Annotated in this window: 56 protein-coding genes (1 of these 56 only partly in view); 35 read left to right on the top strand and 21 right to left on the bottom strand. The window is 62.2% G+C overall.

Annotated features, from left to right (window positions below; translation table 11 throughout):
* Positions 1-12: 12 nt before the first annotated feature.
* Both AB4Z53_RS23945 and AB4Z53_RS23940 read left to right on the top strand, forming a co-directional pair.
* Positions 13-537, top strand: a complete 525-nt coding sequence (locus tag AB4Z53_RS23945) for a hypothetical protein (protein ID WP_113537400.1) — start codon at positions 13-15, stop codon at positions 535-537.
* Between the two features lie 206 nt (positions 538-743).
* The gene (locus AB4Z53_RS23940; RefSeq protein WP_113537399.1) at positions 744-1,196 is read left to right on the top strand and encodes a DUF2721 domain-containing protein; all 453 of its coding nucleotides are present in this window, start codon (positions 744-746) and stop codon (positions 1,194-1,196) included.
* Between the two features lie 71 nt (positions 1,197-1,267).
* Here the strand turns inward: AB4Z53_RS23940 and AB4Z53_RS23935 are convergent, their stop codons facing one another.
* From AB4Z53_RS23935 to proV, 4 genes are all read right to left on the bottom strand, one after another.
* The gene (locus AB4Z53_RS23935; RefSeq protein ID WP_441597969.1) at positions 1,268-1,537 is read right to left on the bottom strand and encodes a helix-turn-helix domain-containing protein; all 270 of its coding nucleotides are present in this window, start codon (positions 1,535-1,537) and stop codon (positions 1,268-1,270) included.
* A gap of 76 nt (positions 1,538-1,613) precedes the next feature.
* A complete protein-coding gene (locus AB4Z53_RS23930; RefSeq protein WP_441597968.1) occupies positions 1,614-2,489 on the bottom strand; it encodes a glycine betaine ABC transporter substrate-binding protein in 876 nt (291 codons plus the stop codon).
* 72 nt (positions 2,490-2,561) lie between these two features.
* Entirely contained in the window at positions 2,562-3,446 is an 885-nt protein-coding gene (locus tag AB4Z53_RS23925) for an ABC transporter permease (RefSeq protein ID WP_441597967.1), read from the bottom strand.
* A 23-nt stretch (positions 3,447-3,469) separates the two neighbouring features.
* Positions 3,470-4,702: a glycine betaine/L-proline ABC transporter ATP-binding protein ProV gene (gene proV, locus AB4Z53_RS23920; RefSeq protein ID WP_441597966.1), complete on the bottom strand. Its 1,233-nt coding sequence runs from the start codon at positions 4,700-4,702 to the stop codon at positions 3,470-3,472.
* Positions 4,703-5,115: 413 nt separating this feature from the next.
* Here proV and AB4Z53_RS23915 point away from each other — a divergent pair, with 413 nt between their 5' ends.
* Complete coding sequence (locus AB4Z53_RS23915; protein ID WP_441597965.1) at positions 5,116-5,814, top strand: alpha/beta fold hydrolase; 699 nt, start codon at positions 5,116-5,118, stop codon at positions 5,812-5,814.
* A 95-nt stretch (positions 5,815-5,909) separates the two neighbouring features.
* Here the strand turns inward: AB4Z53_RS23915 and AB4Z53_RS23910 are convergent, their stop codons facing one another.
* The 3 genes from AB4Z53_RS23910 to alr are packed head-to-tail and all read right to left on the bottom strand — an operon-like array spanning position 5,910 to position 8,728.
* Complete coding sequence (locus AB4Z53_RS23910; protein WP_113537393.1) at positions 5,910-6,287, bottom strand: RidA family protein; 378 nt, start codon at positions 6,285-6,287, stop codon at positions 5,910-5,912.
* Between the two features lie 35 nt (positions 6,288-6,322).
* Entirely contained in the window at positions 6,323-7,573 is a 1,251-nt protein-coding gene (locus tag AB4Z53_RS23905) for a D-amino acid dehydrogenase (protein ID WP_441597964.1), read from the bottom strand.
* Between the two features lie 27 nt (positions 7,574-7,600).
* Positions 7,601-8,728 carry an alanine racemase gene (alr, locus tag AB4Z53_RS23900; RefSeq protein WP_441597963.1) on the bottom strand — a complete coding sequence of 376 codons (1,128 nt, stop codon included), beginning with the start codon at positions 8,726-8,728 and terminating at the stop codon, positions 7,601-7,603.
* A 125-nt stretch (positions 8,729-8,853) separates the two neighbouring features.
* On the opposite strand from alr, the gene AB4Z53_RS23895 reads away from it, so the two are divergent.
* The 6 genes from AB4Z53_RS23895 to AB4Z53_RS23870 all read left to right on the top strand — a co-directional run bounded on the left by AB4Z53_RS23895 (position 8,854) and on the right by AB4Z53_RS23870 (position 14,584).
* On the top strand, positions 8,854-9,330 hold the full coding sequence (locus tag AB4Z53_RS23895) for an Lrp/AsnC family transcriptional regulator (protein WP_113537390.1): 477 nt from the start codon (positions 8,854-8,856) through the stop codon (positions 9,328-9,330).
* Positions 9,331-9,414: 84 nt separating this feature from the next.
* A complete protein-coding gene (locus AB4Z53_RS23890; RefSeq protein WP_113537389.1) occupies positions 9,415-10,254 on the top strand; it encodes an inositol monophosphatase family protein in 840 nt (279 codons plus the stop codon).
* A gap of 51 nt (positions 10,255-10,305) precedes the next feature.
* On the top strand, positions 10,306-10,926 hold the full coding sequence (locus AB4Z53_RS23885) for a dual specificity protein phosphatase family protein (protein ID WP_441597962.1): 621 nt from the start codon (positions 10,306-10,308) through the stop codon (positions 10,924-10,926).
* Positions 10,913-12,619 carry a metallophosphoesterase family protein gene (locus tag AB4Z53_RS23880; RefSeq protein ID WP_441597961.1) on the top strand — a complete coding sequence of 569 codons (1,707 nt, stop codon included), beginning with the start codon at positions 10,913-10,915 and terminating at the stop codon, positions 12,617-12,619. The genes AB4Z53_RS23885 and AB4Z53_RS23880 overlap by 14 nt, the downstream gene beginning before the upstream one ends.
* A gap of 2 nt (positions 12,620-12,621) precedes the next feature.
* On the top strand, positions 12,622-12,915 hold the full coding sequence (locus tag AB4Z53_RS23875) for a MurR/RpiR family transcriptional regulator (RefSeq protein WP_441597960.1): 294 nt from the start codon (positions 12,622-12,624) through the stop codon (positions 12,913-12,915).
* 22 nt (positions 12,916-12,937) lie between these two features.
* Positions 12,938-14,584 carry a Na/Pi cotransporter family protein gene (locus tag AB4Z53_RS23870; RefSeq protein WP_441597959.1) on the top strand — a complete coding sequence of 549 codons (1,647 nt, stop codon included), beginning with the start codon at positions 12,938-12,940 and terminating at the stop codon, positions 14,582-14,584.
* A 9-nt stretch (positions 14,585-14,593) separates the two neighbouring features.
* Here the strand turns inward: AB4Z53_RS23870 and AB4Z53_RS23865 are convergent, their stop codons facing one another.
* A complete protein-coding gene (locus AB4Z53_RS23865) occupies positions 14,594-15,583 on the bottom strand; it encodes a LacI family DNA-binding transcriptional regulator (protein WP_441597958.1) in 990 nt (329 codons plus the stop codon).
* A gap of 580 nt (positions 15,584-16,163) precedes the next feature.
* Between AB4Z53_RS23865 and AB4Z53_RS23860 the strand changes: the two genes are divergently transcribed.
* From AB4Z53_RS23860 to AB4Z53_RS23830, 7 genes are all read left to right on the top strand, one after another.
* On the top strand, positions 16,164-18,014 hold the full coding sequence (locus tag AB4Z53_RS23860) for an ABC transporter permease (protein WP_113537473.1): 1,851 nt from the start codon (positions 16,164-16,166) through the stop codon (positions 18,012-18,014).
* Positions 18,014-19,147, top strand: coding sequence for an ABC transporter ATP-binding protein (locus AB4Z53_RS23855; RefSeq protein ID WP_441597957.1), 1,134 nt, complete (start codon positions 18,014-18,016; stop codon positions 19,145-19,147). Before AB4Z53_RS23860 ends, AB4Z53_RS23855 begins: the two co-directional genes overlap by 1 nt.
* 77 nt (positions 19,148-19,224) lie before the next feature.
* The gene (locus AB4Z53_RS23850) at positions 19,225-20,337 is read left to right on the top strand and encodes an ABC transporter substrate-binding protein (protein WP_441597956.1); all 1,113 of its coding nucleotides are present in this window, start codon (positions 19,225-19,227) and stop codon (positions 20,335-20,337) included.
* A 22-nt stretch (positions 20,338-20,359) separates the two neighbouring features.
* Positions 20,360-21,502, top strand: a complete 1,143-nt coding sequence (locus tag AB4Z53_RS23845) for an ABC transporter substrate-binding protein (protein ID WP_441597955.1) — start codon at positions 20,360-20,362, stop codon at positions 21,500-21,502.
* A 70-nt stretch (positions 21,503-21,572) separates the two neighbouring features.
* Positions 21,573-22,670 (top strand): ABC transporter substrate-binding protein, encoded by a 1,098-nt coding sequence (locus AB4Z53_RS23840; protein WP_441598026.1) that lies wholly within the window; start codon positions 21,573-21,575, stop codon positions 22,668-22,670.
* A 71-nt stretch (positions 22,671-22,741) separates the two neighbouring features.
* A complete protein-coding gene (locus tag AB4Z53_RS23835; RefSeq protein ID WP_441597954.1) occupies positions 22,742-23,635 on the top strand; it encodes an inositol monophosphatase family protein in 894 nt (297 codons plus the stop codon).
* A 17-nt stretch (positions 23,636-23,652) separates the two neighbouring features.
* Positions 23,653-24,276, top strand: coding sequence for a dual specificity protein phosphatase family protein (locus AB4Z53_RS23830; protein ID WP_441597953.1), 624 nt, complete (start codon positions 23,653-23,655; stop codon positions 24,274-24,276).
* A gap of 127 nt (positions 24,277-24,403) precedes the next feature.
* Here the strand turns inward: AB4Z53_RS23830 and AB4Z53_RS23825 are convergent, their stop codons facing one another.
* From AB4Z53_RS23825 to AB4Z53_RS23815, 3 genes are read right to left on the bottom strand one after another with little or no spacing between them, the layout of a single operon-like run.
* Positions 24,404-24,754, bottom strand: a complete 351-nt coding sequence (locus AB4Z53_RS23825; protein ID WP_291165171.1) for a RidA family protein — start codon at positions 24,752-24,754, stop codon at positions 24,404-24,406.
* A gap of 46 nt (positions 24,755-24,800) precedes the next feature.
* A complete protein-coding gene (locus AB4Z53_RS23820; protein WP_441597952.1) occupies positions 24,801-25,901 on the bottom strand; it encodes an NAD(P)/FAD-dependent oxidoreductase in 1,101 nt (366 codons plus the stop codon).
* 43 nt (positions 25,902-25,944) lie between these two features.
* On the bottom strand, positions 25,945-27,549 hold the full coding sequence (locus AB4Z53_RS23815; RefSeq protein ID WP_441597951.1) for an ABC transporter substrate-binding protein: 1,605 nt from the start codon (positions 27,547-27,549) through the stop codon (positions 25,945-25,947).
* A gap of 79 nt (positions 27,550-27,628) precedes the next feature.
* On the opposite strand from AB4Z53_RS23815, the gene AB4Z53_RS23810 reads away from it, so the two are divergent.
* Positions 27,629-28,618: a LysR substrate-binding domain-containing protein gene (locus AB4Z53_RS23810; protein ID WP_441597950.1), complete on the top strand. Its 990-nt coding sequence runs from the start codon at positions 27,629-27,631 to the stop codon at positions 28,616-28,618.
* 55 nt (positions 28,619-28,673) lie between these two features.
* On the opposite strand, the gene AB4Z53_RS23805 is transcribed toward AB4Z53_RS23810, so the two are convergent.
* The 8 genes from AB4Z53_RS23805 to AB4Z53_RS23770 form a co-directional block, all read right to left on the bottom strand.
* Complete coding sequence (locus tag AB4Z53_RS23805) at positions 28,674-29,018, bottom strand: RidA family protein (protein ID WP_077500383.1); 345 nt, start codon at positions 29,016-29,018, stop codon at positions 28,674-28,676.
* 22 nt (positions 29,019-29,040) lie between these two features.
* Positions 29,041-30,519: an NAD(P)/FAD-dependent oxidoreductase gene (locus AB4Z53_RS23800; RefSeq protein WP_441597949.1), complete on the bottom strand. Its 1,479-nt coding sequence runs from the start codon at positions 30,517-30,519 to the stop codon at positions 29,041-29,043.
* A 2-nt stretch (positions 30,520-30,521) separates the two neighbouring features.
* A complete protein-coding gene (locus tag AB4Z53_RS23795; protein WP_441597948.1) occupies positions 30,522-30,821 on the bottom strand; it encodes a (2Fe-2S)-binding protein in 300 nt (99 codons plus the stop codon).
* Positions 30,805-31,926 (bottom strand): NAD(P)/FAD-dependent oxidoreductase, encoded by a 1,122-nt coding sequence (locus AB4Z53_RS23790; RefSeq protein WP_441597947.1) that lies wholly within the window; start codon positions 31,924-31,926, stop codon positions 30,805-30,807. The genes AB4Z53_RS23795 and AB4Z53_RS23790 overlap by 17 nt, the downstream gene beginning before the upstream one ends.
* A 64-nt stretch (positions 31,927-31,990) precedes the next feature.
* A complete protein-coding gene (locus AB4Z53_RS23785) occupies positions 31,991-32,818 on the bottom strand; it encodes a lysine/arginine/ornithine ABC transporter substrate-binding protein (protein ID WP_441597946.1) in 828 nt (275 codons plus the stop codon).
* Between the two features lie 34 nt (positions 32,819-32,852).
* A complete protein-coding gene (locus tag AB4Z53_RS23780) occupies positions 32,853-33,632 on the bottom strand; it encodes an ABC transporter ATP-binding protein (RefSeq protein WP_113537469.1) in 780 nt (259 codons plus the stop codon).
* Entirely contained in the window at positions 33,632-34,351 is a 720-nt protein-coding gene (locus AB4Z53_RS23775; RefSeq protein WP_113537372.1) for an ABC transporter permease subunit, read from the bottom strand. The genes AB4Z53_RS23780 and AB4Z53_RS23775 overlap by 1 nt, the downstream gene beginning before the upstream one ends.
* A complete protein-coding gene (locus tag AB4Z53_RS23770; protein WP_441598025.1) occupies positions 34,348-35,043 on the bottom strand; it encodes an ABC transporter permease in 696 nt (231 codons plus the stop codon). Before AB4Z53_RS23770 ends, AB4Z53_RS23775 begins: the two co-directional genes overlap by 4 nt.
* A 154-nt stretch (positions 35,044-35,197) precedes the next feature.
* On the opposite strand from AB4Z53_RS23770, the gene AB4Z53_RS23765 reads away from it, so the two are divergent.
* Positions 35,198-36,112, top strand: coding sequence for a LysR family transcriptional regulator (locus AB4Z53_RS23765; protein WP_291161175.1), 915 nt, complete (start codon positions 35,198-35,200; stop codon positions 36,110-36,112).
* Here AB4Z53_RS23765 and AB4Z53_RS23760 read toward each other — a convergent pair.
* Complete coding sequence (locus AB4Z53_RS23760) at positions 36,097-37,023, bottom strand: LysR family transcriptional regulator (RefSeq protein WP_113537467.1); 927 nt, start codon at positions 37,021-37,023, stop codon at positions 36,097-36,099. The two genes, AB4Z53_RS23765 and AB4Z53_RS23760, sit on opposite strands and share 16 nt — an antisense overlap.
* A gap of 266 nt (positions 37,024-37,289) precedes the next feature.
* On the opposite strand from AB4Z53_RS23760, the gene AB4Z53_RS23755 reads away from it, so the two are divergent.
* The 5 genes from AB4Z53_RS23755 to AB4Z53_RS23735 all read left to right on the top strand — a co-directional run bounded on the left by AB4Z53_RS23755 (position 37,290) and on the right by AB4Z53_RS23735 (position 41,657).
* A complete protein-coding gene (locus tag AB4Z53_RS23755; RefSeq protein ID WP_441597945.1) occupies positions 37,290-38,072 on the top strand; it encodes a 5-oxoprolinase subunit PxpA in 783 nt (260 codons plus the stop codon).
* Between the two features lie 115 nt (positions 38,073-38,187).
* Positions 38,188-38,430, top strand: a complete 243-nt coding sequence (locus tag AB4Z53_RS23750; protein ID WP_441597944.1) for an acetyl-CoA carboxylase — start codon at positions 38,188-38,190, stop codon at positions 38,428-38,430.
* Positions 38,427-39,812 carry an acetyl-CoA carboxylase biotin carboxylase subunit gene (locus AB4Z53_RS23745; RefSeq protein WP_441597943.1) on the top strand — a complete coding sequence of 462 codons (1,386 nt, stop codon included), beginning with the start codon at positions 38,427-38,429 and terminating at the stop codon, positions 39,810-39,812. The genes AB4Z53_RS23750 and AB4Z53_RS23745 overlap by 4 nt, the downstream gene beginning before the upstream one ends.
* Positions 39,812-40,687 carry a 5-oxoprolinase subunit B family protein gene (locus AB4Z53_RS23740; RefSeq protein WP_441597942.1) on the top strand — a complete coding sequence of 292 codons (876 nt, stop codon included), beginning with the start codon at positions 39,812-39,814 and terminating at the stop codon, positions 40,685-40,687. The genes AB4Z53_RS23745 and AB4Z53_RS23740 overlap by 1 nt, the downstream gene beginning before the upstream one ends.
* On the top strand, positions 40,677-41,657 hold the full coding sequence (locus AB4Z53_RS23735) for a biotin-dependent carboxyltransferase family protein (RefSeq protein ID WP_441597941.1): 981 nt from the start codon (positions 40,677-40,679) through the stop codon (positions 41,655-41,657). The genes AB4Z53_RS23740 and AB4Z53_RS23735 overlap by 11 nt, the downstream gene beginning before the upstream one ends.
* Positions 41,658-41,834: 177 nt before the next feature.
* Here the strand turns inward: AB4Z53_RS23735 and AB4Z53_RS23730 are convergent, their stop codons facing one another.
* Positions 41,835-42,845 carry a GntR family transcriptional regulator gene (locus AB4Z53_RS23730; protein WP_291161159.1) on the bottom strand — a complete coding sequence of 337 codons (1,011 nt, stop codon included), beginning with the start codon at positions 42,843-42,845 and terminating at the stop codon, positions 41,835-41,837.
* A 585-nt stretch (positions 42,846-43,430) separates the two neighbouring features.
* On the opposite strand from AB4Z53_RS23730, the gene AB4Z53_RS23725 reads away from it, so the two are divergent.
* The 12 genes from AB4Z53_RS23725 to AB4Z53_RS23670 all read left to right on the top strand — a co-directional run.
* A complete protein-coding gene (locus tag AB4Z53_RS23725; protein ID WP_441597940.1) occupies positions 43,431-44,507 on the top strand; it encodes an ABC transporter ATP-binding protein in 1,077 nt (358 codons plus the stop codon).
* 105 nt (positions 44,508-44,612) lie between these two features.
* Positions 44,613-45,503: an ABC transporter permease gene (locus AB4Z53_RS23720; RefSeq protein WP_441598024.1), complete on the top strand. Its 891-nt coding sequence runs from the start codon at positions 44,613-44,615 to the stop codon at positions 45,501-45,503.
* A 2-nt stretch (positions 45,504-45,505) separates the two neighbouring features.
* Complete coding sequence (locus AB4Z53_RS23715; RefSeq protein ID WP_441597939.1) at positions 45,506-46,351, top strand: ABC transporter permease; 846 nt, start codon at positions 45,506-45,508, stop codon at positions 46,349-46,351.
* Positions 46,351-47,097 (top strand): SDR family NAD(P)-dependent oxidoreductase, encoded by a 747-nt coding sequence (locus tag AB4Z53_RS23710; RefSeq protein WP_441597938.1) that lies wholly within the window; start codon positions 46,351-46,353, stop codon positions 47,095-47,097. The genes AB4Z53_RS23715 and AB4Z53_RS23710 overlap by 1 nt, the downstream gene beginning before the upstream one ends.
* A gap of 8 nt (positions 47,098-47,105) precedes the next feature.
* Positions 47,106-47,885 (top strand): SDR family NAD(P)-dependent oxidoreductase, encoded by a 780-nt coding sequence (locus AB4Z53_RS23705; RefSeq protein ID WP_441597937.1) that lies wholly within the window; start codon positions 47,106-47,108, stop codon positions 47,883-47,885.
* 138 nt (positions 47,886-48,023) lie between these two features.
* The gene (locus tag AB4Z53_RS23700; RefSeq protein WP_441597936.1) at positions 48,024-49,256 is read left to right on the top strand and encodes an ABC transporter substrate-binding protein; all 1,233 of its coding nucleotides are present in this window, start codon (positions 48,024-48,026) and stop codon (positions 49,254-49,256) included.
* A gap of 150 nt (positions 49,257-49,406) precedes the next feature.
* On the top strand, positions 49,407-50,513 hold the full coding sequence (locus AB4Z53_RS23695) for an ABC transporter ATP-binding protein (RefSeq protein ID WP_441597935.1): 1,107 nt from the start codon (positions 49,407-49,409) through the stop codon (positions 50,511-50,513).
* Positions 50,514-50,546: 33 nt separating this feature from the next.
* Entirely contained in the window at positions 50,547-51,428 is an 882-nt protein-coding gene (locus AB4Z53_RS23690; RefSeq protein WP_223729161.1) for a polysaccharide deacetylase family protein, read from the top strand.
* Positions 51,429-51,483: 55 nt separating this feature from the next.
* Entirely contained in the window at positions 51,484-51,807 is a 324-nt protein-coding gene (locus AB4Z53_RS23685; protein WP_223730417.1) for a hypothetical protein, read from the top strand.
* Entirely contained in the window at positions 51,807-52,886 is a 1,080-nt protein-coding gene (locus tag AB4Z53_RS23680; protein WP_291160169.1) for a CobW family GTP-binding protein, read from the top strand. The genes AB4Z53_RS23685 and AB4Z53_RS23680 overlap by 1 nt, the downstream gene beginning before the upstream one ends.
* Complete coding sequence (locus AB4Z53_RS23675) at positions 52,883-54,103, top strand: ABC transporter substrate-binding protein (protein ID WP_441597934.1); 1,221 nt, start codon at positions 52,883-52,885, stop codon at positions 54,101-54,103. Before AB4Z53_RS23680 ends, AB4Z53_RS23675 begins: the two co-directional genes overlap by 4 nt.
* Positions 54,104-54,220: 117 nt before the next feature.
* A protein-coding gene (locus AB4Z53_RS23670; protein ID WP_441597933.1) for an amidase crosses the window boundary here: on the top strand, positions 54,221-55,331 show its 5' portion. Its footprint extends 254 nt past the window's final position; 1,111 of the gene's 1,365 nt are visible here — the first part of the coding sequence; the start codon lies at positions 54,221-54,223; the stop codon falls past the right edge of the window.

The raw sequence follows: 55,331 nt of genomic DNA, 5'->3' as shown, positions 1-55,331 counted from the left end.
AGGAATAGAACCATGCGCGCCTCAGTGCTGACCATCATTCGACTTGGACCTTGCGCAGCCTACATGGTTGCCGCCATCTCGCTTCTGAGCGTAGTGCAGCTTGGCAACGCGCCGTCCAGCCCGCTCGCTTGGGCCGTATACACGACGATGCTGCCGATGACGCGCATACTTGTCCTGACGCTCGTAAGCGCTTCCGATGTGGTCTTTTGGGGCGCGACCGTGTTGCTCTTTGTCGCCGCCGCCGTCGGTGGCTATCTGGCGCTTCGGCCGGAGCGATTTCTGCGATTGCGCTTTGTTCACGCGCACGCAGCGCTCATAGCCTCGGGGCTCGCGGTGCTCCAGGTGTCGCAAAACAGTGCGGGGCTCGCCAGTGCTTCGTTTTCTCAACTCCCGCCGCTTGGCTGGACGTTCGGTGCCGGGACGTCAGCCGCGTTCGCCTTGTTTGTTCTGATACTTTTGGCGTGCCTTAGCGCTCATGTGGCGATCATCAAGAACATCTGCGGCTCATTTCGCCAAATGAACGTGCAAACTGGCTGAGGATGCGCTGTCTCTAGTGAGGCTTCTCGGACTTCAGATTCGGAATCGAGAGCGCCGCTCGCGCGTCGATCCGCCGTGACGAAACAAAGCTTCGGAGTCTCACCGGAGCTTTCGGCCGGAAAATTGTCTACTTTTGCGGCTGTGAGTTGGCTGACACTAGCCACTTCAAGTCGAAGCCACATGCGCGAAAGTTATTAAGAGTACCCATGGAGTCGCCATCAATCGTCACCGATTTTGCCTCGATCATCCAGACGTCCTTGGCACCTGTTTTCCTGCTTGCCGGTACGGCCGGGTTTGTCAATGTCTATGCGACACGTCTCGGCCGGGTTTCCGACCGGGTTAACGAAGTGGGAGAGAAGGACGGGGAGGGCGGATCGCGGCGGATACAGCTGGACTATCTGCGCCGGCGAACCCTTGCCCTTGAGATAGCGGTCGCCTTGGGGACCTTGGCCGCGATTTGTACCGGCTGCGCCATCCTTAACCTGCTCGCTGGTGCGCTGTCGTTCGGATTCCGTGAGGAAAATCTGTTCTGGTTCTTCGGCGGCGCGATCGTCTCGCTCATCGTCTCGCTTGTGGCATTCCTGTATGAGATGCTCATCGCCGGGCGTAACATGTTGCGCCAGATGCGGATGGATCAGCTGCCTGCCGGGCGCGATTGAGGCTCGCGAGACGACGGTGGGCTGCGAGCGCAGCACACCGTTTCCCGTCCAACTTGGTCTGGTCTTGGCCTCTATCGTGCCTCGGCAGGCCCCTTCCCTTGTCCGTCAAGCAGCCAGGCAATATTCACCTGCAGAATTCGCGCCAGCATATCGAGGCGGTTGGCCCTGGGCTCGGCGCGATCGTTTTCCCAACTGGTCCACGTATCTTCGGTCACACCGGCGACGGCGGAAATCTGCTCGACGCTAAGGCCCGCGGCATCGCGGGCGAGGGAGATGCGGCCACCAATCGTGTCATCGCTGGTATCGCGTGCGACACGCGGTGCAAGGGTATCGTTCAGCATATTGATGCTCCTTTGTCTCTGAAGAACCGTCCGCGGACTATGCCGCGGGCAGAAGCGGAAAATCGGCGCGTCGGGGTCAGCCGCCTTCCTTGGCGAGCCAGGCCTTGATCTGGTCCGGGTGGTCCGCGATGTATTTATCGACGGCCTTCTCGTAGGAGGTCTCCTGGGCATTGAACATCGCCGCCTCGAGATCGCCGATCGGCAGCTTCATGCGCGACAGAAAACCGGCGACCTCCGGATTGTCCTTCTCAAAATCCTTGCGGGCGAGCACGTCCACGTGTTCGGCTTTTCCGAGCGCGGTCTTCGGGTCGTCGATGTAGCGAAGCTCATACTTGCCGAACATCCAGTGCGGGCTCCAGGATGTCGCGACGAACCATTGTTCATTGCGCATTGCCCGGTCGATGGAGGTCAGCATCCCGGCCTCGCTGGAAATCTGCAGCTTGTAACCGTCGAGTTCGTAGTCCTTGACGGCTTGCGCGGACAGGCGCGTCAGGCCCGCGCCGGGATCGATGCCTTCGATCCGGCCCTTGAGCTTGTCCTTCACATCGTCCTTCTTGAGGTCGTCGATCGAGGCGATCGCGTCTTCGGGAATGTATTTGGGCACTACCCAGCCGAGTTTGGCGCCGTCATAGACGGTGCCGAGCGTCGTCACCTTGTCCTTAATTTTGGCAAAGTAATCGGCGTGGGTTTCGGGCAGCCATGCCATCATCATCGCGTCGAGGTCGCCGCGGCTCACACCCTGGTAAAGTGGTGCGATGTCGGTCTGAACCAGCTCGACCTCGTGGCCGAGTTCGTCCTTGATGAGCTTTGCGGCGAGCTTGGTCAYGAATTCGGCGTCGGACCAGGCGGCCCAGCCAATCTTGACCGGGGTCTTGTCTTCGGCGAAGGCCGAACCGCACGTGCCGGCGGCGATACCGGCCGCGAGACTCACTGAAACGAGGGTCTTGAACATACTTGCTCCTTTTTTGAAGGTTCGCATTTGGCGGCGCGAACGCCGCCATCTTTGGCGCAAGTCCGCCGGTCGTCAGGCCGTGGCGGCCGAGACCTCGGGCTGTTGCGTCTGTCGCCGGAAGAGGCGGAACCCGAGGGAGGCCCGCTCCTTTCCGAAGCTCTGGGTAAGGCGGTCGAGAACGACCGCGAGAATGACGACGGCGAGGCCGCCTTCGAAGCCGGTGCCAACATCGAGCCGCTGGATGCCGGTCAACACCGTGTTGCCGATGCCGCCCGCGCCGATCATCGATGCGATCACGACCATGGATAGGGACAGCATGATCGTCTGGTTGATGCCGGCCATGATCGAAGGCATGGCGTTTGGAAGCTGTACCTTGCAGAGCAACTGCAGGGCAGTGCAGCCGAAGGCATTGCCGGCCTCGATGAACTCCAGATGCACCTGCCGGATGCCGAGATTGGTAAGGCGCACGACCGGCGGCATGGAAAAGATGACGGTTGCGATCGTCCCCGGTACGGCGCCGAGGCCGAAGAACATCGCAGCCGGGATCAGGTACACGAAGGCCGGCATTGTCTGCATCAGATCGAGCACCGGCCGAACGATGGCGGCAACCCGGTCGCTGCGGGCCATGGCAACGCCGAGCGGCAAGCCGATCAGCATCGCAACGAGGGTCGAAGCGAGGACCAGCGACAGTGTCTCCATCATGGCGGACCAAAGCCCCATGTGGTCGACGAGGAAAAGCGAGAGGGCGGTGAAGACCGCGAAGCCAAAGCCGACGCGCCACAGCGATAGCAGCACGAAGACGGCGAGTCCGACGGACATGGGGGTCGCGAGCAGCAGCGCCTGGATGTTGTTCGTCACGGCGCCGATGGCCGCAGCAATGAGGTCGAGCAACGGCGCGAAATTGTCGAGCACGTAGTTGACGGCGCTGTCAACGCCGTCGCCGATATCGAAAGTCATGATTTGTCTCCGAACTGGCGGGATCAGGCGGTGCGATCGAGCGTCTCGAGAAGCGCAGATTTGCTGATGGAACCGAGGTAGCGGTCGGCTTCGTCGATGACGGGCACGGGAAAGGGGCTGGCCGCGACCGTGCCGAGCACATTGGAGAGGCTCTCCGATGCGAGGATCGGCGCGATGTCCGGCAGGAAGGCCCGCCGGTAGGAATGGCCTGCACCGTCGCGTGCGGTGTCGATCAGCGAAGTACGGCTGACCATGCCGTGATAGGTCTTGTCTCGGCCGAGGATGATGGCGACTTCCCTGTCGAAGTGCTCCATGCGCTCCAATGCAGCAGCGGCGGAAACACCTTGACGCTCGATGATGGTCACCTGCGTCTTGCGCGCGACGTCGCCGGCACGAAAGACCTGCGAAACGTCGACGTTGCGAAAGAACGAGCGCACGTAGTCATTGGCGGGCTTGAGCACGATCTCGTCGGGCGTGCCGACCTGTACGACCTCGCCGTTCTGCATGATGCAGATGCGGTCGCCGATGCGCATGGCTTCGTCGAGATCATGGCTGACGAAGACGATCGTCCGGCTGTGCTCGGCCTGAAGCCGGACGAGTTCGTCCTGCATTTCGGTGCGGATGAGCGGATCGAGCGCAGAAAAGGCCTCGTCCATCAAAAGCACCGACGGTTCGCCGGCCAAAGCGCGGGCGAGGCCGACGCGCTGCTTCATGCCACCGGAAAGTTGATCAGGGCGGCTATTGTCGTAGCCATCGAGCCCGACAGCCTGCAGTGCTGCGCGGGCCCGTTGCTTGCGTTCCGCTTCGCTGACGCCGGCGACTTCGAGACCGAAGGCGGCATTGTCTATGACGTTGCGGTTGGGCAGAAGCGCAAAGGACTGAAAGACCATACTGATGTCGCGGCGGCGCAGTGCGATCAGCTCGCCGCGCGGCACGCGCGCCACGTCCCGTCCCTCGATCTCGATCGAACCGGTCGTGGGTTCGATCAGGCGGTTGATGAGGCGCAGCATGGTCGACTTGCCCGAGCCCGAAAGGCCCATGATGACGAAGATCTCGCCGGCGCGAATGTCGAAGCTCGCGTTGTTGACGCCGATGGTGCAGCCCGTCGCTGCGTGGATTTCAGACTTGGTCTTGCCGGCGTTCAGGAGACGGAGGGCCTGTTCCGGCCGCTCACCAAACACCTTGAAGACGTTCTTGATACTGATCTTGACCGGTCGGTCGTTTGCCGAGGGGTCGCTCTCAGTTGCAAATGCCATATGTACTGGGCCCGGCTCCGGAAGCAGGGCACTCTCCTTCGTTTGATGGGGGCTGATGAAGCAATCAGCGAAAAGGGAAGACGCGCTCACCAAAATGCTTCGCAAATACGATGGCGCGTCGCAATATGGATATCTATTGGCACGTTCGTGCTGAAAAGTCCATGATATGGGAATATAAATCTATAAATATCAAGGATCGCCATGTGGATGTGGAATGGCTTCGCAGCCTCTCTGGACCGCCAGGCGAACGGATCCCGACTATTCAAAGGGCCGCGCTTGCGCTGGGGGGCTGGACGTTCGAGGTGCGGCCGTGCGTCCCGGCGGCGTCTGGCCCAGGGTGAGTGTCTTTCCTTGAAGACCCGGCCCTCATCTTCCGGTAGCGTCAGGCGATATGCGCGGCGAGGTAGCGAAACATGGCAACGATTCTGGTCCCGGGTTTCATGCTCGACGCCGATCTTTGGCGCGATGTGGCGCCCGCGTTGAGCGACTTTGGTCCCGTTTCATACGCAGATCTTTCGCAGGACAGTTCGATAGCGGCCATGGCGCGCCGCGCTCTCGCGGAAGCGCCGCCCAAGTTCGTGCTCGTCGGCTTCTCGATGGGCGGGTACGTCGCTCGGGAAATCGTGCGGCAGGCTGCCGGTCGGGTCTCAGCCCTTGTGCTTGTCGCAACATCCGCACGCGGCGACAGCAACGTCGAATTTCAGCGAAAGGCCGCAATCTCCGGGCAGACAGGCAGTGCCGTTTTCAAGGGACTGAGCAGGGTGGCCGTCGCCTCGTCCCTGCATCCCGACAATGCAGACCGCGCAGACATTGTCGAGCGCATTCAGGCGGCGGGGCAGCGGTTGGGAGGCGATGTCTTTCGCAGGCAGTCGCTGATCGATCGGCGAGATGAACGGGATGATCTGAAAACGATCAACTGTCCGACCCTCGTCATTGCTGGGGAACAGGACCGGTTGAGGTCTCGAGCCGAAGCGCTCGAGCTTCATGAGGGGATCGCCGGCTCAAGCCTCGAAGTTATCGAAAACACCGGGCACATGGTTCCGATGGAGGCGCCGCAGCGCCTCGCGACCATCATGGGGGAGTGGCTCGATCGACAACGCGCCGGATGGTGATGGGCGCTGCTGGCGCGGGCTCAAGCCACACCATGCTTGCAGAGGTTGGGCGGCGTAGGCCGCCCATTCGATTGACGGGTTCGCAACCGGCTCGCTTAGAGCGCGATGACGGCTTCGATTTCGACCTTTGCGCCCTTTGGCAGTGCGCTCACTTCGTAGCAGGCGCGTGCGGGGAACGGCTTGGCGAAGAAGCCGGCATAAACCTTGTTGATTTCGGCGAAATTGCCGAGATCGGTCAACAGGACCGTCGTCTTGACGGTGTTGGAAAGGCTCGTGCCGGCGGCGGCTGCGATGGCGGCAAGGTTCTTGAGGCACTGATCTGCCTGCGCGATCGCGTCGTCCGAGTTGAACTCTCCGGTCGCCGGATCGATCGGCAACTGGCCGGAGACGAACAGCAGGTTGCCGACCTTGATCGCCTGCGAGAAGGGGCCGACGGCACCCGGCGCGTCGTTCGTGTGGATTTCCTGGATCATGATTTGTCTCCTCGAAAGTGGTTGAACGGAGCCGCTTAAGCGTAGCGGGCGATTGCGAGATCGGTCGCGTCGATCTCAGGCTTGCGGCCGCTGACGAGATCGGCGATCACCCGAGCCGAACCGGAGCTCATCGTCCAGCCGAGCGTACCGTGGCCCGTGTTGAGATAGAGACCCTCGACCTTCGTTGCGCCGATGACGGGCGTACCGTCCGGCGTCATCGGGCGAAGGCCCGACCAGAAGCTCGCCTTCGACACGTCGCCGCCGGGGAAGAGGTCGGTGACAGAGTGTTGAAGTGTAAGGCGACGAGGCTCGCCGAGATCGTTGGTGTAGCCGGAAATCTCGGCCATGCCGCCGACGCGGATGCGGTCGCCGAGCCTGGTGATGGCGATCTTGAAGGTCTCGTCCATCACGGTCGATTCCGGCGCGCGCGACGCATCGGTGATCGGGATCGTCAGGGAATAGCCCTTGACCGGATAGACCGGCAGGCGGATGCCGTGCGGCCTGACGAGGAGCGGCGAGAAGCTGCCAAGTGCCACCACAACGGCGTCGGCCTGCAACGTCCCGTGCGCGGTGACAACGCCGCGGACGCGACCGCCTTCGACGTCGAGGCCGCGGATGATGCTGCCATAGTTGAAGCGTACGCCGAGTTCTTCGGCCTTTTTCGCGAGCGCGTTGCTGAACTTGAAGCAGTCGCCGGTTTCGTCCTTCGGCGTCAGCAGGCCACCGACGATCTTTTCGCGCACATGCTTCAGTGCCGGCTCGACGCGGATGCAGCCGTCGCGGTCGAGGACCTCGTAGGGAATGCCGTCAGCGGCGAGCGCCTTGACGTCCTTGCCGGAGGCATCGAGCTGCTGCTGCGTGCGGAACAGTTGCAACGTGCCCTGCATCCGCTCGTCATAGGCAATGCCCGTCTCTGTACGCAGCGTGGCGAGGGAGTTGCGGCTGTAGTCGGCAAGGCGCAGCATCCGGCTCTTGTTGATGGCGTAGCGCTTGGATGTGCAGTTGGAGAGCATCTTCACCATCCACGACAGCATGGCCGTGTCGACCTTCGGCCGCAGGATCAGAGGCGCATGCTCCATGAACAGCCACTTCATCGCCTTCATGGGGATGCCGGGTGCTGCCCAGGGCGAGCAGTAGCCGAAGGAGACTTCGCCGGCATTGGCGAAGCTCGTCTCCAGGGCAGGGCCGGGCTGACGGTCGATGACCGTCACCTCATGTCCCGCCTTGGCGAGCTGGTAGGCCGACGTCACGCCGATGATGCCGGCGCCGAGAACGATAACTTTCATGATGCCCTCAAGCAAAAAGAGAAGGGGTCAGCGGTATTGCCGCTCGTAGCGCTGGCCGAGGCCGGTCAGAATTTCATAAGCGATGGTGCCGGCGTCGCGTGCAATATCTTCAAGCGTCTGATGGGGGCCGAGCACCTCCACGAGGCTGCCGAGGTGCAAGCGACCTTCCGGTAGAGCGGAGATGTCGACGGTGATGCTGTCCATCGAGACGCGACCGACGATCGGCAGGCGAATCCCGTCACAATAGACGGCGCCCCGGTCGCTCAGGCACCGCGGCAGACCATCCGCATAACCGGCGGCAATGGTGGCAAGACGGGTTTCGCCAGCGGCAATATGGGTACCGCTGTAGCCGACGCGCGCGCCGGCGGGGACCGTGCGGGTCTGCACGACCGCAACATCGAGGCGCAGGACGGGGGCCATCGGATTCGGTTGGTCGGCGATCGGTGCCCCGCCGTAGAGCGCGATGCCGGGGCGGGCAAGTACACCGTGATAGGGCCTGCCGAGGAAGATGCCGCCCGAATTGGCGAAGCACAGGTCGAACTCCGGGAATTCAGCCGTGATACGGCTCATCTCGGCAAGCTGGCTTCCGTTCTGTTCGCTCGCAGCCTCGTCGGCGGAGGCAAGGTGGCTCATGATGAAGCGGACATCAATGTAGTCGCCGAGCAGGCTGGCAACGGCAGCGCGTTCCGCCGGTGGAATGCCGAGGCGCGACATGCCGGTATCGAACTGCAGCGCCGCCGGCAGCTTGCGGCCGAGCGTCCTCGCAGTCTGGCTCCAGCGCTGCAACTGCTCCAGTGAATTGATGATCGGCACGATGCCGCGCTCGGCGCAGGCCGTTTCATTGCCGGGCTGAAGGCCGTTCAACACATAGACAATGGCATCGGCGGCGAGAGTTGGCTGGAGGCGCAGGGCCTCGACGAACTGGGCGACGAAGAAGTGGCGGCAGCCGTGTTCGTATAGCCTGGCCGCGACCCTGACGGCGCCGAGCCCGTAGGCGTCCGCCTTGACGACTGCTGCGGCACGCGCCGGCGCGACTTCCGCCGCCAGCTTTTCATAGTTGCGAGCAATGGCCGCAAGGTCGATGGTCAGGTAGCCCGATGCGCCGCCTGTGGCGGTCGCCGCACCTTGCCTTTTCGCCTGTACTGTCCCGTCCATTCCAGCCTCCCCGTATTGGCGCGAGACTAGTGAAACGATCGTGAAATTTCCGAGGAAAGAATGATTGATCGTTGCGTGAAATCATGATCATTGAAAGAAACAAAGATGAATTGGAATGATCTGTCATGTCCGCGCTTGATGCGATAGACCGCAATATTCTTCGCCTGCTTCGGCTGGATGCCCGACGAAGCAATGCGAGTCTCGCCGCAGAAGTCGGCCTCTCCCCATCGGCCTGTCTTCGGCGCATAAAACTGATGGAACAGGCCGGCGTTATCCGCGGCTATACCGCTCTGGTGGACACGTCGAACGTGGAAGCTTCCATTGCCGTGATCATCAACATCACGCTCGATCGCCAGACGGAGGACTACCTCGACCGTTTCGAGGCCGCGATACGCAGGCACCCGGAAATAAAGGAATGTTTCCTGATGACCGGCGGGTCGGACTATCTCTTGCGCGTCGAAGTCGCCAATGCCGGCGAGTTCGAGCGCATTCACAAGGAAATCCTCTCCGCTCTTCCCGGTGTCTCGCGGATCCACTCGAGCTTTGCGATCCGTAATGTGCTCGCTACGCGGACCGGCACGAAGCGTTCAATGCGACAATAGAGACGACGAGACGCAGGTGCAGATTCCGCTTGCGTGAGGTGCACACGCGTGCAAATGTGCACGCGTGTGCAATGGAGTCTTCCGATGAACGATCACAATCCGCGCTATTCGAATGACCTCGCAGGACGGGCGTCGTTATGTCGGGACGTCATTCGCTCTGCCGGCGCATTGGTGCTGAGCGGCTTCAAGGAGAGTTCCGAGCGCGGCTTCTCGCTGAAGGGGCCACAGGATTTCCTCACGGAAACCGATGCCGCATCCGAGGCCCATATCCGTCAGGCTATCACCACGCACTTTCCTGGAGATGCGTTTCTGGGCGAGGAGGGCGGCGGCTCGATCGGCGACCGCGTGTGGGTCGTCGACCCGGTGGACGGCACCGCCAATTTCGCGCGCGGAATTCCGCATTTCTGCATTTCGATCACCTATGTCGAAGGGGGCAGGGCAGAGATCGGCGCGATCTACAATCCGGCCCAGGACGAGCTCTACTTTTGTCGACGAGGCGCTGGTGCGACTTTGAACGGCAAGCCCATAAGCATCTCGTCGACGGTCACCTTCGATGCAGCCTCCGTCGAAATGGGCTGGTCACGCCGGGTGCCGGACGAGACCTATCTACAAACCATGCGGTTGATGCTCGCCAAGGGCGCCAATGTCCGGCGCGGGGCGTCCGGAGCACTGGCGCTTGCCTATGTGGCTGATGGGCGCTCCGATGCCTATGTGGAGCTGCACATGAACTCCTGGGACTGCCTCGCCGGGCTCCTGCTCGTTGCCGAGGCGGGCGGCGTCGTGTGCCCGTTCCTGCAGATCGGCAGTCTCCAAGACGGAGGACCGGTGCTTGCATCGACGCCGGCCATCGCCGACGGTGTCAGCGAAGCCTCCGGCATTCCGATCCTTGCCCACGAACGGACCGCGGCGCTTCAGCCGGCGTGAACCCACGATCGGCGGGAGCGCCTTATTCGACGACATCAGAAGGAAACTACAATGGACGCACCGGTTTACGCGCGACCCGCAATCAGCCTGATCGCCACGGAACTTGGCCCTCGTAGAGCGGATCTCTATATCGGCGGCAGCGACGGCGCGCGCGACATGGAACTGCTCAAGCGTCACGGGATCACCATCGTCGTCAACTGTGCGGTCAACCTCGATATCAATCTCGTGCGTGAGGAGGAGGTCGCGGTCAATGACGACCTCTGCGCAAGTGGCTACGCCGACATACGCTACTACAAGCTCGGCATGATCGATGGCGACGGCAGCCCGGACACGATGATGCTTGGCGCCTACTACATTCTCGACGGAGCCCTGCGTCAAACGATGCCTAAACGCCCGACCTACCCCTTCGTCGACGGCGGCAACATTCTGGTGAACTGCCGCGGCGGGCGCAGTCGCTCCGTGTCGCTGGTGGCGCTTTTCCTGCACAAGCAACAGCCGCACCTGTTTCCGACCCTAGACGCCGCGGTCGCCCATATCCGCGAGCATCGCGAGCTGCGGCCGGACGAATGGTTCGAAACACCGAAGCCGATGCTGTACGAGGCGGCGCGGCGCGCCTCCACCTGGATCGATCTCGTTGACGCATCCCGCGCGGAGGCGAATGCCAATGGCTGACTTGCCGCGGATCGCTGTGATCGCCGACGCCCACTTTCATGATCTTGAGACCGACTTCGCGTTTCCAGCCATCGAGATTGATGGAAAGGCGTTGGCCATCAGAAGCTGGGCCGATACGCGCGAGTCGACCCGCGTATTCAACGAGAGTGCGAGGGCACTGGACGAGGCATTGGCGGAGGTGGCCCGGCGCGAGATCCGTCACGTCGTCTTGCTGGGCGACTATACGGATGACGGCCAGCGGCAAACCGCAGAGCGCCTGCGCACCATTCTGGAGCGGCATGAACGCGAGAATGATACGCGCTTCTACGCACTCCCCGGCAACCACGACATTTTCGGCCCCAGGGGCCGCCATCACACCAAGCAGTTCCTGGATGTGAATGGTGCGAGGGTCCTCGTCACCAGCGATGCGGAAAGGGCCGGTCCCGGCACCTACGCGACGCCGTCCATGTATTGCGAGGGGTATCCGACGGGCCTCGCTCCGATGGCCGCATTCGGATACTTCCGAAGGTCCGACGATATCCATTGGGAGACCCCGTTCGGCGCTTCGGACAAGGTCGAAGACCGTCTCTACGACGTTTCGTCCCCTGATGGCCGAAACCGCTACGCGCTGATGGACGCTTCCTATCTGGTCGAGCCGGAGCCCGGTCTCTGGCTGATGATGATCGACGCCAACGTGTTCGAGCCGCGCGACGGCACGTTCCCAGAAGGTGACGAGGCGGCTTTCGTCGATAGCACCGGAGCCGGCTGGAATGCGCTCTTGAAGCTGAAGCCGTTCATCATCGATTGGATCGCCGACGTCTCGGCACGCGCCCGCAGGCTCGGAAAGACGCTTCTTGCCTTCTCGCACTATCCGGTTCTCGATCCCTTTGATGGGGCAACGGGTGCCGAAGGCGTGCTTTTCGGTGAGACGAACATTGCTCGCAGAACGCCGCGCAAGGAAGTCGCGCAGACACTGATCGATGCGGGGATGACGCTGCACTTCAGCGGGCATCTGCATGTCGAGGGCGTCACGCGCCGAGGATCCGGCGAGGGTGTGCTCACCAATATCGCCGTGCCGTCCCTGGTGGCCTTTCCGCCAGCCTTCAAGATCGTCGAGCCATCCGCTTCTGCTCTGCTGGTCGAAACCGTCGAGCTGTCCTCCAGCGCCGTCGATCCGCGCATCTCGTGTGGCTATCGGCGAGAAATGGCCCATCTCACGGAAGAGGCTGATAGCGCCTTTGACGTCTCCGACTACGGATCGTTCCTGAAAGCGCATAAACGCGCCCTGGTTCAGCATCGCTACTTTCCCAAGGAGTGGCCGAAGGAAGCCGTCGAAGAGATCTCCGGGCTCACTGTCGAGGATGTCTGCAAACGCCTCGGCGGGCCGGGCGCGATCGAGAGTGTGATCGCGGCATGCCCGCCCGAGGACGCCACTGACTTGGTTCGCCTGGAAATGCTTGAGCTGATCACCGATTGGTATTGTCTGCGCCAGGCCTCCGTGCTCGCGCTCGACAAGATCTCCGCGCCACGCCTCAGGCTCTATCGAGTGCTCGCTGCACGGTTCGGTAGTGCTGCGGAAGGTGGTTGGGACGGCTCGACTGACACTTTCCTCTCGATCTTCTTCGGTGCGTTCGACGCCTTTCTTGATCGTGCCGAAGCCGGCAGTCTTCGCGTCCACATCGAGAGCACGCCCTCCAACGTGGAGGCGGCCTGAACATGGTCCATCAACTGTCCGTCACTGCCGCCTCGATCGCACCTCCGGCGACTTTTGTCGAACTGCGGGAGTCCTGTCGCCTCGGTGTACGGCGGTTGAAGGGCGGGCGGCTGGAGGTGGCGAGGTTCGTCCTTGGCCATCCCTATGACGTTGCCTTTGCGAGCGCGCGCGAAGTGGCCGAGTGCAGCGGCGTCTCGACGACGACGGTGATGCGTCTCGTCAACGATCTTGGCTTCGAAAGCTACGCTGCCTTTCAGCAGTTGTTCCGGGCGGAATTGCTGCGGGGCCGGCAGTAGGGCTTCTCAAGGGGAGGGAGCCGTGGATTCGGCGAATGTCAGCATCAATATCTTCGGCGCTGTGGCCCTTCTCCTCTTCGGCCTCGGCCAGGTGCGCGAGGGCATGCAGCGCGTCTTCGGCGTTCGGCTGAAGGCTGGCCTCGCGGCCGGAACGCGCGACGGCTTTCGCTCCTTCTTCTCCGGCCTCGTCGCGACCGTTGCGCTGCAGAGTTCGACCGCGACTGCCCTGATGGTGGCGTCATTCGTCGAGCGTGACCTCATCCTGCCGCGCATGGCGCAAGTGGTACTGCTAGGCGCCAATGTCGGAACGGCGATGACCGCCTGGATCGTCGCATTGGGCCTTGGATGGCTTTCGCCGCTTTTGCTGCTTTGCGGTGTCGTCGTCGGGCGCGGAAGCTCGAATGCCCGCAAGGGGGCGGGTGCCGCGCTCGTCGGTGTTGGGCTGATGTTGCTGTCGTTGCATTTGATCGGCGCTGCCACCGAACCGCTTCGCACGTCGGTGGCGCTTTCTGCCTTCCTCGTGCTCCTCGACAATGCCTGGCCGGTTGCGTTGGTCATCTCCGCGGGCCTTGCCGTCCTTGCCTCGTCCAGCCTCGCGATCGTGGTGCTGATCCTGTCCCTTGCCGCGTCCGGCCAGCTTTCGACGGGGCTGCTCATCGTACTCGTTCTTGGCGCAAATCTCGGTGGGGCCGTGCCGCCCGTTCTTGCAACGCTCCATGCGGCGACCAGCGCCCGACGTGTCGCGCTTGGAAATCTGATCGTCCGGGCAGTTGGTTGCCTCCTGGCACTGCCGTTGGCCGGCTATTCCGGCCATTTGCTCGAACTATTGCCGCTGTCGCATGACAAGCTGCCGGTCGACGCGCATCTTGGCTTCAATCTCGTGCTGGCGGTCCTGGCCGCCCCGTTTGCCCGGCCGCTTTCTCGTCTCACGGGGCGGCTGCTGCCGGACCCGGCGAAGGCTGAGGATGGCCCGTCGTTTCTGGAACAGGGCTATCTGCAGACACCGGTTGCGGCCCTTGCAGGAGCCAGCCGGGAGGTCCTCGGCGTCGGTGACATGATCGAGCGCATGCTCGTTCAGGCAAACGACGCCTTGCAGCAGACGGATCTTTCCAAGCTCTCGACGATCAGCACGCTGGAAGGGCGGGTCGATCGCGTGCAGCACGAAATCAAGGTCTATGTTTCGCGTGTCGGCCAGTCCGATATCGACGACCAGCATCGCCGGCGTGCCGCCGATATCGTCGACTATGCCATTAACCTCGAGCACATCGGTGACATCATCGAAAAGGGTCTGCTGCCCGAACTTGCAAAGAAGATCGCCCGGGGCCTGACCTTTTCCCGCGATGGCCACGAAGAACTCTCGCGGCTGTTCGCGATCACGATCGACAATCTGCGCATGGCGCAGGCGGTGTTTGCCACGCGCGACAACACCATGGCGCGGCGCCTTGTCCAGGCGAAAGAGGACGTTCGCCGGCTGGAACGGCAATCGGCCGAACAGCATCTGCAGCGGTTGCGTGACGGACGCGCCGACAGCATCGAGACCAGTTCGCTTCATCTCGACATGCTGCGTGATCTGAAGCGCATTAATGCGCATATCGCCTCTGTTGCCCACCCGATCCTCGATCAGAGCGGACTGTTGATCGAGAGCCGCATCCGGCAGGCGGCTTCCTGAAACTGCGGCTTAGCGCCTTGCCGTCTTGCGTTCGACCATCGCGACCGGAACGACCTGGAGGCGGGTTTCCGCATCGTCGGACTCAAGCGCGGCCAACACGTGATCGGTCAGGGCGGTAAAGGATTGGGCAACGGTGGTGAGTTCGTAGCTCTTCCAGCTTGCCTGCGGAATATCGTCGAAGCCGACGACGGAAAGGTCGGCCGGGATGCGGCGCTGCATTTCGGTGCGTGCCGCGTCGAGAAAGCCGAGTGCCAGCAGATCGGTGACGCAGAAGGCTCCATCGATGGCCTGGTCTTTCAGGACCTCGCAACCCGCCTGATAACCGCTTTCATAGCTTGTCGGGCCGCCAGACCAGGCAACGACGTCGATGCCGGCCGCCGCCATTTTCTGCTTGAACGCCGTTGCCCGGCGAACCTGCGCTGGCGTCTGGCTGCCGCTCGAAACAACCGCAACCTTCTTGCATTGGGCCTCGATCAGGCGCAGTGCTGCGAGATCGGCGCCTCGGGAATCGTCACTCAACACCATGCTCGTATCGGTCCGGTCGAGTTTCTGGTTGATGAGGATCAGCCTGACACCGTTGGCGATGCACTGGTCGACGATTGATTCCGGCGGTTCGCCGGAAAGAACCACGATGGCCTGCGCGCGGAATTCGAAGAGAAGCTCGATCAGCGGAGCAATATCCTTGCGGGCATCCGCTGCATTGAGCAGCAGGCACTGCAGTCCCTGGCGCAACAGGCCGATGCTCAGAAGATCGAGCTGTTTGGATATGAAGGGTGAACTGAGATTGGCCCCGACGACACCGATCAGGTTCGATCGGTCGTTGTTCAAGCCCTGCGCGAGCCGGTTGACACGGTAGCCGAGCTCTCTTGCAGCCTTCAACACCTTGCGGCGGACCGCCTGGGAAACGCTGGCGCCGGGCGTGAAGGTTCGCGATACCGCCGAGCGCGAAACGCCCGCGCGCTTTGCGACTTCCTCGGCGGTTACGAACCCTCTTGCCATGCATTCCCCCACTGAATCAGAACGTTCCCATCAGGGCCATAAAAGCTGCCCCATTCCAACGAAAAAGTGCGAACTAGCGGCCACAGCCGGTGCTCCGCAGCCTCCGCCCGCACGTTTCCCTCACCCGCAAAACGACCGCCAATCGTTGTACCGGAAAGCGCCTTCTGATGCTGATTGCTCACGTGTTCGAAAAATAATAGACATTCTCCATAAAAATATCAATAAAAACAACGAAGTAAATCAATGCGCACGTGTGCAATTTTTTGATTGACAAGGCGCCCCTGTCATTGGATCATACATTCCACTGACGGAGAAATTTTGGAATATTTGTTCCGTTTGAATTCGCGACAATGGTGGCGCCTTTGAGGAGTTGGTGTCGTCGTTTTGGCAGGGCATCCGGCCTGTCCGCGAGTGGGGAGGAGAGCAGCCAGGAAGGCGGGACGGCTCGCGTCGTTCGCGGCTTTCAATGCGGCCGCATCAAGTGCGGCCCGGCATCTATTTCCCCATCAGCATTACTGGAGCGCCGCCAGGCTTCGATCGCCGCAGCAGGTTGCGCATGTCGAGTTCCAAGGGGAAGAGCATGGCCTTATTGAGTGAAACAGCCAAGGCGTCGACAGTGTCAGACGACGCGACGGCGCCGACAGCATGGCAGCGCTGGCGGTATCGAGCGAAGGTCGCTTCCCGCGAGCCGACAACATTGGTCGGCATTCTGACGGCGCTGTTGTTCACCTATCTGATCGTCGTGCCGATCATTTCGATCGTGCTCGATTCCGTCCGGGTCCAGTTCGGGCACGAGCGGCGGCTCGGCAAGGATTTCGGCGACCTGACGCTCTACTATCTCGACCGGGCGTTCCTTTCGCCTGTTTCTGTCGACCTGTTCTGGCGGCCGCTTCTTAACACTCTATCTGTCGCCGTCGGAGCTATCAGCCTGTCGCTGGTGATCGGCACGGTGCTCGCATGGCTGATCAGCCGGACCGACATGTTCGGGCGGCGTTGGTTCGCAACCGCACTCATCGTGCCTTACATGCTGCCGGCCTGGACGTTCGCGCTCGCCTGGACCACGCTCTTCAAGAACCGGACGGTCGGCGGCCAGCCGGGCTGGTTTGAAGCGATGGGCCTGACGCCTCCGGACTGGGTTGCCTATGGGCGCTTCCCGATCGTCGTCATCCTGGCGCTGCACTACACGCCCTTCGTCATCCTGCTGTTCGGCTCGGCCCTTCGCCGCTTTGATTCCCAGCTTGAAGACTCTGCCCGCATTCTTGGTGCGAAGCGCTACCAGGTGGCGATGCAGATCATCCTGCCGCTGATGCGCCCGGCATTGCTGTCCTCGATGGTGCTGATTTTCGCAAAGTGCCTCGGTGAGTTCGGTGTGCCCTATGTGCTTGGGCTGCCCGTCAAGTTCGAGGTGCTCTCCACGTCACTCTTCCGTAGCATCGCTTCGCGCCAGACGGGTGTCGCCGGCGTCGTCGCGGCCTCGATCATGCTGATCGGCATCATCACCCTAATGATCGATGCCCGGCTTGTTCGTGAAGCGCGCCGCTTCGTCACCGTCGGGTCCAAGGGCTCGATGAATCGCCAAAGCCGGCTCGGCAAGTATCGCCTGCCGGCGACCGGTTTCGCAGCGCTCATCTTCCTGCTGAGTGTCGGGTTGCCGCTGCTCACCCTGTTCCTGTCGACGATCATGAAGCTGCCGGCCCAGTTCACCCTCGACAACTTCACGCTGGACTACTGGATTGGCCGCGATCTCCATACCGTGGCGCTGCAAACGGGTGTGTTGCTGAGCCCGGATCTATGGGCGGCGGCGAAGAACACGCTGATGATCGTCGGCCTTGCATCGCTGACCTCGGGTATCCTCGGATTGCTCGTCGGCTACGTCGTCATCCGCACGCCGGTAAAGGCACTGTCGGTCTACCTGAGGCAGGTTACCTTCCTGCCGTATCTGGTGCCCGGGATCGCTTTTGCTGCAGCGTATCTGTCGCTCTTTGCGGTGCCACGCGGACCGATGCCCGCCCTCTACGGTACGGTCACCATCCTCATCCTGGCGCTGATTGCCGACCAGATGCCCTATGCCTCGCGCGCCGGCATCTCCGCCATGACACAGCTCGGCAAAGATCCCGAAGAAGCGGCCCAGATCGCCGGCGCCGGCTGGTTCCGCCGCATGATGCTGATCGTGATCCCGATCCAGAAAGGGTCGCTGGTCACCGGTGTGCTGTTGCCGTTCATCTCGGGCATCAAGGGATTGAGCCTGTTCGTCATCCTCGCCGTGCCGAGCACCGACGTCCTGACGACCTACTCGTTGCGGCTCGTCGATTACCACTACACCCAGGCGGCAAATGCGGTCGTGCTGATCATCGCCGCCATCGCCTATCTCGGAACACTGGCAGCCCAGAAGCTGACCAAGACCAATCTCGCAGAAGGACTCGGAAGCTGATGCCCACCATCAATCTCAGCGGCGCGCAGAAGAACTATGGCGTCAATTCCGCCAATGCCGTTTCGAACCTCGATCTCGAAATCCGCGATGGTGAGTTCATGTGCCTTCTCGGCCCCTCCGGCTGCGGCAAGACCACGACGCTGCGCATGATCGCCGGCCTTGAAAACCTCTCCGATGGTGAAATCCGTATCGGCGAAAGGGTGGTCGACTCGGTCCGGGCAGGGGTGTTCATTCCGCCGGAAAAGCGTGAGATGGGCCTCGTCTTCCAGAGCTACGCGCTCTGGCCGCACCTGACGATCGAGCGCAACACCGATTTTGGCCTCCGTCTGCGCAAACTGCCGAAGGAAGAGCGCGAGCAGCGGGTGGAGAAGGTCATGCAGGCGCTCGACATCGCCAAGTATCGCGACCGCTACCCCTCGCAGCTCTCCGGCGGCCAGCAGCAGCGCGTGGCGCTTGCCCGCATGCTCGCGGTCAATCCGGGGGTTCTGTTGCTCGACGAGCCGCTTTCGAACCTCGACGCGCGGCTACGGCTCGAAATGCGGGCCGAGCTCAAGCGCATCCACAAGGAGTTCAAGACGACGATCGTCTTCGTCACCCATGACCAGTGGGAAGCGATGACGCTGGCGACGACCATCGCCGTCATGAACGAGGGCACGCTGCAGCAGATGGGCACGCCGAACGATATTTACGATCGTCCCGCCAATCGCTTCGTTGCGGAATTCGTCGGCAGCCCGCCGATCAACATCCTTACCTTCGGCTCGCCTGCAGCCTCGGAGATGTCGCGTGCGGCCGAAACCTATCTTGGCGAGCGCCATCCGTCGCTGCGCGGCATCGGCTCGGTCGGCATCCGGCCCGAGGCGATCGGGTACGCAATGGAACCAAAGGGTGTGCCTGCGGGCAGCTTCACCGGCGAGATGACGGTGACGGGCGTTCTGCCGACCGGCGGCAGCTGGATCCTCGAGCTCAGGAACGACAACGACACGCTTTTCCTGACCACGAATGCCCTGCCGCGCGTCGAGACCGGTGCGAAGGTTTCCTATTTCGCGCTGCCTGAGGCGCTGCACGTCTTCGACAAAAACGGTCAACGCATCGGCGAAGCCGATGCGCTGCTGCGCAAGAGCACACTGAACTAGGGCGCTAGGCGCCAGACGGCATACCGAAACAGAATCTGAGGGAGGAACAGACGATGCAAATTCGGAAGACTGACAGGATGCAACGTACATTCCGGCGCGCCTTGCTGGCGACGACGATCGTGGCGATCAGCGGGCCGGCACTGGCGGAGGAGGCGTTCGACCTGAACGCCCTCATCGAGGCGGCACGGAAAGAAGCGCCGATCACGGTCTACGACAGCACCGGCAAGATCGTCGAAATGGCCAAGGCCTTTGCGGAGAAATATGGCGTCGCTGCCGAGGGGTCGAAGGTCAAGGCGACCGCCCAGCTCGAGATGATCATTCGCGAGGCCCGCGCCAACAACATCCAGGGCGACGTGTCGATCATCAGCGATGCGCCGGCTGCGATGGCCCAGCTCATTCCGCAGGGCTTTGCCGAAAGCTGGCTGCCGCCGGATCTCGCCGCCAAGATCCCCGCGGAGTACCAGGATCCGCTGACTGTGGTCACCAGCGCCAACGTCTGGGCCTATAATACGGAACTCTTCGACAAGTGCCCGGTCAGCAACATCTGGCAACTGACGGGACCGGAATGGAAGGGCAAGGTCGCGATGCAGGACCCGCTCGGCAAGGCGTCCTATGTCGACTGGTTCAACCAGATGGCCAAGCACGGCGACGACAAGGTAGCTGCTGCTTACAAGGAGCTTTATGGCAAGCAGCTCGAAACCGACGACGGCAGCGCGACGGCCGCCTGGGTGAAGGCGCTTGCCGCCAACGCGCCGCTCCTGACCGATGCGGATGCGGCAGCCGCCGACGCGGTCGGCGCGCCGGGGCAATCGCAGCCGTTCATGGGCCTGATGAGCTCGGCAAAGTTCCGTGACAATGCCGACAAGGGCATGAAGCTAGGCCTTTGCAAGGACCTGAAGCCGTGGCTCGGCTGGATGTATCCGGGCGTCGGGCTGATCACCAAGGGCACCAATAGCCCCAATGCCTCGAAGCTCTTCATCCATTATGTGATGACGGCCGAAGGCATCGCGCCGCAGGCCGAAGACGGGAAGATGTCGACGAACCAGGATGTTTCGCTGCCTGCCGACGAGCCTTCAGGCATCGGCGCAGTTATCGATCAGGTCATGCCCTACCAGATGGCAACGAGCCTCGACGACTGGGACGCGCGCGAGACCTGGCAGGACCTCTGGCGGCTCAGCTACCAGAAGTGAAGCGAACTCCGAGGGTAACTTTATGAGCAATCAGATCATGACGACGCGTCGGCTTGGGACGGTCGCGTCCGTCTCCGCCTGGGCTATCGCCGCCTCTGTTTCGTTGGCTTCCGTAGCCCATGGCGAGGAGAGCTTCGACCTTGACGCGACGATCGAGGCGGCGAAGAAAGAGCCGCCGATCACGGTCTATGCGGTGACCGGCAAGATCGTCGACACCGTCCAGGCCTTCAACGAAAAATACGGGCTCCAGGCAAACGGTAAGAAGGTGAATGAGGCGACGCAGGTCGAACTCATGATCCGCGAGCATCAGGCGGGCAACGTCGTTGGCGATGTCAGCCTCGCCATGGATGTCGCTTCCGCAGTCGGGCAGATGCTTCCCGAAGGCATTGCCACCAGTTGGACGCCGCCCGATCTCGCGGGCGACATCCCCGAACCGCTGCGTAATCCCTTGGTGGTCGTCTCCGATCCGCACGTGTGGACGTACAATACGGAGAAGTACGAAAAATGCCCCATCACCAACATCTGGCAGCTGACGGAGCCGGAGTGGAAGGGGAAGGTTGCGATGCTCGATCTGTTCGACAAACCGCTCTATGCGGATTGGTTCAACCAGATCGCCAATCATCGCGACAAGGACGTCGCGCGGGCCTATGAGGTGCAATACGGCAAGGCACTCGATACACAAGGTGAGAGTGCCACGGCCGCCTGGGTCAAGGCATTTGCCGCAAACGGCCCGCTGCTCGCGGATTCGTCGACTGTCGCCGAGGCTGCCGGCGCACCCGGTCAGGCCGAGCCGTTCTTTGCGATCACCTCGACCGCGAAGTACCGGGAAAATGTAACCAAGGGGCTGAAACTCGGCATTTGCGTCGGCATGGAGCCGTTCACAGGCTTCCTCTATCCCGGCTTCGGCCTGATTGCCGCTCAGACGAAGAGCCCGAACGCTGCAAAGCTTTTCGTTCGGTATCTGATGACGGCCGAAGGGATCGCGCCGCAGACCGTCGACGGAAAGATCTCCGGCAACAGGACGATCGCCTTGCCGGCTGACGAGGCCTCCGGCGTTTCCAAGCACATTGAAGAACTGATGGTCTTCGATGCTGCGACGGCCGGCGATGATCTCGACAAGCGCGAAACCTGGCAGGACCTCTGGCGGATCAACTACCGGAAGTAACCTCGTGAACCCTGAAACGGTCTCCTTGGGAGGGGAAACCATGAAAAGAGGCAACAGCAAATTACTGGCAATGGGGGTGGCGTTGGCCGCCCTTGCGACCGCCGTCGCGGTTGAGGCGCGTGCCGAAGAGGCGTTGGATCTCGACGCCTTGGTCGAGGCGGCCAAGAAGGAAAAGCCTATCAACGTCTATGACAGCACCGGCAAGATCGTCGAGATGGCCGAAGCCTTCACCGCGAAATACGGGGTCAAGGCAACGGGCGTGAAAGTCTCGGCCAACAGCCAGCTGGAAATGATCATCCGGGAGGCGCAGGCCGGCAATGTCCAGGGTGATGTCGCGTTGATTACCGATGCGCCGGCAGCGCTCGCCCAGCTTCTGCCGCAAGGCTTCGTCGAGAGCTATCTGCCAAGGGACATGAAGGACAAGATACCGGCAGCCTTCCAGAACCCTCTGGCGATTTCGACCAATGCCAATGTCTGGGCCTACAACACCGAAACCTACGACAAATGCCCGGTGAGCAACATCTGGGAGCTGACGGAGGCGAAGTGGAAAGGCAAGATCGCTCTCGTCGATCCCCTGACCAAGAGCACCTATACCGACTGGTTCAACCAGATGGAGAAGCACGCCGACAAGGCGGTGGCCGACGCCTACAAGAGCCACTTCGGCAAGGATATCGAAACCGGCGAGAAGAGTGCGGCGGCAGCTTGGATCAAGGCGCTCGCACAGAACGGGCCGTTGGTGACCGACGGTGACGATCCGGTCGCCGAAGCTGTCGGCGCGGCCGGCCAGAAGGAGCCGTTCTTCGGTCTTTTGAGTTCGGCCAAGTTCCGCGACAACGAGGGCAAGGGCTACAAGCTTGGCCTGTGCACGGAGCTTCAGCCCTGGGTCGGCTGGACCTACACCAAGCTGGGCCTCGTTGCGTCGAAGAGCGCAAGCCCGAATGCCGCGAAGCTCTTCATTCATTACGTGCTGACGGAAGAGGGCATTGCACCGCAGATGAAGGACGGCAAGCTGCCGACCAACATCGACATCAAGATGCCGGCGGACGAACCGTCGGGGATAATGGAAGTGGCGGACCGCCTGTTCCCCTACAATGCCGCAACGGGTCTTGAAGACTTCGACCGGCGCGAGGAATGGCAGGACTTCTGGCGCGTGAACTACAGCAAATAGAAACTCGAGGCCCGGCGCGACATGACGAGGACAGGTCGCGCCGGCCGCACCCGCATGAACGGAAAGAAAGCATGAGCAACGCTTATCCGGCGGCAAGCCCCAGTCCCGCCGATGAAGCGGGCAAACTTGCCCGATCACGCCACCTGATGCAGATCGCGGAGGGCGCGGCCCGGGCCGTGGGGGCGCCACTCCTTGCGGCATTTCGCTCGGAAATGGCGGTCGACTACAAGCGCGACCTGCACGACATCGTGACGATCCACGACAAAAACGCCGAGGCACTGATCCGGGACCACATCTTTGCGAACGAGCCGAACTCGGCCATGCTCGGCGAAGAGGGCGGTCAGGTCGGTGCGGGTGAAATCCAGTGGTATGTCGACCCGATCGATGGAACGGCGAATTTCGCTCGGGGGCTCGCCTTCTGGTGCGTGTCGATCGCCGCAGTCGAAGAGGGGGTGGTCGTGGCAGGGGTCGTCTACGACCCGGTCGCCGACCTACTTTTCTCGGGCGACCTCGAGCGCTCCTATCTGAATGGAGACGTCATCACTTCCAAGGCAGTGAGCGACGAGAGCCGCGCGACCCTGATCACAGGCTATCCCGTTTCGAGAGACTTTCGTCTCGATGGACAGGATGTCGCCCTTCGTCGCTTTGGCGACCTGGTCAAGACCTTCTCGACATTGCGCCGGCCCGGCAGCGCAGCCCTCAGCATCGCGCATGTGGCGGCCGGCTTTGTCGACGCGGCCGCGGGTTTCGGCGTCAATGCGTGGGATGTCGCCGCTGCGACGTTGATCCTCAGAAATTCCGGCGGGCGCTACCGCCCCCTACCGCTCGGCAAAGTGCCGGTCGGTTCTGCCGATTATCTGTGCCCCGGTTATGTGGCTTATGGCGCCGGTGCCGATTATCCGACCCTGAACCGCGTCGCGCAGGCCATTTCAGATGGCCGTACGGCCAAAGCTCCAGCGCCATGAGCGGAGACGAGGAAAGCATGCAAATTGAACCAACCGAAACGATGGCCGCCAACAAGGCGAACAGCGAGCTGCCAAGGCTCAGCCTCATCTATGCCAGGCATCCGACCTATGACGTCGACATCTTCATCTCGGGCAAGGAAGGCGCGAGTGATCTCGATCTCCTGCGCCGCAACGGCATCACCACCGTCGTCAATTGCGCGGTCAATCTGGATTTCAATTTCGTCCGAGAGCCGCAGCTCGTCTCGGATCACCGAAACAGTGTCCATGGCCCAGGCGAGATCCGCTACTACAAGGTCGGGCTTATCGACGGCGATGGAAACCCGGACACGCAGATGCTTGCGGCGCACTACATCTTGCGGGCCGCGCTCGAGCAGGTGCTGCCCGAGAAACCGTCCTATCCCAGACGGGAGCGCGGGGGCGTGCTGATCAATTGCCGTGGCGGACGCTCGCGCTCCGTTGCTGTCGTGTCGTTGTTTCTCCATCTCACGCTGCCGCAAGAGTTCCCGACCCTGGAGGCCGCGATCGACCATGTTCGCGACAAGCGCAGGCTTCCTGAAAACGAGTGGTACAAGGCGCCCAAACCCGTGCTGACCGAGGCGGCGCGACGCGCTGCCGGATGGGCGCGCTCAATTGGTTGCTGACACGTCGGGCAAACGGCTTCCGCTCATGTGCGGCAAAAGAAAAGCAGCGCGCCAGGCACCCGGTGCGCTGCAACTCCGTAAGCAGAGGTGGCAGGGGAGCAGGCAGGCCTGACCTGCCAAGCTCGCGTTAGTTCTTGGCCGCGACGACCACGACTTCGATGAGCCTTTTCGGGTCGCCAAGATCGGCGACGCCGATGGTCGCGCGCGAGGGCAGGTCGTCGCCGTCGAGCCATTCGAGCCAGGCTTCGTTCATTTCTTCCTTCTTCGACATGTCGCTGATGTAGATCCGGGCGGAGACGAGCTGGGTCTTGTCCGAGCCGCATTCGGCCAGCACGCCGTCCAACTTCTCGCAGACCTGCTGCGTCTGTTCCTTCATGCCGACGGAAATGTCGGTGGCTGCGTGGCCGCCGACAAAGATGAGGCCGTTGTGCTCGACAGCCGCATGCATGATACGGTGTTTCCGGTAACGCGTTACCATGATTGTTCCTTTTCCATTGATGTTGAGTTCAAAGCCGACCGGCGATTTACGCCGGGGCGTAGCGCGTGAGATCGACGTCGAGAGGAGCGTCTGTCAGCAACTCGGCGAGTTGCTTTCCGGCGAACGGGCCGATGGTGAGGCCGGCTGCGCCGAGGCCGTTGCCGATCGTCAAGCCCGAGAAACCGGGAACGCGGCCCAGAATGGGCTTCATGTTGCTCGACGCCGGGCGAAACCCGATGCGGGTTTCTATGTGCGTCGCGTTCGCAAGCCCCGGGGCGATCGCCAGTCCGGCGTTCAGGACTTCGGCTTCGCCACCTGCGGTCACGCGATAGTCGAAACCGGAATTGTCCTCGCGCGTCGCGCCGATCACGACACGGGAGTCATCGAACGCCAGCAGGTAATGGCTGCCCATCGGCAGGAGCACGGGCCAGTTCGATGTCTGGACGCCCGGCAGGCGAAGATGAATGATCTGGCCCTTCTGGGGTGCGACCGGATGCTGAAGGCCCAGCGGGTCGAGAATCTGCGATGCCCATGCACCGGCCGTGACGACGACCTCGTCCGCTTGAAGTGCTGTTCCATCGCTGGCGGTGCAGACGGGACGTCCATCCCGCAAGGCCAATGAAACGCGATCCTGTCTGACCTTCGCGCCGAGAGAGCTTGCGGCCCGCAGCATTGCGGCCGCGAGCAACCGCGCATCGACGCGCGCGGCCCCGGGTATGAAGATCGCTTCCATCCCTTCGCGCAGCGGCGGGAACTTCTCGCGCGCCGCAGCCGGGCTCAGATGTTCGACCGTGCCCGCTTCAGGCACATTGGCAACGCGCCGCGCCACGCGCTCGGCGGCAGCCTCGAACTCCTGCCTGTCCTCGGCCACGACCAGCGCGCCGACCTTGCCATAGCCGAGATCGGCTTCGCCGAACGACTTCAGGCCTTCGACGAGGGAGGCATAATAGGCTGCGCCGGCGGCGTACATGTCATAGAAATCGCCGTCCTCGAGCTTCGTCGCCCACGGGCAGACGATGCCGGCGCCGGCAAGAGTTGCCTTACCCTCGTGCTGGGCGTCGACGACTTCCACGTCGACGCCCTTTTTCGCGAGGTGATAGGCGGTGCTGGCCCCAAGAATGCCAGCACCAATGATCAGGACTTTCATGTTTGCTCCAATGCGAATGCATGGCTTGCCCGGTGTGGCGAGCCTAGTCGACGGTCACGCCTGAAAAGCGGCTCGTACCGAAAATGGCGGGCTGGAAGCCGTGCACGGTCTTGCTGACGGCCGTCAGTGTATCGGCTCCACCGAGGATGACCGCAGGCGCTTCCTCGTGGAAGCGTGCCTGTGCCTTCTTGTAGAGCTCGATACGCTTCTCCTTGTCCGCGATACGCCCGGCTTCGTTCATCAGGCTGATGAACTCACTGTCGCACCAGGCGCCTACATTGGAGGGGCTTGGCTTGCCGTCGGAATCGCAGATGAAGTAATTGTTCGGGATCTGGCTCGGGTCCGGAAAATCATAGATGCCGCCGAACATCGCGACCGGGGCCTCTCCCGCCCTGGCGCGCTGAATGTACTCGCCCCACTCGAAGGTAACGACCTCGGCCTTGACGCCGATCTTGGCCCAATCGGCCTGGATCATCTCGGCGGCGCGGCGACCGTTCGGCATGTAGGGACGATAGACAGGGATCGCCCAGATCTGGGTCGAAAAGCCGTCCGGGTATCCGGCTTCCTTGAGAAGCGCCTTTGCCTTTTCCGGATCATAGGGGTGCGGCTTCAGCTCGCCGTCATGTCCCCAGAGAACCGGAGGGATGAGTGCGCCGGTGGCGATGCCCATGCCGTTATAGACGGTATCGACGAGTGCCGGGACGTTGATCGCCTCGGCCAGTGCGGTTCTGACCCGCTTGTCCCTGAACTTCTCGTCGCGGAAGTTGAAGTCGATGAACCCGGTCGATGCCACCGGCGTCTGCATCAGTTCGAGCGTGTCGCTGTCCTCGATCTGGGCGCGGTCGGCAAGGTTGGGGTAAAGCGCAATCTGGCATTCGCCGGCCAATGCACGTTGCAGCCGCACCGGGGCATCGGCGCTGATCGCCATTACCAGGGCGTCGACCATGGGCGTGCGGCTCTTGTCGCCGATGGCCGCCCCCCAGGTTTCGTTGAACGGCACGAGCCGGACCACGGCATCCTGTTGATAGGCCTGCAACGCGAAGGGACCCGTCCCGATCGGGACCATGTCGAACGTCTCGGGCTTGCCCGCCTTCATCAGGACGTCGGCGTACTCGGCCGATGTGATGGCGAGAGATTGATGCGCCATGATGCCGATGAACGGAGCGAGCGGCTCCTTCAGCGTGAAGGCAACGGTGTAGTCGTCGATCTTGGAAACCGCTTTCAGGCTATCGGCAAGCTTGGTGTTGAAGGTGATGTAGGTGCCGTTGCTGATCTTCGCATAGGGATGATCCGACTTCAGCATCCGGTCGAAGGTGAACACCACGTCATCGGCGTTGAAGTCCCGCGTCGGGGTAAACTGATCGTTGGACTGCCACTTCACGCCCTTGCGCAGCTTGAAAGTGTAGGTCCGGCCATCCTCCGAGATCGTCCAGCTTTCAGCCAGTGCCGGTTCGATGTCCGAGCTGTTTGCCTTCACGGACACCAGATTGTCGTAGATATTGGCCAGCACGTTCGACGTCGTTCCGCTGCTGCTCAGCTGCGGATTGAAGATTTCCGGCGATCCCTCCACGCATACCGACAAGACGCCGGCATACGCCGATGTTGAAAGCGCCAAAGTCAGTAGGGCCGTTCCCAAGGCTATTCTCATTCTCGTTCCCTTTTTGAAGCAGATCGAACGCCCGATCCGTCGTGTTTGGTTGGTGTGAGAGAAGCGAGACGGGATATGATTGTCAAATATCAAATTATCCGCTCATTATAACCGAAACTCATGTTGCTCGATTCCAAGCAGAGGCATACCCATGAACATCCGCCAGTTGGAGGCGTTCCACAACACCGTCGAGACCGGGTCCGTCACGCTGGCCGCTGAGCGCATGCGGATCTCTCAGCCGGCGGTCAGCAAGCTACTGCGCAGCTTTTCCGATGCCTGCGGCTTTCAGCTTTTCGTTCGAGCCGGTGGCCGGCTCACGCCAACGCTCGAAGGCCGTATGCTCGCGGTCGAGGTCGCCAAGATGTTCTCGGGGACCGCACGCGTGGCAAGGCTGGCCGATGCTGTCCGCAATCAGGAATGGGGGGAGATCACGCTTGTCGCCCCGCCGGCGTTGACCACGCGTTTTCTCGCACAGGCGCTTTCGCCCCTGCTTGCCGAACAGCCCGATATTCACTTCACGATGCGAAGCCTGCCGTCGCCGCGCATCATCGATCTCGTCGCGGCCCAACAGGTGGATATCGGCCTCAGCGTGCTGCCGTTCGAGCATCCCAACGTCGATGCCGAGCGCCTGATGCGCTTCGAAATGGTCTGCGTGCTTCCCGCGGGCCATCCGCTGGCGGACAAATCCGTCATCGATCTGGAAGATCTCGGCGGCGATCCTTTCGTCTCCCTGGCGCGCGACGACTGCTCGTTAATGACGATTGACCGTGCCTTCCAGATCAAGGGCGTACAGAAGAGAAACCGAATCGAGGTTCCGCTCTCGGAAACTGCCTGTTGTTTCGTTGCCAATGGCGTCGGCGTCTCCATTGTGCCTTCGTTCGTCGGACTCGATTTTGGCAGCGACGTTCTGGTGCGGCGGAGTATCGTTCCGGAAACGACGATCGATCTGTGGCTGCTTACACCGAGGAACCATCCACGATCGCTCGCGGCCAGCAAGCTCATAGATTTTCTGCGACAGGCGGTCGCTCCGTTCGACAAGCTTCAGTCCCGGTCGAGCGTGCCTGAATGACGGCGCGCCGGATCATGCGAGACACGGTCGTCTCGCCTGATCCGGCCAGCGACGGCTACTTGTAGGCCGAGACGACCACTTCGATCAGCGTGTCACCACCGAGATCGGCAACGCCCACGGTCGCGCGGGTCGGCAGCTCTTCCGGGCCAACCCAGGCCTTCCAAACGGCATCCATGTCCGGCTTCTTGCCCAGGTCGGTCACGAAGATCGTGGCGGTCAGGAGCTTCGTCTTGTCGGTGCCAGCTTCCGCCAGATAACGATCGATCTTCGCCAGGATTTCGCGGGTCTGGCCGGCCATGTCGAGGCTCTCGTCGTCACAGGTCGTGCCGCCGACATAGACGATGCCGTTGTGTTCAACGACGCGGTGCATGATGGGCGTGCGGAGATGACGTTCTGCCATTTTTGTTTCCTTTGTTGAGGGGTTAGCTTCTGTCGGAGTGGTCGCCGGTAACGGCCTGAACGGCATCCGGCGTGAGGGGGAGCGAGGCGAATTCGCGCAAGGGGACGGGCTTTATCGGTGTGCGAAGCCTGTAGGTGCCGATATCGGCGGGGGACCGCTGTTGCACGTCAGCCAGAATTTCGGTGATGGTCGCCGTGCACATGCGCCCCTGGCACGGCCCCATGCCACAGCGCAGCATCGTCTTGAGCTGGTTGGGGCCGACCACGTTGCGCGCGGCGGCATCACGGATGGCACCTACCGTCACTTCTTCGCAGCGGCATGCGATCGTCTCCCGATCGGTCGGTGCGCGAAACGCCACAGCGGGCTGATAGAGCGTGTCGATGAAGGTGCGCCCGCGCGACAAGACCCTGCGCCGCTTTTCGTGCTTCGCCAGGAGCGGTCCGATCTGGCGCGTCTTCTCCGGAAAGAGATCGAGACAGGCGGCCAGCGCCGCTATCCGCCCGCCGACCTCCGCGACAAGCGCGCCGCCTATGCCGCCGCCGTCACCGGCGACGTAGATCGCCGGCAGCGAGGATCGACCGCGTGTGTCAAGGTCTGGCTGAAAACACTTCTGACGGTCATTCCAGGCAAGAAGACATCCGGTCGCGTTGGCCAGGCTGTTGTTCGGGACGACTCCCTGATGCAGGAAGACGCTGTCGATGTCGATTTCCTTCGTCCGGCCCTTGGCCTTAAAGCGGATTGCGGTGGCCCGGTCCTGACCGATGACCTCGATCGTCCCGACGCCGGTGAAAACCGGCACCGAGCGCCGGACCTTCGCCAACAGCGCCAGGCCTTTCAGCAGATAGGGCGAAACCAGAAATGGGGGCAGGAAAGGCAGCGCCTTCGTCCAGTTCGAACGCGGCGTGGTGTCGAGTACTGCGACGAGGTTGCCACCTGCCTGCAACAATTGGCCGGCAAAGAGATAAAGCAGGGGGCCGCTGCCTGCCAAAACAACGCGGCCGTCGGGCACCAGCCCTGAAGATTTGAGTGCGATCTGGGCCGCCCCGATCGTCATCACGCCCGGAATCGTCCACCCCCTTACGGGCATCGGCCGCTCCATCGCGCCGGTGGCGAACACGACCCGTCGCGCATGAACGATGCTGCTCTTGCCACCGGCCGAAACGCGCAGTTCGACAGATGTCTTTCCATCGGTCTCGCCTTGCTCGACACTCCAGACAAGTGCTTGGGGCAGGTAGGCGGCGTCGCACTGAAGAAACGCCTTAAGGACGCCCTTTCCCTTCCAGTAGTCCTTGCCGAGGAAGGCGCGCCTTGTTGGCGAATTCCTTTCGATCGACCGGTAGATCTGGCCGCCGGGGGCGGGGTTTTCATCAAGGAGGATCGTTCGCGCGCCAGCGGCGGCCGCTTCTGCCGCCGCGGCCATCCCCGCCGGCCCTGCACCGATGACCGCGAGATCGTATTCGCGGTCGAGAAGATGAAGATCGTCGATTTTCCGGAGCGCCATCGTCAGCACCCTTCGCCCAGAGAGCGGGCACCGCTTTGCGATGAGATCGCCATCCCGTCACGCACGACGGTCATGCAAGCCTGCCGGTTTTGAATGCCGTCTATGGTGACCAGGCATTCGAAACAGACACCCATCAGGCAATAGGGTGCACGTGGGCGATCGCCGACGACGCTCCTGCGCAACGTGCTGATACCTTGGCTAAGGAGCGCCGCGGCCACCGTCTGCTCGGTGTCGACGCGCATCGGGATACCGTCGAACGTGACGACGACGGTTTCCGCTGCTTTATCAATTCTGCGAAACATGAAATCTCCGGCCGGGGAATGTGTTGCCGGCAAGTACGGCCTGCCGGGTGGCGATCTCACCGGCGACGACAAGCGCGTGGATTGCGGCAAGCGTCACGCCGGAATGGCACATCGCCACATAGGCACCGGGATGGGCGGTCGACTGCTCGTAAATGGGAAAACCGTCGGGCGTCTTGACGCGGAAGCCGGCCCAGGAGCGAAGGACGTTGACGCCACTCAGGCAGGGAAATGTCCGGATGGCGCGATCGGCCAGAACCGCGCTGATGTCCTGGTTGGTGGCAATCGAGTCCGTGTGGGTTTCCTGGCTGTCGCCGATCATCACGCCGCCTTCGTCGGCTTGCCTGAGCGTGGCCGAGGTGTAGGGGAAAAACGGACGGCATTTTTCGGTGACGAGGATCTGCCCCTTGCTGCGCACGGAGGGCGCGTGAATACCGACCATCGCGGCAAGCCGGCTGTTGCCGACGCCAGCCGTCAGGACGATGCGTTTGGCAAAAACCTCGCCCCAGGAGCCCTTCAATTGGAACCCGCCCGATCGGGGGGTGATCTCGTCGATCTCACAATGCGGCTCGTAAGCAGCGCCTAGATGTATCATGCCGGTATGAAGCGCCCGGAGCAGGCGGAGCGAGTTCACGTCGCCATCCATTGGAGAATAGACGGAGCCGACGACATCCCGCCCGATCGCCGGCACCAGTTTCGCCGTCTCTGCGTGGTCGAGCAGGGTATGTTCGGTGGCATCATCGCCAAGTTCGCGCGCAACCGTCACGACATCTTCATGCGTCCGTTCCAGCTCGGCTTCGCTCAGCGCAAAGGTGAAGCCCCCATTTTGCTTCAGGGCAACATCGACACCGGAAGTCTCCTTTAATGCGGCCGCGAATTCCGGCCAAAGGCGGGTCGAGCGCATTGTCCAGCGTGCATAATGGGGAGCGCCGAGCCCCTTACCCTGAACCCAGATCAGCGCAAAGTTGGCGCGAGATGCGCGCAGCGACAGATCTTCTCCGTCCAGAAGCAGCGGCCGCTCACCCGCGCGCGCAAGGCCCCAGGCGAGGGCGGCGCCCACAAGGCCTGCTCCGATGATGACGATGTCCTGATCTGGTAATCTGCGCATGCATTTCGGTCCGTATGCCGGTGGCGTGGCCCGTCCGAAGCTCGGACGGGCCGGTTTTCGAGGCTTATTCCTGCGGGCTCACGTCCACCTTGAACCACTTCTCGGAGAGCTTCTTCACCGTGCCGTCGGCGACGGCAGCCTTGATGACGTCGTCGAAACGAGCCTTCAGTGCGGTGTCTTCCTTGCGCAGTCCGACGCCGATCATGCCGAACACCTTGCCCGAGAAGAGCGGGCCGGTGAGTTTGGCACCCTTCATGTCGTCCTTCTCGAGCGCTGCTGCGAGAACGGTCGCATTGGCCACGACTGCGTCGAGGCGGGCGCTCGCGAGATCGAAGTTGTGCTCTTCGGTGGTCTTGTATTCGCGAACGTCGGCGCCACCTTGAAAGTACTGTTCCATGAACGCGGAAGCCGTGGTGGAGCCCTGTACGCCGACAGCCTTGCCCTGGATCTTCTTGGCAATTTCCTCAAGTACGGGCTTGGCGGCTTCGGAATCGACCGAAAGCGGCTTGCCGGTTTCCGGCAGGTTGGCGAGATCGCTGTCTTCCATCACGGCAAAGGAGTTGATTGCAGCCGCGTAGGGGGCGGAGAAGGCCATCACTTCCTCACGCTTCGGCGTGATGCTCATGGCCGCCATGATGGCATCGTATTTGCCGGCGGTCAGCGAAGGGATGATGCCATCCCAGTTCTGCGCAACGATTTCGCACTTGGCCTTCATGCGTCCGCACAGGTCGTTCGCCAGGTCGATCTCGAAGCCTTCCAGCACATTGTTGGGGCCGGAAAAGTTCCACGGCGCATAGGCGCCTTCGGTGGCGATGCGGATCACGTCCTCCGCTTGCGCGACATGGGCCGTTGCCAGCAGGCCGACGGCAGACAAGACAATCTTCAGTTTCATGCGTTCTCCTCTCTTGGTTTTTTCAAAGTTGGTTTCAGGCGTTGTGCTTGGAAATGAACTGGCGAAAGCGCTCGCTCTTCGGGTTCGAGAAGACCTGCTCCGGGCGACCGTCCTCTTCAATCAGCCCCTTGTGCAGGAACAGAACCCGGCTCGAGACGTCGCGGGCAAAGCCCATCTCATGGGTGACGACGAGCATGGTGCGGCCCTCGGCTGCGAGATCGCGCATGACCTTCAGCACCTCGGCGACCAGTTCCGGATCGAGTGCCGAAGTCGGTTCATCGAACAGCATGATCTTGGGTCGCATGGCGAGTGCGCGGGCAATCGCCGCACGTTGCTGCTGGCCGCCGGAAAGATGCGCCGGATAGAAGTTGCGCTTGTCGGCGATCCCCACCCGCTCGAGGAGGGCTTCGGCCTCCGCGACGCATTCGGCGCGCTTGCGCTTTTGCACATGGACCGGCGCTTCGATCAGATTTTCAAGGATCGTCAGGTGTGACCAGAGATTGAAGGACTGGAACACCATCGTCGCTTGGGAGCGAAGCCGCAGCAGTTGCTTCGGATCGGCGACGCGCGGTGCGAAGCCCGAACGCTGCGTAAGCCTGTAGCTTTCACCGTGAATGGAGATTTCACCCGCATCCGGCACTTCCAGCATGTTGATGCAGCGAAGCAGCGTGGACTTGCCGGAACCCGAGGCCCCAAGGATCGAGACGACTTCGCCCTGGTTGGCACTGAGCGAGATGGAATGCAGCACCTTGTAGGCACCGTAGCTCTTCTCGAGCCCGGTGATCTTCACGGCCGGCGCGAGGGGCGCGTTCATCATGCATTTTCTCCTGCGGCACGTCGGTTGAGGGGTTGGCGCTGCGCGGCCGAAAGCCGGTATTCGAACAGCTTGAACAGCCGGCTGACGATGAAATTGAGCAGCAGATAGATCGCGCCGGCGGCGATGAAGATCTCCACGGGCCGGTAGGTCGCCGAGATGAGTTTTGCCGCCAGCCCGGTGACTTCCATCATGGTTATGGTCGAGGCCAGCGCCGTCGATTTCACCATCAGGATCACTTCGTTGGAGTAGCCAGGCAGCATCTGCCGCAGCGCCTGTGGCGCGATGATGCGGCGAATGAGAGTGAAGCCGCTCATCCCATAGGCACGCGCGGCTTCGATCTGCCCCGCTGGCACTGAGAGCACGCCGCCGCGGATGATCTCGGCGCTGTAGGCTGCTGTGTTGAGCGCGAGGGCCAGCGCTGCGCACCAATAGGCCTCCCGCAGGAACGGCCAGAGGAAGGTCTTGCGCAGTTCGGGAAACTGGCTGAGGCCGTAGTAGATGAGATAGAGCTGCACCAGAAGCGGCGTGCCGCGAAAGATGAAGATGTAGATCCGCGCCAGAAGGTCGAGCGGTGTCCAGGTCGACAGTCTCATCGCTGCGAGAACAATTGCTAGAACGGCGCCGGAGGCGACGGATACCGCCATCAGTTGCAACGTCAGCGGGATGCCGCTGCAAAGCTGCACGAAGGCGTCGTAGATGAAGGGAAGATCGATCATAGTGCCCGCCTGATCCCGCGCATGGCGCGCTTCTCGGCAATCCGGAACAGGACGCCCGACACGAAGCTGATCAGCAGGTAAAGCACCGCAGCCGTCAGGAAGAAGGTGAAGGGTTTGCGTGTCGAACCTGCGCCGATCTGTGCCTGCCGCATCAGTTCGATCAGCCCCACCACCGAGATGAGTGCGGATTCCTTCAGCACCAGTTGCCAGACATTGCCGACACCCGGGATTGCGAACCGCGTCGCCTGGGGGAGGATAATGCGGCGAAACAGAAGGTGGTTCGGCATGCCGTAGGCCCTTGCCGCTTCAATTTCGCCCTTGGAGAGCGCGAGCACCGCACCGCGATAGACTTCGGCCTGATAGGCGCCTGAAACCACCCCGATCGCCAGAGCGCCGGTCAGGAACACGGGGGCGCTGATGAAGCCCTCGGATCCGAACAGAGCGCCGAGTTGGCTTAAAACCGCACTGCTGCCGAAATAGAAGAGATAGATGACGAGCAGGTCGGGAATGCCGCGCAGGATGGTGGTGTAACCATCTGCCAACATCCTCAGAGCGCGCAGCGACGAGAACGACGCCGCCGCGGAGAGACAGCCAAAGACCGCCCCGGCGGCAAAGCCGCTGAGGGCAACGCAAAGCGTAACGCCTGTCGCCTTGAGCATATCCATGCCCCAGGCTCCCTCGGCGAACCCCATCAGATCGAGATACGCGCTCAAAGCACCCACCAGTGTGTTCCCTTGGTGCGGCGCCGGTTCTGCCAGGCGCCACGGTTTGTTGGTTTGACAGCTTGATTCAATACCGTCAAATTCGTAATTGGACCGAGAGCATAACCAAATATTATGGTGATCCATGAACCTGCGTCAGGTAGAGGCGTTCCGAACCGTCATGTTGACCGGGAAAATGACGGCGGCGGCGGAGCTGATGTCTATCACCCAGCCGGCGGTGAGCCGGCTGATCCGCGACTTCGAAATCGATACGAAGCTGAAGCTGTTCGACCGGCGGGGAAACCAGCTGACGCCCACGCGGGAAGCGCTGACGTTGCTTCAGGAGGTGGAGCGGGCCTATGTCGGCCTATCGCGCATCAAGACGTTTGCCGAGGAGATCAGCCGGCAGAACGCCGGCATGCTTCGGATTGCCGCCATGCCGGCCCTTGCCAACGGGATCATGCCGCGTTTCCTCGCGTGGTTCCTGCGCGACCGGCCGAACGTTCATGCGTCGCTCAACGGTATTCCGTCGTCTCTGGTGATCGAGGCGGTCGCATCGGGGCAGGTGGACCTCGGCTTTGCCGACGGTCCGCTCGACCGTCCCGGGTTCCTGATCGAGACCCGCCCAATACCGGCAGTCGTCGCGGTTCCCGCTGGTCACAGGCTTGCCGACCGGGAAAACATCATGCCGGCCGATCTAGCCAATGAGCGCATGATTACCCTGGAGCCCGGCACGCTGTTTGCCATGCGGGTGGAGGTGGCGCTGGCCGGCATTCCAAGGTCATCGACGTTGGAAACGCGCCTTTCCCATACCGCGCTGACGCTGGTCTCCGAAGGGGCGGGCATTGCGATCATCGATCCATCGTCCGCGACCGAATTCCGGGGGCGCGGCGTCGTCGTCAGGCCGTTCGGGATCTTCGTCGACGCCGGCTTCCTCGCGATCCGTCGCAGCCAGGGTTCCGATAGCGTCCTTGCCGAACGCTTCGTCACCGAATTCTGGAGCTATCACGAGGCGTTGCTGCGCGGGGACCAGGACTTCCGCGTTCAATCCGCGCCATAGGAGCCGGCACGGCCGCCTGGACTGTGGAAGGCCTGCTGGAAATAGGAGCGAAGCGCGGTCATTGCCGGCGTGAACTCGGTGCCTCTGCGCCAGGCGAGGCCGACATCCATCGCCGGAACCGCGTCGCGCACGTCGATCGTTTCGATGCGGCGCCCTTCCAGCGACCAGGGGCGGTGAACCATGTCCGAAAGGATCGCCACGCCCTGGCCATTGGCGACGAGAGACCGAACCGCTTCCACCGATGACGTTCGAAGGATGACGCGCGGCTGAAAGGTCGATGCGCTCCAATATTTGAGCGAGGTGTGGGCGGCCTCATCAACCGTCAGCATGATGTAGGGCTCCTGGGCGATCTCACGAAAACCAACATTGTCGCGCGCAAGCAGCGGGTGCTGGGCGGGAACCCAAAGCCGCCGCGTCGAACTCATGAGCTTCTCGGTCTGAAGCGCGGGATTGAGGATGTTGGACGTGAGCAGCACCGCCATATCGTATCGGTTCGTCAGCAATCCTTCCTCGATCGACTCGCGATTGAGCTCGAACAGCTGAACCTCGAGCTTCGGGAACAGCCGCCGCAGCCGCTCGATGTGCTGCGGCAGGAAGTAACCGATCACCGTATAGGTGGCTGCAATGGCGAGCGTCCCCTCGACCGAGCTGCTGACGACGTTGAGATGCGTTGCCTCGTCCACCTTCTTCAGGATCTCGTAGGCATGCGAGAGAAACTGACGGCCCGCCATGGTCAGGTCCATGCCGCTCGGTGTGCGCAGGAAGAGGCTGGCTCCCACGATGCGCTCCAACTCCTTGATCGCGGTGGTGATGGCCGACTGCGAAATGGAGAGATCGACAGCAGCCTGCGAGATCTGCCCGAGTTCGGCGGTGGCGACGAAATAGCGAAGCTGGCGAAGGCTGATCGACATCGACTTCTCTTCTGATTTTTCGATAACGCAGGCCAGGAAATCAGAAAGCCTGCCCGCTCCTTGTGCAGATATTTGATCGCGTTTCAGGCAGATCCGCATAAATAGCGGTTTCAACGGTATTTTCTCATGAACGATATTGCAACTGCGAATTCTGAAAAACAGATATAAGGCATATGAAAATAGAATTTTTCAAATGCACCAAATGCTCCTAGCGTTTCCTTCATTGAAGGTTTGGCCGGCTTTCGAGGCGGCCCTGATCGAAGGGAATGATCTTGCTCGACGTCGTCGACATCAACTGTGACATGGGAGAGGCCTTCGGCCGCTGGCATATCGGCGACACCGACGATGCGACGCTCATGGCGCTGATCAGCTCCGCCAACATTGCCGCGGGCTTCCATGCCGGCGACCCCAATCTGATGGACGAGACCGTGCGGCTCGCAGCCGAGCATGGCGTCGGCATCGGGGCGCATCCGGGTTACCGTGATTTGCAGGGCTTCGGTCGCCGCAAGATCGCGGGTACCGCACGCGAACTGGTCAACGATATCGTCTACCAGGTGGGCGCCATCCGTGAGTTTGCAAGACGGCATGGCACGAGCCTGCAGCATGTGAAGCCGCACGGCGCGCTTTACATGGAGATGGCGGTCAACCGCGAACTCTCGCAGATCTTCCTGCAATATATGCGCACGGTGGCACCGACCGCCTTCGTTTTCTGCATGGCCGGTTCGGAGACGGACATCGCCGCACGCGAAGTCGGGCAGCCGGTCATTCGCGAGTTCTATGCCGATCGCGACTACGACGACAGTGGTTCGATCGTCTTTACCCGTGACGCCGGGCGTCCCGACCCGGCCGCGATCGCGCGGAAAGTGGTGCGCGCCTGCAAGGAAGGGCGCGTGCGAACCGTGACCGGCAGCGACATCGACATCGCGTTCGAATCCATCTGTTTCCATTCCGATACACTCGGTGCACTCGATATCGTGCGCCTCATGCGGGAAGCGCTGGCGGCGGAGGGTATTCGCATCGCTCCTGTTTCACAGCTTAGAGCGGGATGAGGAAAAATGTGGGCGGCCTTTTCGCCCGCATCCCACTCTAAGTTATTAGAATCAATCATGCTTTTTGTCAGTCCGATCAAAAGCATCAAGACCAAATGACAAAGCGGAGGCAACCATGAGCAAGCACGAAATCCGATCGCCCCTTCCAGGAACCTTCTATCGGTCGTCTGCTCCGGATGTCCCACCGTTCAAATCGGACGGCGATGCGGTGGCCTCGAATGAGCCGATCGGTCTGATCGAAGTGATGAAGACCTTCCAGGAGATCCAGGCGGGCGTCACCGGCGGCAGCATCCGGTTCCTCGTCGACAATGAAGAGCCGGTCATGGCCGGTCAGGTGATCGCCGAGGTGGAACAATGACCATCCGTTCAGTCCTGATTGCCAATCGCGGCGAAATCGCCGTGCGCATTATCCGGGCGGCAAAGGCGCTCGGTATTCGCACGGTTCAGGTCTATAGCGCCGCGGACGCGGATATGCTGGCCGTGAAGCTCGCGGATGAAGCCATCGAAATCGGTCCACCGGCGCCGAAGAAATCCTACCTTGATATTGCCGCCGTGATCGCGGCCGCCAAGCGTGCCGGCGTCGATGCCGTGCATCCGGGCTACGGCTTCCTGTCGGAGAACGGCGATTTCGCCGATGCGGTGGTTGCTGCCGGCATGATCTTCATCGGCCCTTCGGGTGACGCCATCCGGCTGCTCGGCGACAAGGTGCAGGCCCGTGTCGCCGCCGAGAAGGCAGGTGTGCCGACGGTGCCCGGCAGCAACGGCCGGATTTCGAGCGTGGAAGAGGCGCACGCGGTAACGGCTGAGACCGGCTTTCCGGTCATGATCAAGGCGGCCGCGGGCGGTGGAGGGCGAGGCATCCGCATCGTCAACGATCTGGCGGAGCTCGACAAGCAGTTCCCCCAGGCGTCGGCTGAGGCGCTCGCCTCTTTCGGCGACGGCGGCCTCTACCTCGAGAAAGTCATCACCCGCGCGCGTCACGTCGAGGTGCAGATCCTCGGTGATGGCGAGAACTTCGTGCATTGCTTTGAGCGCGAGTGCTCGCTGCAGCGCCGCCGCCAGAAGGTTTGGGAAGAGGCGCCTTCGTTCCTCCTGCCTGCAGATGTGCGACAGAAGCTCTGCGACAGCGCCGTGGCGCTCGCCCGGGCCGTCGGCTATCGCGGCGCCGGCACCGTCGAATACCTCTATGACGACGAGACGCGAGACTTCTACTTTATCGAGGTCAACACCCGCATTCAGGTCGAACATCCCGTCACCGAGATGATCACCGGCATCGACCTCGTGCAGGAGATGTTCCGTGTCTCCGGCGGCGCGTCGCTCTCCGTGCGTCAATCGGACATCGCCGTGCGCGGCCACGCGATCGAGTGCCGGATCAATGCCGAGGACCCGGCACGCGGCTTCATGCCGGCGCCCGGCAAGATTTCCCGTTTGAGCGTGCCTGAAGGCGAGGGCGTTCGTTTCGATACGATGCTCTATGAAGGCTACACGATACCGCCCTTCTACGACTCCCTGCTTGGCAAGCTGATCGTCTGGGGCGAGGACAGGTCAGCGTGTCTCGCCAGACTTTCGCGAGCGCTTGCCGATTTGAAGATCGAAGGGGTGCCGACGACGATCGCCCTGCATCAGGCGCTGGCCGCTGACGCGCAAGTCGCGGCCGGTGCGTTCCACACCCGCTTTCTCGAAACTTGGCTGGAAACCGAATTCGCCGCCCTGGGCGGCCGCACCGCGGAGGTCGCGTGATGCCGACACGTTATACGTTTGGAGGCGACGAGCATCTGTTCGTCGAATGCAGCGACGAGATGTCGCTCGAAGCCTTCTTCAAGAGCCTTTCCATGGCGAAGGGCGTGCGGGAGAGCCGCATCCGCGGCGTCACGGAAATCTGCCCGGCGAACGCTTCTTTCCAGATCAAGTTCGATCCTGACGTCATCAAGCCGGATGACGTATTGAAGGAAGTCCGGGCGATCGAAGGGGCGGCGGAGCGGGCTGAGCCGGTCATCCGCACGCGCATCGTCGAGATCCCGGTCTTTTACAACGACCCCTGGACGCACGAAACGCTGATGCGCTTCCGTGAACGGCACCAGGATCCCGGCGGTACAGACCTCGACTATGCGGCGCGCATCAATGGCTACGACGCTGTGACCGACTTCGTAGCCGCCCACTCAGGCTCGCCCTGGTTCGTCTCAATGGTCGGTTTCGTTGCGGGCCTGCCCTTCATGTATCAGATGGTCGAGCGGCAGCGGCAGATCGAGGTGCCGAAGTATCTCAGGCCGCGGACCGATACGCCAAAGCTGACGGTCGGCCACGGCGGTTGTTTCGGCTGCATCTATTCGGTGCGGGGCGCCGGCGGCTACCAGATGTTCGGCATCACGCCGATGCCGATCTTCGATCCGACGCAGACGACCAGCTATTTGCGCGATTTCATGGTGTTCTTCCGCCCTGGCGACATCGTCAAGTTCAAGCCGATCGACCGCGACGCCTATGATCAGGCGGTCGAGGACGTCGACAAGGGCCGCTTCGCGCCACCGATCCGCGACGTCAGCTTCGACCTGCGCGAGTTCCAGAAGGACATAACCGGATACAACACCAAGCTGGAGGGTGTGCTCAATGGCCATTAACGTGCTGCATCACGGTCTTGCGACCACCATCCAGGACCTTGGCCGTCCCGGCTACTTCCATCTCGGTATCCCGATCGGTGGCGCAATGGATCGCTACGCGATGCGTGCCGCCAACCTGCTTGTCGGCAACGATGAAGGCGCTGCCGGGCTGGAGGCGGTCTTCCTCGGGCCCAAACTCGAATTCACCGAGGATGCGCTCGTGGCCGTCACCGGCGCCGACATGCCGGTCAAGGTCGACGACGTGCTGCAGCCAGGCTGGACGGCCTTTCGGGTGAGGGCCGGCCAAACCCTGAGCTTCGACTTCCTGAAATCCGGCGCGCGTATCTATATCGCCGTCTCCGGCGGCATCGACGTGCCGGAAGCCCTTGGCAGTCGCTCGACCTATCCGATCGGTGCGCTTGGTGGATACAAGGGACGCGCGCTTGCAGCCGGTGACGCGCTGCCGGTTGGGCAAGCGAGCGTCGGCCGCGAAGGACTGACGGTTGACGAAAGCCTGCGCCGCAAACCCGCGGCACCTGCCGCACTGCGCGTGCTGCCGGGGCTCTACTGGGATCGCCTGACGGACGAGGCGAAGCAGAGCTTCTTTGCGGACGAGTGGAAGGTGGCGCCGGAAGCCGACCGCATGGGCTATCGCTTCCGCGGTGGCCGCAAGCTCAGCTTCGTCGATCGCGACCAGCCATTCGGCGCCGGCTCCGATCCTTCGAACATCGTCGACAGTTGCTATCCCTACGGCTCGATCCAGGTGCCGGGCGGAACGGAGCCGATCATCCTCCATCGCGACGCGGTATCGGGTGGCGGTTACTTCATGGTCGGAACTGTGATCTCGGCGGACATGGACCTCATTGGTCAGTTGCAGCCGCATATGCCGACCCGCTTCGTCGAGGTGACGATGGAGGAAGCGTTGGCGGCTCGCGCCGGAGAGGGCAGGCGGCTCGAAGCCTTGCGGGCGGCGATTGCCGGACAGGCGTGACACTAGCGGCGATCGGCCGCCCAAGCGGCCGTTCGCCCTCAACATGAACAGTTCGATTGCGGCCGGCGACTAGGCGCTATGGTGACGGGAGGGCGAATGATGAGGAGGGCGGACCTGACTTTGCGATCGGCGTCGTCCGCATCAGTTCGCGGCGCCCGTCTCGCATCGTTGCACCCGCTATTCGACGACCCGTGTCAGGTAGGCAGCGGTGACGCTGGGGCCGGGAATGATCGCCACGATCTTCATCTGTGCGATCGTCCGGTTCAGCGACGCGTCGATATGGCTTTCAAGCATCGACGCCGCCGCTGCATTGGCGCCGCGCGTCATCAGCTCGACAATAAGCTTCAGTTCCGCGATGACTGCCGGGTCGCCCGGCAGACCCAAATGCCGAAGCAGTCTCTCCGTGGCCGTCACCGGCAAGAGGTTGTTGCGGATCAGTTCGCGCAGGCGTTCGTTCGGCATCGCAAGCACGCAGGCCTCGGTGAATTCCACCAGAATGTCTTCAAGGCCCAGCCAGCCGTCCACGTCCTGCGTCTGACCGAACTCGACGAGCCGGTTGAAAAGCGCTGTCAGCCGGTCACGGTCGATATGCGGCGCGCCAAGCGCCAGCGCCTGCGGCTCGAGCAGTCGGCGCAGCATGAAATGATCTTTCACCGTCTGGGCCGTCAGCGGTCCGGCGATCCAGTGCGAGCTCTGGTTCTTGCGCACGAGCCCACGCTCGCGCAGGCGGGTCAGCACGTCACGCACAACCGTCCGGCTGACGTTGAAATGGTTGGCAAGCTCGTTTTCGATAATGCGGTACTGGCCGAAGATCACGCAGCCGGCCACATCGTTCTCGATCTCGTCGTAGATACGCTCCCAGGACGAGCGGCTTTGCAGGGCCTCGTCGGCGTGTTGCGGAACGATGAGGCCGAGCGTCTTGATGTCGGTTCGGTTCGGTTCGATCGCCCGGCCGGGTGGACCGACGAGATAGCCGCGGCCTTTGAAGCGGTGCACGAGCCCGTCGCTTTCGAGCTGCAGCAGGGCGCGCTGCACCGGCGCGCGCGAGATCTGCAGGATATCGGCGATCGGCCCTTCGAGCAGCACGAGGCCGGGCGGCAGCGTGCCTTCGGCAATGTTCGTTCGCAGCACATCCTCGGCAATTTCGTATCGGCGCTGCGGATTCTGGCCGAGGCGTGGCTCGCTCATGCGGTCTGGCATCTTCCGTTTGGCTGGCAAAGTCGTCTCCTTTCTTTACGCCACTTGCCGGTGACCGTGACAGCGCAAAATAAATGCATATTGAATACATATGTGCATTTTTTCTGCACGTTTGTCCATTGCGATGTCATGTAAAGGCGTTTTGCCTCTGTATGAGCGCGGAGCTTTGCGAAGGCGGCAGGGGCTGCGGCCAAGTTGATCAGTTGTGGCGGTTGCGCCTGATGAAATGCGCAATTCCACAGTGTTTCGCAGATGGCGTGATGGCGCTGCTTGGCGAAGGATGGGAGTGTCGCCTCCTTGGGTTAAGGTGCGATATTGCCATGTACATGCATCTGACAAAAACCGAATAAAAGTCTATTGCATACAAAAATCATTCATGTCATGGTTCGTGACATGCAAGCGCTCAGAAGAAGCGTGCAGGTGGAACCTATTTTTTAAATCGCAGAGGACCGTGATCTCAGCCGCGCATGTGACCCATGCGTGATCGCTATCGCATGTGCGTTCGGATGCCTGATCGGCGCCGGCGAGGGCGAAGCGTTGGCTGGTAGCCGGTCGGCGATAACGGGCAGGAAAACGATGTCGACAGTCCTACAGCTCAAGAACGTCACCAAGGCTTTTGGCGAGATGCGTGCGCTCGATGGTATCGACCTCGCGCTGCCGGGCGACGCCTATATCTCGCTCCTCGGGCCGAGCGGCTCCGGCAAGACGACCTTGCTGCGCGTCATCGCCGGCTTCGAGGACCCGGATGGCGGCAGCATCCTGTTCGATGGCAAGCGTATCGACACCGTGGCGCCGCATCAGCGCGGCATCGGGTTCGTGTTCCAGAACTTCGCACTCTTCCCGCATCTTTCGGTCGCCCAGAACATCGCCTTCGGACTTGAAAACCGCGAGGTCGACGCGGTGACGGACCGCCGTGTGGTCGAAGGGCGGGTGAAGGACATCATCGCTCTCGTCGGTCTGACCGGTCTCGAAGGTCGCGCCGTCACGCAGATTTCCGGTGGCCAACGGCAACGCGTCGCACTGGCGCGCACACTCGTCACCGAGCCGCGCATGGTTCTGCTCGACGAACCGCTCGGCGCACTCGATGCCAACCTGCGCGCCCGCATGCGCACTGAGCTTCGCGCCATTCGGGAACGCTGTGGCGTGACCTTCCTGCACGTGACGGGAAGTGAGACCGAGGCCTTGGCAATGGGCGACACGGTGCTGGTGCTCGATCGCGGCCGGATCGCGCAATCGGCCGATTCCGACACGATCTACAACCGTCCGGCGTCACCCGCGGTCGCCCGCTTTCTCAATTGCTACAACCTCTTTCCCGGGCGTCTTGAGGGCGGCGCCTTCGTCGGCAGTGCCGGGTGCTTTTCGCTGGGCAACCGTCCGGCAACCCGCGCGACGCAGCCGGCCTATGCGATCCGCTACGACCGTGTTGCCGTGCGCCCGCGCGAAGCGGCGATAGGGGACGATGAGGTCCGCGTCGAAGGCAACTTCGTCGCCAGCGAATATTCCGGCGCTGCGGTCAATTCCTTCTTCACCCTAGATGACGGGCGGGTCTTCGAAGTGGAGACCCATCTCAGCCATGCCGCCCCCGAAGCCTATGAGGATCAGGGCCGCTACGCGCTCGTCTGGAAGCGGGAGGACGCCCTTGTCTACGCTTGAAACGCCTATGCCTGAAACGCCGACACCTGACGCGCGCGCAACTGAAACTACCAGAGCCGGTGCCTCGGTGCTGCGCTGGTCCCCGGAGATTGAGAGATGAGCATGATGGCCGTTGCGGAACAGACGGAAGCGGAAACCGTCACGGAAAGGAAGCCCACCGGAAAGGCGCTATGGCTACTCGCCCCTGGCGTCCTCTGGATGGTCCTGTTCCTCGTCCTGCCGATGCTGATGATGGTTTATGTGTCCTTCTGGACGCAGACCACCTTCAAGATCGAGCCGACGCTGACGCTGAAAAGCTGGATCACCTTCTTCACCAGCGATACCTATCTCGGTGCGCTGTGGACGACGGTACGCATCTGGCTGATCGTGCTCGTCGCGACGGTTCTCGTCGGATACCCGGCCGCGCTCTATGTCGGGCTCTTCGTCAAGAACAAGGCGCTGCAGACGGTGCTGCTCGTCCTTTGCGTTATTCCCTTCTGGACCTCGTTCCTGATCCGCGTTCTCGCCTGGCGCCCCATGCTCGGCAAGGAGGGAGCGATCAACATGATCCTCATGAATCTCGGCATCACCGATGCGCCGATCGAGGTCCTTTTGTTCTCGGAACTCTCGGTGATCATCGGCATGACGCAGATCTACTGCGTCTTCATGGTCGGGCCGATCGCCTTCATGCTGGGCCGTATCGATCACTCCGTCATCGAGGCGGCGCAGGATCTGGGGGCCGGCTTCTGGCGGATCTTCCGCACGATCATCCTGCCCCTCTCCATGCCGGGTGTGGTCGTCGGTGCGATCTTCGTCTCGGTCATGGTGCTCGGTGAATTCGCCACCTCCGCTGCGCTTTCCGGCCGCAAGGTCAACCTGCTCGGAAACATCATCGTCACCCAGGTCGGCTCGTTGAAATGGGCATTTGCCGCGGTCGCCGGCGTCGTCCTCACCATCCTGATGGGCGCCGTCATCGCCGCTCTGCTCAGGGTCGTCGACCTCAGGAAGGAACTCTGATCATGAACGCCAGCGGCATGAAACTCGGCCTCGGCGCCTATACCGCGCTCTTCCTGGTCTTCCTCTACGGACCGCTTGCGGTGCTCGCGATCCTTTCGTTCCAGACCGGACCGGAAGGCGGACCGCAGTTCCCGATCATCGAGTGGTCGACCTATTGGTATCAGCATCTCTTCGGCCTGACGCCGCCGTCGCGCATTGCGCCGCTGCCGATCGAACAGGCGCTGGTACGCTCGCTCGGTCTTGCCGTGATGACAATGATTGTCTCGACCGTTCTGGGAGTCACCGCAGCGCAGGCCTTCCGCCGCAAGTTCCGCGGTTCGGGCGTGGTCTTCTATCTCATCGTGCTCGGCATGATGGTGCCCGGCGTGCTCGYCGGTCTCGGCATGGCGCTCGTTGCCAATACGCTCGGCATTGACCGCCACTGGTGGGGCACCGCCTTCGTGCTGCATGTGGTCTACACGTTCCCCTTCGCCTTCCTGGTGATGCTTGCGATTTTCAATCGCTTCGACCCCAGCATGGAAGAGGCGTCCTGGTCGCTTGGGGTCACCCCGGCGCGTACCTTCCGCAAGGTGACGTTCCCGCTGATTTTCCCCGGCGTGCTCTCGGCAATGCTCTTTGCCTTCACGCTCTCCTATGACGAGTTCTCGCGCACGCTCTTTGCCTCGGGCCGTGACCTGACGCTGCCGCTCGCGATCTACGGCACCTTCTCGGTCGAAGTGCATCCGAACGTCTTCGCATTCGGCGTGCTGACGACGCTGTTCTCTTTCGCGCTGCTCGGTACCTATGCCGCCTTGATGACGCTGTCGGTGCGCCGTGCCAAGCGCATTGCGATCCAGGAGGAGGCGTAATGGCAGACGCTTCCTCTCCGGCCGCGATCGTCACCGGCGCCGGATCCGGCATCGGTCGTGCCATCGCCTTGAGGCTCGCAACCGACGGATATGCGGTGCTGGTCAACGATCTCTCTGTCGAGCGCAGCGAGGCCGTCGCCGCCGAGATCATCGCAGCAGGCGGCCGGGCGACCGCGGCGGCCGGCGATGTTTCCAGCGAGGCCGATGTTCGCAGGATCGTGGAGGTTGGCCAGCGCGCCCATGGCACGACAACTCTGCTCGTCAACAATGCCGGTATCGCCCATCAGGCGCTGTTCGAGAACCTCGAGGTCGGCGACTTCGACCGCATGTTCGCGGTTCACGTGCGCGGAACGTTCCTGATGACCCGGGCGGTGCTGCGCCCGATGCTTGAGCGCGGCGAGGGCGTGATCGTCAATATCGCCTCGCAGCTCGGTCAGATCGGTGGCGTTGAACTCGTCCACTATTCCGGCGCGAAGGCGGCGATCATCGGCATGACCAAGGCGCTGGCCCGCGAGGTGTCGAGCCGCGGCGTTCGCGTCAATGCCGTTGCGCCCGGGCCGATCAATACGCCGCTCGTCATGGAACTCTCGGACGACTGGCGCGCAGCCAAGAAACAGCAATTGCCGCTCGGCCGCTTCGGTGAGCCGGAAGAAGTCGCAGCCACGGTGTCCTTTCTGGCGTCGCCGGCAGCAAGCCTCTTCGTCGGCCAGACGCTCGGGCCGAACTCCGGCGACGTGATGCTTTGACAGGAAAGATGGAAATGACAAATCCTCCCAAGACGTTCCGCATTGTCATCGTCACCGGTGCCGGCATCGGTATCGGCCATGCAACCGCCAAGGCCTTCGCGGCGGCTGGCGACCATGTGATTGTGACCGATATTCTCGAACGCGAGGGCGCGGCCACCGTCGAGGCGATCCGTGCAGCCGGCGGCTCGGCCGAGTTTGCCTATTACGACGTGCGCTCGACGTCGGCGACGGATGCGCTGGTCGCCGACGTAGAGAGCCGGCACGGCCGTATCGACGTTGTCGTCGCCAATGCCGGGATCGCCCATCGCACACCGCTTGGCCAGCTGACCGACGACAAATGGGATCTGACCTTCGATATCGACTTGAAGGGCATCTTCCGGCTGGCCCGGGCGGTCGCTCCCGGCATGCGCCGTCGTGGGGCTGGCAGCATCGTCGCGCTCTCGTCGATCATGGGCGTTGCCTATGGCTGGGACGAGCATGTGCACTATTCCGCCGCCAAGTCCGGCGTCGTCGGCCTCGTCCGCGGACTGGCGGTCGAGCTTGCGGCTGACGGTGTGCGCGTTAATGGCGTTGCGCCCGGCTACATCCGCACGGCGCAGCTGCTGTCTGAAGAAAATTCGCTAGGTCCGGTCGGCGCTGAAGCGGCCGCCGCCTTCATTCCGATGAAGCGGCTCGGGACGTCTGAGGACATTGCCGACGTGATCGCGTTCCTGGCGTCCGACGCCGCCCGCTACATGACCGGGCAGGTCCTGGTCGTCGACGGCGGCCTGCTGGTCGGGCGCTACTGACGTTTCTGAGATCGTGCGGCGGCCGCGTAGGGAGCGACTGGGCTCCAGGCCGCCGGACTGAGTGCCGCGATGGCGGCGAATGATGAAAGGAGGCCGCTAAACGGCCTTCGGGGAACAACGAAAACTGGAGAAGAGACAATGCCTAGTATGGAACTCAATCGCCGCTCGCTCCTCAAACGCTCCGCCGGGATGATGGCGCTCGCGATCGGAGGCGGAACGCCATTCCTCTCCTCGCGTGCAGCCTTCGCGCAGGCGAGCGATCTTGCCAGTCAACAGCTGCGCACCATCGGCCTTTCGGTCACCGTGCAGGAACGCATCCTCGAGCAGTTCAAGGCGGCCGCCGGCGTCGGCGGCACGTCCGGCACCGCTGCCACGTTCCCGGACGCGCAGACGAAAATCCTCTCCGGCTCCAAGGATTACGATTGCTGGGAAATCATCGCCGAGCGCCTGCCTTCTATCGTCATGACCAACAATGTCGAGCCGATCCCGGCCTCGGCGCTGAAGAACTGGGCGAACATCCGCGATACCTTCACCACCGCCAGCGACAAGTGGGATCGCGCCGCGCAGATCGTCGGGCAGATCTGGACCGACGACAGCCAGGCCTCGCTCAACATGGTGCCGGCCGTCTACAACTACGACTCCATCGGCTATAATCCCGACGTTCTTTCGGCCGAGGAGGCCAATAGCTGGGCGGCGATCTTCGATCCGAAGTGGAAGGGCAAGTCCGGCATCAACACCGATCCGCTGATCGCGATCGGTCAGGCGATCATGGCGATGAACTCGCTTGGCCTTTCCGACGTCAAGAACCCCGGCAACCCGACCGCGGCTGAAATCGACGAGGCCGCCGCCTTCTTGATCTCCAAGAAGAAGGAAGGTCAGTTCCGCGCGCTCTGGGGCGATTTCGGCGAACTCGTCAACCTCATGGCATCGGGCGAAATGGTGGTCTGCGACGCCTGGCAGCCGGCCGTCATGGCGGTCAAGGCGCAGGGCAAGCCATGCCGCTATGCCGTGCCGAAGGAAGGCTATCGCGGCTGGGCGATCGGGCCTGCGATGATCGCCGGCACGACGAACAAGGAAGCCGTCATCGCCTATGCCGACTATTGGCTCTCTGGCGAACCGGGCATCACCGTTTCGGAACAGGGCTACTATTCGCCCTCGACCAACATCAAGAACGTCATGGCGCCGGAAAAATACGCCTTCTGGTACGAGGGCAAGCCCTGGGTCGGTGCTGCGGAGCGCGGCATCAAGGAAGGCGACCTGCGTGACGGCGGCTCGCTCGAGGAGCGCGCCAAGAACGTCGCCTACTGGCACCAGTGGCCGGATGAATACGACCACCTGATCCAGAAGTGGGACGAGTTCCTGAACGCCTGATCGAACACGCCGGGCGGCGCGCCGCCCGGCTTTTGAGACATGGCGCATGGCCCCGAGCGACCACCCGGTCGTCTCACATACGAACCGGTCGGGATGGCCGGGGCCATGCGCCGGATAGCCGCGATTTCAGACAAGCTCCGGAGAGCCACGATGATCTTCGACCTCGAACTCAACAATGTCGGCAAGGTCTATGACAACGGCACGCCTGCCGTGATCGACTTCAACCTGTCCGTCGCCAAGGGCGAGTTCATCGCGTTCCTCGGCCCCTCCGGCTGCGGCAAGACGACGACGCTCAGGATGATCGCCGGTTTCGAGGCGATCTCCTCCGGCGACATGCTGATCAAGGGCAAGCGGATGAACGACGTGCGGCCCGAGCATCGGCCGACCTCGATGATCTTCCAGAGCTACGCGCTTTTTCCGCACATGACGGTGCGCCGCAACGTCGGCTACGGTCTGGAGGTGAAAGGCATGGCCAAGGCGGAACGTGACGCGAAGGTCGACCGCATCCTGGCGACACTTGGCCTGGAAGACATTGCCGATAAGAAGCCCGACCGGCTCTCCGGCGGCCAGCGGCAACGCATCGCTCTGGCGCGCGGCCTGGTGGTCGAGCCCGACATTCTGCTGCTCGACGAACCGCTCGGCGCGCTCGACGCCAATTTGCGCAAGGCGATCCAGAACGAGCTCAAGCTGCTGCAGAAGACGCTCGGCGTGACCTTCATCTTTGTCACGCATGCCCAATCCGAAGCGCTTGCCCTGTCGGATCGGATCGTCGTCATGAACCAGGGGCGGGTCGAGCAGATCAGCCCGCCGCATCAGCTTTATACACGGCCGAATACGGCCTTCGTCGCCCAGTTCATCGGCAACAACACCATCTTCGATGGCGAGGTGGATGGTGCCTCCGGCGAGCGGGCTCTGGTGTCGACTGCCGTCGGCCAATTGTCCGGACGCGCCAATGGCGCCTTCGCCGGCCGGTCTCGCGTCAACATCGTCATTCCGGCAGAGGCGATCGAGGTTCACGCAGCCGCACGTGTCGACCGCGACCGTATCGCCGCGAACTACGGTGGCAACGTCGTCGGCGCCAACGTGCGGCGCTTCGACGTCGTCGGTCATGTTTCGCATCTGACGGCGGCACTTCCGGACGGACGCACCGTCTCGCTGGAGGCCCATGTCGACAAGTACCAGCCCGACGCCTTCCCCGTCGGTGCCGACATTCTTCTGAGCTGGCAGCCGGGCGAAGCAACCGTCATCCCAGCCTGACTTTTTGAACGAAAAACACGAAGGAGACATACCATGGCCAAGGAAATCCTCTGCAGCTTCGGCATCGACGTCGATGCGGTTGCCGGCTGGCTCGGATCCTACGGGGGCGAGGATTCGCCGGACGATATCTCGCGCGGTCTTTTTGCCGGCGAGGTCGGCAGTCCGCGGTTGCTGAAGCTGTTCGAACGTTTCGGCATCAAGACCACCTGGTTCATCCCCGGGCACTCGATCGAGACCTTCCCGGAACAGATGCAGGCGGTCGCCGATGCCGGACACGAGATCGGTATTCACGGCTACACCCACGAAAACCCGATCGCCATGACCCGCGAGCAGGAAATCGAAGTGCTCGACAAGTGCATCGAGCTCGTCACCAAACTGTCGGGCAAGCGGCCGACCGGCTATGTCGCCCCCTGGTGGGAGTTCTCCAACGTTACCAACGAGCTGCTGCTTGAACGTGGCATCAAGTACGACCACTCGCTGATGCACAACGACTTCACGCCCTATTATGTGCGTGTCGGCGACAAGTGGACCAAGATCGACTATTCGAAGAAGCCATCGGACTGGATGGTGCCGCTCACGCGCGGCAAGGAAACCGATCTGATCGAAATCCCGGCCTCCTGGTATCTCGATGATCTGCCCCCGATGATGTTCATCAAGAAGTCGCCGAACAGCCACGGCTTCGTCAATCCGCACGATATCGAGCAGATCTGGCGCGACCAGTTCGACTGGGTCTATCGCGAGATGGACTATGCGGTGTTTCCGATTACCATTCACCCGGATGTCGCCGGACGCCCGCAGGTTCTGATGATGCTCGAGAGGCTCTATGCCCACATGATCAAGCATCCGGGCGTGAAGTTCGTGACGATGAACGAGATCGCCGACGATTTCGCCAAGCGCTTCCCGCGCAAGAAATAACCAGCCCAAGGGGGCGGTTTGCCGCCCCCTTTAGACATTTTGAACGGACAGCATCATGTGTTCCCTTTGCGGCATCCTCGGCGGCAACGAACATTGGGCGGACGCCGTGGCGCGACCCGGTGTCTTCACCCGCAATGTCGAGCGGATAGATCGCCGGCGTGAACGCGCGAACCGTGTGCGCATCGCCAACACGATGCTTGCGCGCTTCGGCCTGACACTTGCCGATTGGCAAGGCGCATCCTTCGTGCTGTCGACGCGGACCGGCAAGAGCGAGATCATCGAGGATCTCGGCCATTTGTGGCCGGCGGCCGAACGGCTCTGCGGCCGGGTCTGCGATCCGCTCGATCCTGCCTTCATTGCCGTGGCGGAGGAAATGTGATGGCCGAGGAGATACCGCTGCTCACGCCCATCAACCTTTTGACCGGCTTCCTCGGATCGGGCAAGACGACGCTGCTGTCGCGGCTGCTTGCCGACCCGGCGCTCAGCGACGCCGCGGTGCTCATCAACGAGTTCGGCGAAGTCGGTCTCGACCACCATCTGGTCGAGCGTATCGACGACACCATGGTGCTTCTGCAGTCCGGTTGCCTCTGCTGCACCGTCCGCGGCGAACTCGCCGACGCCATCAGGGACCTGCATTCCAAACGCGAGCGCGGGCTCGTGCCGCCGTTCCGGCGGATTGTCGTCGAAAGCACTGGGCTCGCCGATCCATTTCCGGTGCTGTCAACGATCAAGGCGGATCCGGTATTGCGCCATCACTTCCGGCCGGGAAACGTCATTACCACGGTCGATGCCGTCAACGGCCTGACGCAGCTCGAAACCTACGTCGAATCCAACCGCCAGGCTGCGGTCGCCGATCGCCTGGTCGTCACCAAGTCGGATCTGACCGATGCCGGCACTGTCGCGGCACTGTCGGACAAATTGCGGATCATCAATCCGGATGCGCCACTGGTGCTGGCTGGCGAACCGGACATCGACCTTGCCGCTCTCATCGACGAACGGCCGACGTTGCGCGCGAACGGCCTGCAGTCGGCGAGCGGTTTTTATTGCGATGCGCCGACGATTCTGACAACGGCTGACGGTACCGCGCATGCCTCCGCAGTGACCTCATTCGTGATGACGGTCGAAAGGGCGGTGGATTGGACCGCTTTCGGCCTCTGGCTGACGATGCTCCTCAATCGCCACGGCGAACGGGTTCTCCGGGTCAAGGGCATCCTCAATATCGCGGGGGAGGAGCGCCCTGTCGCCATCCACGGCGTTCAACATCTGGTGCATACGCCTGTCCACATGGAGCGCTGGCCGGATGAGGATCGCCGCTCGCGCATCGTCTTTATCGTTGACGGTCTCGATGTCGGACTGCTCAAACGGTCGTTCGAGGCATTCGCGCTCGATCGGTCGCCCGCATTCGCCCCGGGTGTTGCCGAAGAACCGGTTTTGCAGGAACGCCTTTCGTCCCCATGAGCAAGCACAAGCCTGATCAATCGACCGTCGCCACGCCCGCCCTGCATCTGGCCGGGCGGCCGAAGCTCCGGGTGCTCGGTACGGCGATTTCCCTGCTTGAGGAACTGCGGCTGCGCGCCGAAGAGGACCTCGGCATTGAGGTGGTGTTCGACAACAACGACTTCCTCACGACCCAGCACAAGGCGGCGCAGGAGCCGGACAGCTACGACATCTACGACCAGTGCTTCCACAATCTCGACATTGTCTGGTACTGGCGGGCGATCCAGCCGATCAGCACCGGGCGGATTGCGCTCTGGGACGAAATCAACGATCTGACGAAGACCGGGCATATCGGGCCAAATGCGCGGCTGGGGCAGGGGGACGCGCCGGTCAAGAAGCTCTTCGTCCAGCCCAATCTGGAATTGGGCGATGCGCAGTCGACGTCGATCTCGATGTTGCCGACGACCCATAACTTCGACAGCTTCGCCTATCGCACGGATGTGGCGCCCAACGCGGTTGCTATGAACAGTTGGGCGGCACTGCTGGACGAGCGCTGGGCTGGTCGCGCCGCACTGGTCGACGAGCCGGCAATCGGTATCTTCGATGCAGCGCTCGCGGCTCAAGCCGCCGGCCTCATGAGTTTCGACAATATCGGCAGCATGAGTGTCGATGAGATCGATCGCCTGATCGGGCTTCTCGAGGAGCGCAAGAAGGATGGCTACTTCCGCGCCTTCTGGCGCACCGCGGAGGATGCGGCCCGCCTGATGTTGCGCGGCGAAACGGACATCCAGAGCATGTGGTCGACCGGCATCAACATCCTCAATGGCCAGGGTGTGCCGGTCGAGCAGGCAGTACCCGCCGAAGGCTACCGCGCCTGGCACGGGGGACTATGCCTCGCGCGCCATCTCTCCGGGCGCATGCTCGACGTCGCCTACGAGTATCTCAACTGGTGGATTTCCGGATGGCCGGGAGCCGTGGTTGCGCGGCAAGGCTACTACATCTCGACACCCGAGCGCTCGCGGGCATTCATGTCGGCGGCGGAGTGGGACTATTGGTATGGGGGGCTGCCGGCGGCGGAAGACCTGCCGGGGCCGGATGGCACGATCCGCATCAAGGCGGGCTCGGTGCGCAGCGGTGGCTCCTATTGGCAGCGCGCCAATTGCATTGCCGTTTGGAACACGACGATGGACGAACACAATTATCTGGTTCGTCGCTGGATGCAGCTTGTGGAACGATAACGCGTTTGCGGTTCTGGTGGAACTGCAGGAAACAACTTTATCGTTTTGTTTTTGCGTATTTATTGACGGAGTGTAACTCCTTGCCTTTCGAGAAATGCGCTATGGAAGGAGCCAATAATGCAGGATTTGGGCGAGCGCTCGATTGCGCAGCTTTCCGTCTTGTTACAATCCGGTGCGCTGGACCCACGCGCGCTCGCCGAATGGACGCTGGGACGGATACGGGACCATGCTGACCAGGCGATCTTCACGATCGTCACGCCTGAGCGGGCGATGCGGGAGGCCGAGGCATCGCACATGCGGCTTTGGTCTGGCCGTTCACTCGGCCTTCTCGACGGTATCCCGGTCGCCTGGAAGGATCTTTTCGCGATCAAGGGCCTGCCGACCACCGCCGGCTCGATCGTGCTGAAGGATGATCCGGCGGTCACTGAGGATGCGGCCGTCGTCGCTGCTCTCGACAAGGCCGGCATGGTCAGTGTCGGGCGGGTCAACATGAGCGAATTCGCTTTCTCCGGTCTCGGGCTCAATCCGCATTACGGTACGCCGCGCAATCCGCGCGCCGAAGACGTAGAGCGCGTGCCCGGCGGATCGTCCTCGGGCTCGGGCGTTGCGGTTGCCGCGGGCCTCGTGCCGGTCTCGATCGGCACCGACACCGGCGGATCCATCCGCATTCCGGCGGCGCTGAACGGCATCGTCGGTTACAAGGCGACACGCGGCCGCTATTCGATGCACGGGGTCTTTCCCCTGGCAAAAAGCCTCGATTCGCTTGGGCCTCTCTGCCGCACGGTACAGGATGCCGTCTGGGTTGATGCCGCGATGCGCGGGCTTTCCGCATCGGAGGTGCGCAGGGGCAGCCTTGAGGGACTTTCGATCGTCGTGCCGACCAATGTCGTGTTCGATGGTGCGGAAGACGGAGTGGTCGCGGCCTTCGAAGACGTGCTGTCGCGGCTCGAACGGGTGGGCGCACGGGTCAGGCGTCAGGCGTTTCCGGCTTTCACGCGCATCTTCGAGATCATGGCTGCGCACGGCCCCCTGGTGACCGCCGAAGCGTTCGCCCTGCATCGCTCCAGGCTTGAAGGCTCCGACGCCGCGTCCATGGACAGGCGCGTCGTTACTCGGGCTCGGCTTGGGGAAAAGATCGCACTCTCCGACTATATCGCAATCCTTGACGCCCGCGACCGGTTAATCGCCGAGGTCTCGGCGTCGGTCGGCCCGAGCGAGATCATCGCCT

The sequence above is a fragment of the Ensifer sp. 2TAB8 genome (assembly GCF_052115125.1).
Classification (GTDB): Bacteria; Pseudomonadota; Alphaproteobacteria; order Rhizobiales; family Rhizobiaceae; genus Ensifer.
The sequence above is the reverse complement of the archived record's forward strand: the minus strand, read 5'-3'. Positions and strand labels throughout refer to the sequence as shown.

Coding starts and splice junctions, on each gene's coding strand:
- AB4Z53_RS23845 (WP_441597955.1), top strand. CDS start 20,360: ATGAGCAATCAGATCATGACGACGCGTCGGCTTGGGACGGTCGCGTCC.
- AB4Z53_RS23690 (WP_223729161.1), top strand. CDS start 50,547: ATGGCCAAGGAAATCCTCTGCAGCTTCGGCATCGACGTCGATGCGGTT.
- AB4Z53_RS23805 (WP_077500383.1), bottom strand. CDS start 29,018: ATGGCAGAACGTCATCTCCGCACGCCCATCATGCACCGCGTCGTTGAA.
- AB4Z53_RS23710 (WP_441597938.1), top strand. CDS start 46,351: ATGGCAGACGCTTCCTCTCCGGCCGCGATCGTCACCGGCGCCGGATCC.
- AB4Z53_RS23800 (WP_441597949.1), bottom strand. CDS start 30,519: ATGGCGCTCCGGAAAATCGACGATCTTCATCTTCTCGACCGCGAATAC.
- AB4Z53_RS23695 (WP_441597935.1), top strand. CDS start 49,407: ATGATCTTCGACCTCGAACTCAACAATGTCGGCAAGGTCTATGACAAC.
- alr (WP_441597963.1), bottom strand. CDS start 8,728: ATGGACGGGACAGTACAGGCGAAAAGGCAAGGTGCGGCGACCGCCACA.
- AB4Z53_RS23875 (WP_441597960.1), top strand. CDS start 12,622: ATGGTCCATCAACTGTCCGTCACTGCCGCCTCGATCGCACCTCCGGCG.
- AB4Z53_RS23925 (WP_441597967.1), bottom strand. CDS start 3,446: ATGACTTTCGATATCGGCGACGGCGTTGACAGCGCCGTCAACTACGTG.
- AB4Z53_RS23680 (WP_291160169.1), top strand. CDS start 51,807: ATGGCCGAGGAGATACCGCTGCTCACGCCCATCAACCTTTTGACCGGC.
- AB4Z53_RS23880 (WP_441597961.1), top strand. CDS start 10,913: ATGCCAATGGCTGACTTGCCGCGGATCGCTGTGATCGCCGACGCCCAC.
- AB4Z53_RS23905 (WP_441597964.1), bottom strand. CDS start 7,573: ATGAAAGTTATCGTTCTCGGCGCCGGCATCATCGGCGTGACGTCGGCC.
- AB4Z53_RS23825 (WP_291165171.1), bottom strand. CDS start 24,754: ATGGTAACGCGTTACCGGAAACACCGTATCATGCATGCGGCTGTCGAG.
- AB4Z53_RS23770 (WP_441598025.1), bottom strand. CDS start 35,043: ATGGGGTTCGCCGAGGGAGCCTGGGGCATGGATATGCTCAAGGCGACA.
- AB4Z53_RS23910 (WP_113537393.1), bottom strand. CDS start 6,287: ATGATCCAGGAAATCCACACGAACGACGCGCCGGGTGCCGTCGGCCCC.
- AB4Z53_RS23855 (WP_441597957.1), top strand. CDS start 18,014: ATGCCCACCATCAATCTCAGCGGCGCGCAGAAGAACTATGGCGTCAAT.
- AB4Z53_RS23775 (WP_113537372.1), bottom strand. CDS start 34,351: ATGATCGATCTTCCCTTCATCTACGACGCCTTCGTGCAGCTTTGCAGC.
- AB4Z53_RS23750 (WP_441597944.1), top strand. CDS start 38,188: ATGAGCAAGCACGAAATCCGATCGCCCCTTCCAGGAACCTTCTATCGG.
- AB4Z53_RS23840 (WP_441598026.1), top strand. CDS start 21,573: ATGGGGGTGGCGTTGGCCGCCCTTGCGACCGCCGTCGCGGTTGAGGCG.
- proV (WP_441597966.1), bottom strand. CDS start 4,702: ATGGCATTTGCAACTGAGAGCGACCCCTCGGCAAACGACCGACCGGTC.
- AB4Z53_RS23790 (WP_441597947.1), bottom strand. CDS start 31,926: ATGCGCAGATTACCAGATCAGGACATCGTCATCATCGGAGCAGGCCTT.
- AB4Z53_RS23675 (WP_441597934.1), top strand. CDS start 52,883: ATGAGCAAGCACAAGCCTGATCAATCGACCGTCGCCACGCCCGCCCTG.
- AB4Z53_RS23765 (WP_291161175.1), top strand. CDS start 35,198: ATGAACCTGCGTCAGGTAGAGGCGTTCCGAACCGTCATGTTGACCGGG.
- AB4Z53_RS23745 (WP_441597943.1), top strand. CDS start 38,427: ATGACCATCCGTTCAGTCCTGATTGCCAATCGCGGCGAAATCGCCGTG.
- AB4Z53_RS23835 (WP_441597954.1), top strand. CDS start 22,742: ATGAGCAACGCTTATCCGGCGGCAAGCCCCAGTCCCGCCGATGAAGCG.
- AB4Z53_RS23730 (WP_291161159.1), bottom strand. CDS start 42,845: ATGAGCGAGCCACGCCTCGGCCAGAATCCGCAGCGCCGATACGAAATT.
- AB4Z53_RS23720 (WP_441598024.1), top strand. CDS start 44,613: ATGGCCGTTGCGGAACAGACGGAAGCGGAAACCGTCACGGAAAGGAAG.
- AB4Z53_RS23725 (WP_441597940.1), top strand. CDS start 43,431: ATGTCGACAGTCCTACAGCTCAAGAACGTCACCAAGGCTTTTGGCGAG.
- AB4Z53_RS23685 (WP_223730417.1), top strand. CDS start 51,484: ATGTGTTCCCTTTGCGGCATCCTCGGCGGCAACGAACATTGGGCGGAC.
- AB4Z53_RS23940 (WP_113537399.1), top strand. CDS start 744: ATGGAGTCGCCATCAATCGTCACCGATTTTGCCTCGATCATCCAGACG.
- AB4Z53_RS23830 (WP_441597953.1), top strand. CDS start 23,653: ATGCAAATTGAACCAACCGAAACGATGGCCGCCAACAAGGCGAACAGC.
- AB4Z53_RS23795 (WP_441597948.1), bottom strand. CDS start 30,821: ATGTTTCGCAGAATTGATAAAGCAGCGGAAACCGTCGTCGTCACGTTC.
- AB4Z53_RS23850 (WP_441597956.1), top strand. CDS start 19,225: ATGCAACGTACATTCCGGCGCGCCTTGCTGGCGACGACGATCGTGGCG.
- AB4Z53_RS23735 (WP_441597941.1), top strand. CDS start 40,677: ATGGCCATTAACGTGCTGCATCACGGTCTTGCGACCACCATCCAGGAC.
- AB4Z53_RS23945 (WP_113537400.1), top strand. CDS start 13: ATGCGCGCCTCAGTGCTGACCATCATTCGACTTGGACCTTGCGCAGCC.
- AB4Z53_RS23705 (WP_441597937.1), top strand. CDS start 47,106: ATGGAAATGACAAATCCTCCCAAGACGTTCCGCATTGTCATCGTCACC.
- AB4Z53_RS23820 (WP_441597952.1), bottom strand. CDS start 25,901: ATGAAAGTCCTGATCATTGGTGCTGGCATTCTTGGGGCCAGCACCGCC.
- AB4Z53_RS23860 (WP_113537473.1), top strand. CDS start 16,164: ATGGCCTTATTGAGTGAAACAGCCAAGGCGTCGACAGTGTCAGACGAC.
- AB4Z53_RS23785 (WP_441597946.1), bottom strand. CDS start 32,818: ATGAAACTGAAGATTGTCTTGTCTGCCGTCGGCCTGCTGGCAACGGCC.
- AB4Z53_RS23935 (WP_441597969.1), bottom strand. CDS start 1,537: ATGCTGAACGATACCCTTGCACCGCGTGTCGCACGCGATACCAGCGAT.
- AB4Z53_RS23890 (WP_113537389.1), top strand. CDS start 9,415: ATGAACGATCACAATCCGCGCTATTCGAATGACCTCGCAGGACGGGCG.
- AB4Z53_RS23780 (WP_113537469.1), bottom strand. CDS start 33,632: ATGAACGCGCCCCTCGCGCCGGCCGTGAAGATCACCGGGCTCGAGAAG.
- AB4Z53_RS23815 (WP_441597951.1), bottom strand. CDS start 27,549: ATGAGAATAGCCTTGGGAACGGCCCTACTGACTTTGGCGCTTTCAACA.
- AB4Z53_RS23895 (WP_113537390.1), top strand. CDS start 8,854: ATGTCCGCGCTTGATGCGATAGACCGCAATATTCTTCGCCTGCTTCGG.
- AB4Z53_RS23740 (WP_441597942.1), top strand. CDS start 39,812: ATGCCGACACGTTATACGTTTGGAGGCGACGAGCATCTGTTCGTCGAA.
- AB4Z53_RS23760 (WP_113537467.1), bottom strand. CDS start 37,023: ATGTCGATCAGCCTTCGCCAGCTTCGCTATTTCGTCGCCACCGCCGAA.
- AB4Z53_RS23865 (WP_441597958.1), bottom strand. CDS start 15,583: ATGGCAAGAGGGTTCGTAACCGCCGAGGAAGTCGCAAAGCGCGCGGGC.
- AB4Z53_RS23885 (WP_441597962.1), top strand. CDS start 10,306: ATGGACGCACCGGTTTACGCGCGACCCGCAATCAGCCTGATCGCCACG.
- AB4Z53_RS23755 (WP_441597945.1), top strand. CDS start 37,290: ATGATCTTGCTCGACGTCGTCGACATCAACTGTGACATGGGAGAGGCC.
- AB4Z53_RS23915 (WP_441597965.1), top strand. CDS start 5,116: ATGGCAACGATTCTGGTCCCGGGTTTCATGCTCGACGCCGATCTTTGG.
- AB4Z53_RS23700 (WP_441597936.1), top strand. CDS start 48,024: ATGCCTAGTATGGAACTCAATCGCCGCTCGCTCCTCAAACGCTCCGCC.